Annotated in this window: 43 protein-coding genes, 1 rRNA gene, 1 other RNA gene and 2 riboswitches; of the genes, 26 read left to right on the top strand and 19 right to left on the bottom strand. The window is 31.9% G+C overall.

Going from position 1 to position 50,594, the window contains the following annotated elements; translation table 11 throughout:
* Window positions 1-126: 126 nt before the first annotated feature.
* The 7 genes from rrf to B3J26_RS11955 all read left to right on the top strand — a co-directional run bounded on the left by rrf (window position 127) and on the right by B3J26_RS11955 (window position 8,340).
* Window positions 127-234 (top strand): 5S ribosomal RNA (gene rrf, locus B3J26_RS11985).
* Between the two features lie 428 nt (window positions 235-662).
* Entirely contained in the window at window positions 663-1,106 is a 444-nt protein-coding gene (locus tag B3J26_RS11980; RefSeq protein ID WP_291074686.1) for a cytochrome c oxidase assembly factor Coa1 family protein, read from the top strand.
* Between the two features lie 75 nt (window positions 1,107-1,181).
* Window positions 1,182-1,366: riboswitch (cobalamin riboswitch) on the top strand.
* Window positions 1,367-1,465: 99 nt separating this feature from the next.
* Entirely contained in the window at window positions 1,466-3,463 is a 1,998-nt protein-coding gene (locus B3J26_RS11975) for a TonB-dependent receptor (RefSeq protein ID WP_291074685.1), read from the top strand.
* A complete protein-coding gene (locus B3J26_RS11970; RefSeq protein WP_280038185.1) occupies window positions 3,460-4,596 on the top strand; it encodes a YncE family protein in 1,137 nt (378 codons plus the stop codon). The genes B3J26_RS11975 and B3J26_RS11970 overlap by 4 nt, the downstream gene beginning before the upstream one ends.
* Before the next feature lie 9 nt (window positions 4,597-4,605).
* Window positions 4,606-5,745 (top strand): PKD-like domain-containing protein, encoded by a 1,140-nt coding sequence (locus B3J26_RS11965; protein ID WP_291074684.1) that lies wholly within the window; start codon window positions 4,606-4,608, stop codon window positions 5,743-5,745.
* A gap of 76 nt (window positions 5,746-5,821) precedes the next feature.
* Window positions 5,822-6,688, top strand: coding sequence for a DUF4465 domain-containing protein (locus B3J26_RS11960; protein ID WP_291074683.1), 867 nt, complete (start codon window positions 5,822-5,824; stop codon window positions 6,686-6,688).
* A 77-nt stretch (window positions 6,689-6,765) separates the two neighbouring features.
* Window positions 6,766-8,340, top strand: a complete 1,575-nt coding sequence (locus B3J26_RS11955; RefSeq protein WP_291074682.1) for a DUF5074 domain-containing protein — start codon at window positions 6,766-6,768, stop codon at window positions 8,338-8,340.
* Window positions 8,341-8,397: 57 nt separating this feature from the next.
* Here B3J26_RS11955 and B3J26_RS11950 read toward each other — a convergent pair whose 3' ends face one another.
* Window positions 8,398-8,859: an Lrp/AsnC family transcriptional regulator gene (locus tag B3J26_RS11950; protein ID WP_038336827.1), complete on the bottom strand. Its 462-nt coding sequence runs from the start codon at window positions 8,857-8,859 to the stop codon at window positions 8,398-8,400.
* A 109-nt stretch (window positions 8,860-8,968) separates the two neighbouring features.
* Window positions 8,969-9,104: riboswitch (cobalamin riboswitch) on the top strand.
* An 86-nt stretch (window positions 9,105-9,190) separates the two neighbouring features.
* On the opposite strand from B3J26_RS11950, the gene metE reads away from it, so the two are divergent.
* Complete coding sequence (gene metE / locus B3J26_RS11945) at window positions 9,191-11,512, top strand: 5-methyltetrahydropteroyltriglutamate--homocysteine S-methyltransferase (protein ID WP_291074681.1); 2,322 nt, start codon at window positions 9,191-9,193, stop codon at window positions 11,510-11,512.
* Between the two features lie 85 nt (window positions 11,513-11,597).
* On the opposite strand, the gene B3J26_RS11940 is transcribed toward metE, so the two are convergent.
* The 3 genes from B3J26_RS11940 to leuS form a co-directional block, all read right to left on the bottom strand.
* Entirely contained in the window at window positions 11,598-12,539 is a 942-nt protein-coding gene (locus B3J26_RS11940) for a hypothetical protein (protein ID WP_291074680.1), read from the bottom strand.
* Between the two features lie 6 nt (window positions 12,540-12,545).
* Complete coding sequence (locus B3J26_RS11935) at window positions 12,546-13,082, bottom strand: GNAT family N-acetyltransferase (protein WP_125348865.1); 537 nt, start codon at window positions 13,080-13,082, stop codon at window positions 12,546-12,548.
* Window positions 13,083-13,188: 106 nt separating this feature from the next.
* On the bottom strand, window positions 13,189-16,047 hold the full coding sequence (leuS, locus tag B3J26_RS11930) for a leucine--tRNA ligase (RefSeq protein ID WP_291074679.1): 2,859 nt from the start codon (window positions 16,045-16,047) through the stop codon (window positions 13,189-13,191).
* Window positions 16,048-16,157: 110 nt separating this feature from the next.
* On the opposite strand from leuS, the gene B3J26_RS11925 reads away from it, so the two are divergent.
* Window positions 16,158-16,559 (top strand): hypothetical protein, encoded by a 402-nt coding sequence (locus B3J26_RS11925; protein WP_038336819.1) that lies wholly within the window; start codon window positions 16,158-16,160, stop codon window positions 16,557-16,559.
* 2 nt (window positions 16,560-16,561) lie between these two features.
* Here the strand turns inward: B3J26_RS11925 and B3J26_RS11920 are convergent, their stop codons facing one another.
* Both B3J26_RS11920 and B3J26_RS11915 read right to left on the bottom strand, forming a co-directional pair.
* Window positions 16,562-17,590 (bottom strand): sensor histidine kinase, encoded by a 1,029-nt coding sequence (locus B3J26_RS11920; RefSeq protein WP_038336818.1) that lies wholly within the window; start codon window positions 17,588-17,590, stop codon window positions 16,562-16,564.
* Between the two features lie 9 nt (window positions 17,591-17,599).
* On the bottom strand, window positions 17,600-18,280 hold the full coding sequence (locus tag B3J26_RS11915) for a response regulator transcription factor (protein WP_125348867.1): 681 nt from the start codon (window positions 18,278-18,280) through the stop codon (window positions 17,600-17,602).
* A 208-nt stretch (window positions 18,281-18,488) separates the two neighbouring features.
* Here B3J26_RS11915 and B3J26_RS11910 point away from each other — a divergent pair, with 208 nt between their 5' ends.
* From B3J26_RS11910 to B3J26_RS11895, 4 genes are all read left to right on the top strand, one after another.
* Window positions 18,489-21,248 carry a TonB-dependent receptor domain-containing protein gene (locus tag B3J26_RS11910; protein ID WP_291074678.1) on the top strand — a complete coding sequence of 920 codons (2,760 nt, stop codon included), beginning with the start codon at window positions 18,489-18,491 and terminating at the stop codon, window positions 21,246-21,248.
* 36 nt (window positions 21,249-21,284) lie between these two features.
* Window positions 21,285-22,451, top strand: a complete 1,167-nt coding sequence (locus B3J26_RS11905; RefSeq protein WP_291074677.1) for a hypothetical protein — start codon at window positions 21,285-21,287, stop codon at window positions 22,449-22,451.
* A 196-nt stretch (window positions 22,452-22,647) separates the two neighbouring features.
* Window positions 22,648-22,974 (top strand): iron-sulfur cluster assembly protein, encoded by a 327-nt coding sequence (locus B3J26_RS11900; RefSeq protein ID WP_038336809.1) that lies wholly within the window; start codon window positions 22,648-22,650, stop codon window positions 22,972-22,974.
* 58 nt (window positions 22,975-23,032) lie between these two features.
* A complete protein-coding gene (locus B3J26_RS11895) occupies window positions 23,033-24,004 on the top strand; it encodes an SPFH domain-containing protein (RefSeq protein WP_038336808.1) in 972 nt (323 codons plus the stop codon).
* 85 nt (window positions 24,005-24,089) lie between these two features.
* Here B3J26_RS11895 and metG read toward each other — a convergent pair whose 3' ends face one another.
* On the bottom strand, window positions 24,090-26,126 hold the full coding sequence (gene metG, locus B3J26_RS11890) for a methionine--tRNA ligase (RefSeq protein ID WP_291074676.1): 2,037 nt from the start codon (window positions 26,124-26,126) through the stop codon (window positions 24,090-24,092).
* 94 nt (window positions 26,127-26,220) lie between these two features.
* Between metG and B3J26_RS11885 the strand changes: the two genes are divergently transcribed.
* Window positions 26,221-26,745 carry a GNAT family N-acetyltransferase gene (locus B3J26_RS11885; protein WP_291074675.1) on the top strand — a complete coding sequence of 175 codons (525 nt, stop codon included), beginning with the start codon at window positions 26,221-26,223 and terminating at the stop codon, window positions 26,743-26,745.
* 14 nt (window positions 26,746-26,759) lie between these two features.
* Complete coding sequence (locus B3J26_RS11880; RefSeq protein ID WP_291074674.1) at window positions 26,760-26,981, top strand: hypothetical protein; 222 nt, start codon at window positions 26,760-26,762, stop codon at window positions 26,979-26,981.
* Window positions 26,982-27,036: 55 nt separating this feature from the next.
* Here B3J26_RS11880 and B3J26_RS11875 read toward each other — a convergent pair whose 3' ends face one another.
* The 4 genes from B3J26_RS11875 to B3J26_RS11860 form a co-directional block, all read right to left on the bottom strand.
* A complete protein-coding gene (locus tag B3J26_RS11875) occupies window positions 27,037-29,373 on the bottom strand; it encodes a transglycosylase domain-containing protein (RefSeq protein WP_291074673.1) in 2,337 nt (778 codons plus the stop codon).
* Between the two features lie 6 nt (window positions 29,374-29,379).
* Window positions 29,380-29,841 carry a gliding motility lipoprotein GldH gene (locus tag B3J26_RS11870; RefSeq protein ID WP_291074672.1) on the bottom strand — a complete coding sequence of 154 codons (462 nt, stop codon included), beginning with the start codon at window positions 29,839-29,841 and terminating at the stop codon, window positions 29,380-29,382.
* On the bottom strand, window positions 29,825-31,498 hold the full coding sequence (locus tag B3J26_RS11865) for a regulatory iron-sulfur-containing complex subunit RicT (protein ID WP_313252389.1): 1,674 nt from the start codon (window positions 31,496-31,498) through the stop codon (window positions 29,825-29,827). The genes B3J26_RS11870 and B3J26_RS11865 overlap by 17 nt, the downstream gene beginning before the upstream one ends.
* Window positions 31,499-31,584: 86 nt before the next feature.
* Window positions 31,585-32,454: an MBL fold metallo-hydrolase gene (locus B3J26_RS11860; RefSeq protein ID WP_291074671.1), complete on the bottom strand. Its 870-nt coding sequence runs from the start codon at window positions 32,452-32,454 to the stop codon at window positions 31,585-31,587.
* A 118-nt stretch (window positions 32,455-32,572) separates the two neighbouring features.
* Between B3J26_RS11860 and gltX the strand changes: the two genes are divergently transcribed.
* A complete protein-coding gene (gene gltX / locus B3J26_RS11855; protein ID WP_038336832.1) occupies window positions 32,573-34,081 on the top strand; it encodes a glutamate--tRNA ligase in 1,509 nt (502 codons plus the stop codon).
* Between the two features lie 53 nt (window positions 34,082-34,134).
* Here gltX and B3J26_RS11850 read toward each other — a convergent pair whose 3' ends face one another.
* From B3J26_RS11850 to B3J26_RS11840, 3 genes are all read right to left on the bottom strand, one after another.
* Complete coding sequence (locus B3J26_RS11850) at window positions 34,135-34,515, bottom strand: DUF779 domain-containing protein (protein ID WP_291074670.1); 381 nt, start codon at window positions 34,513-34,515, stop codon at window positions 34,135-34,137.
* Between the two features lie 16 nt (window positions 34,516-34,531).
* A complete protein-coding gene (gene adhP, locus B3J26_RS11845; RefSeq protein ID WP_038336794.1) occupies window positions 34,532-35,566 on the bottom strand; it encodes an alcohol dehydrogenase AdhP in 1,035 nt (344 codons plus the stop codon).
* Between the two features lie 63 nt (window positions 35,567-35,629).
* Window positions 35,630-37,135, bottom strand: coding sequence for an aldehyde dehydrogenase family protein (locus B3J26_RS11840; RefSeq protein ID WP_291074669.1), 1,506 nt, complete (start codon window positions 37,133-37,135; stop codon window positions 35,630-35,632).
* Between the two features lie 141 nt (window positions 37,136-37,276).
* Between B3J26_RS11840 and ssrA the strand changes: the two genes are divergently transcribed.
* The 7 genes from ssrA to B3J26_RS11805 all read left to right on the top strand — a co-directional run bounded on the left by ssrA (window position 37,277) and on the right by B3J26_RS11805 (window position 43,733).
* Window positions 37,277-37,674: a transfer-messenger RNA gene (gene ssrA / locus B3J26_RS11835) on the top strand.
* Window positions 37,675-37,853: 179 nt separating this feature from the next.
* Window positions 37,854-39,077, top strand: coding sequence for a site-specific integrase (locus tag B3J26_RS11830; RefSeq protein ID WP_291074668.1), 1,224 nt, complete (start codon window positions 37,854-37,856; stop codon window positions 39,075-39,077).
* Window positions 39,058-39,825: a Fic family protein gene (locus tag B3J26_RS11825; protein WP_291046721.1), complete on the top strand. Its 768-nt coding sequence runs from the start codon at window positions 39,058-39,060 to the stop codon at window positions 39,823-39,825. Before B3J26_RS11830 ends, B3J26_RS11825 begins: the two co-directional genes overlap by 20 nt.
* Window positions 39,826-39,977: 152 nt before the next feature.
* Entirely contained in the window at window positions 39,978-40,745 is a 768-nt protein-coding gene (locus B3J26_RS11820) for a hypothetical protein (RefSeq protein WP_291074667.1), read from the top strand.
* Between the two features lie 102 nt (window positions 40,746-40,847).
* Window positions 40,848-42,233, top strand: coding sequence for a DUF3987 domain-containing protein (locus tag B3J26_RS11815; protein WP_291074666.1), 1,386 nt, complete (start codon window positions 40,848-40,850; stop codon window positions 42,231-42,233).
* Window positions 42,234-42,566: 333 nt separating this feature from the next.
* On the top strand, window positions 42,567-43,337 hold the full coding sequence (locus B3J26_RS11810) for a hypothetical protein (protein WP_291074665.1): 771 nt from the start codon (window positions 42,567-42,569) through the stop codon (window positions 43,335-43,337).
* A 3-nt stretch (window positions 43,338-43,340) separates the two neighbouring features.
* Window positions 43,341-43,733, top strand: coding sequence for a hypothetical protein (locus B3J26_RS11805; RefSeq protein WP_291074664.1), 393 nt, complete (start codon window positions 43,341-43,343; stop codon window positions 43,731-43,733).
* 401 nt (window positions 43,734-44,134) lie between these two features.
* Here B3J26_RS11805 and B3J26_RS11800 read toward each other — a convergent pair whose 3' ends face one another.
* The 3 genes from B3J26_RS11800 to B3J26_RS11790 are packed head-to-tail and all read right to left on the bottom strand — an operon-like array spanning window position 44,135 to window position 47,402.
* Window positions 44,135-45,409 carry a DNA cytosine methyltransferase gene (locus tag B3J26_RS11800; RefSeq protein ID WP_038336259.1) on the bottom strand — a complete coding sequence of 425 codons (1,275 nt, stop codon included), beginning with the start codon at window positions 45,407-45,409 and terminating at the stop codon, window positions 44,135-44,137.
* Between the two features lie 2 nt (window positions 45,410-45,411).
* Window positions 45,412-46,245, bottom strand: a complete 834-nt coding sequence (locus B3J26_RS11795) for a hypothetical protein (RefSeq protein WP_038336261.1) — start codon at window positions 46,243-46,245, stop codon at window positions 45,412-45,414.
* Complete coding sequence (locus B3J26_RS11790) at window positions 46,245-47,402, bottom strand: hypothetical protein (protein ID WP_038336262.1); 1,158 nt, start codon at window positions 47,400-47,402, stop codon at window positions 46,245-46,247. Before B3J26_RS11790 ends, B3J26_RS11795 begins: the two co-directional genes overlap by 1 nt.
* Window positions 47,403-47,809: 407 nt before the next feature.
* On the opposite strand from B3J26_RS11790, the gene B3J26_RS11785 reads away from it, so the two are divergent.
* Window positions 47,810-48,244 carry a JAB domain-containing protein gene (locus B3J26_RS11785; protein ID WP_291074663.1) on the top strand — a complete coding sequence of 145 codons (435 nt, stop codon included), beginning with the start codon at window positions 47,810-47,812 and terminating at the stop codon, window positions 48,242-48,244.
* 178 nt (window positions 48,245-48,422) lie between these two features.
* Here B3J26_RS11785 and B3J26_RS11780 read toward each other — a convergent pair whose 3' ends face one another.
* Window positions 48,423-48,632, bottom strand: coding sequence for a hypothetical protein (locus tag B3J26_RS11780; RefSeq protein ID WP_291074662.1), 210 nt, complete (start codon window positions 48,630-48,632; stop codon window positions 48,423-48,425).
* Window positions 48,633-48,701: 69 nt separating this feature from the next.
* Window positions 48,702-49,262, bottom strand: a complete 561-nt coding sequence (locus tag B3J26_RS11775) for an HAEPLYID family protein (protein WP_291074661.1) — start codon at window positions 49,260-49,262, stop codon at window positions 48,702-48,704.
* A gap of 186 nt (window positions 49,263-49,448) precedes the next feature.
* Between B3J26_RS11775 and B3J26_RS11770 the strand changes: the two genes are divergently transcribed.
* Window positions 49,449-50,150 carry a hypothetical protein gene (locus B3J26_RS11770; protein WP_221854735.1) on the top strand — a complete coding sequence of 234 codons (702 nt, stop codon included), beginning with the start codon at window positions 49,449-49,451 and terminating at the stop codon, window positions 50,148-50,150.
* A 101-nt stretch (window positions 50,151-50,251) separates the two neighbouring features.
* Window positions 50,252-50,594, top strand: a 343-nt coding sequence (locus tag B3J26_RS11765; RefSeq protein ID WP_291074660.1) for a transposase, incomplete at its 3' end; no start/stop codon positions are given.

Raw genomic sequence — 50,594 nt, 5'->3', positions numbered from 1 at the left:
TTAATCTTATTTGGATTAATAAAGTAATACCAAAAGATTGTATAAACGAAATTCGAAACACGAAAAACGAATTTCGAAGTCAATAATGTCAAGAAATACTAGGAACTAATACCTATTTAAAAATATTAGGGTGACTATAGCTGCAGGGCTCACCTCTTCCCATTCCGAACAGAGAAGTTAAGCCTGCCTGCGCCGATGGTACTGTACTTACGGGAGAGTAGGTCGTCGCCAGTTTTTATCAAAAGCCTCAAGATTATTTTCTTGAGGTTTTTTTGTGGCTATACTTTTTTGTAAAATGTATTAAGTAAAATGTAAGTTTACTTCAACGCATCTCCAAACTATATTTTATAAAAAAAGAAGCTTGCTTTCATCCAACAAGAGGCTTCTAATTAGTCAACGAGAAGCTTTTTTTTGATAAAAAGGAAGCTTCCTTTTTACAACTAACTCAGAACTTACTACTCATAACTCGAAAACACCTCTATTATAATCTCTTTAAGGGATACTTTTGTTTACATCTTTATTCTGTAAGTCTTAAATCTTACGTCTTATAACTTAAGATTCTTCATTTCGCTACGTTCCAAGTAAAGTATTATTTTTGTTTATAATTTAAATTTAACAAGCGAACTCCCAAATTTATTATTTTTACTCAAAACCTAAACATTATGGAAGAAAATCAGTTTGATAATCAATTGTTACCAAAGGAAAGTTGGTTTAAACGCAATTGGAAATGGGTAGTGCCTATTGGCTGTTTGTCGTTTGTGATTTTATTTTTTGGATTGTTAATTGGAGGCGCCTTTTGGGGTTTTAGCAAGTTAACTTCAGATAATGATGTGACGAAACATGCGATCAATATTATTAATCAAAATCCTGAAGTTCAGAAGAAATTGGGTAAGGATGTTAAAACGAATGGAATGTTTAGTGGAAATATTTCTATTACAAATAATACTGGAGAAGCTAATATTTCTGTTCCGGTAAAAGGTACAAAAGGTTCTGGAACTGCAATTATTGTTGGAGAGAAAGAATTTGATAAATGGAATTATGAAAAGATTGCGGTTCAGGTTGATGAAACGGGTGAAGTGATCGAAATAAATAAAGTAAAAGAATAAGCTAACGAATGAGTTAGCTTTTTTTGTTTAGCTATTATTGATAAAGATTTAATTGTTTATTCAAAATAATAATTTTACTTTTGATTAACATTTGGTGCGAACTTAATCGTTCGGTAACAGGGAATCAGGTGAAAATCCTGAACAGACCCGCTGCTGTAAGCTCCATATTTTTTAGATACATATATCCACTGTTCGTAGAATGGGAAGGATTTTTAAAAAAGGAGTAAGTCAGAAGACCTACCAAAATGATAAATGTTGAATGCTTTCGGGGACTAAAGCGTGAAGTTCAAATTTTGGATAGGTTCTTCCTTTCAATACTTCTCCATACACTCTCGTTAGCAACAATTGATTATTGCTAAATGAGAAATCTAAAAACTATAATTATTTGTTGCAGCTTGATTTTGCTTTCATGTCGGATTGCCTCTGCGCAAATTATTAATGATAGTATTTTAGAGCTTCAGCAAGTTAATATCCTAAAAAATAATATAAAAGCCGTTGTTCCTGTTCAGGAATTGAAAGGAGAGCAACTAGAGGCTTTAAATAGCCATTCTGTGGCAGATGCTGTTCGTTTTTTTGCAGGTGTACAAATCAAAGATTACGGTGGAGTTGGAGGTTTAAAAACTATTGATATTCGTGGGATGGGATCTCAACATGTCGCAGTTTTTTATGATGGAATTCAATTGGGAAATGCGCAAAATGGAATTGTCGATTTAGGGAAATTTTCTTTAGACGATATGGAAGTGATTTCTTTATATAATGGTCAAAAAAGTAATATTTTTCAATCAGCGAAAGATTATGCTTCTGCTTCTGCTATTTATCTTCAAGCCAAAAAACCTGTTTTTACTGGTGAAAAAAAAACAAATGCTACACTCCGTTATAAGCTAGGTTCGATTCAATTAATCAATCCTTCTATTCGTATTGAACAAAAAATTACCGATAGATTATCAGCTGTTTTGAGTGCGGAACATGTTAAAACTAATGGTGTATATAAATTCCGTTATCAACGTAAAAATTTGGATGGAACAACTGCATACGATACAGTTTTGAAACGTAGAGATGGACAAGTTGATGCAAAACGTTTGGAATTGGGATTGATCGGAAAAGGAAATCAATCGAATTGGAATGTAAAAGGATATTTGTATGATTCGGATCGTGGAATTCCTGCCGCAATTGTTCGTGGTCGATTTGATGGACGTGGACAAACTTTGGTTGATCGAAATTACTTTGTTCAAGGAAAATATGAGAAACGATTCAGAAACTTTCAATCGAAAATAAACGCAAAATTTGCTTACGATTTCACTCATTATACAGATACAGTTTCAACCGTAAAAACAGAAAATAAATACACACAACGCGAGTTTTATGTTTCTTGGGCAAATCTTTATTCGATTACAGATAATTGGGATGTGAATGTTGCAACAGATTATCAGTTTAATAATATGGGAACTGATTTAAAGAATTTTTCTTTTCCTACTCGTCATACAAATCTTGTTGCTATCGCGTCAACTTATCGTCTTGGAGGTTTGAGTTTGCAAGGAAGTTTATTGGGAACTTTTGTAAAAGAATCAGTAGAAATGAACACAAGTGCTCCAGATAAAAATGTATGGACGCCAACAATTATCGCCAATTATCAACCATTCAAATCTCATGATTTTAATATCAGAGCATTTTACAAACGTATTTTTAGAATGCCAACGTTCAACGATTTGTATTATACAAATATTGGTTATTCTAATCTTCGACCAGAATATTCAACGCAATATAATGTTGGTTTTAACTATTCTAAAACAACTCCAAATTTCTTAAAAAATATTACGATTCAAGCCGATGCTTTTTATAATGAAGTAACTGATAAAATTGTTGCTGCGGCTTCAGGAAGTTTGTTTCGTTTTACGATGCTCAATTTGGATGAAGTTAGAATAAAAGGGTTGGATGTTAAAATTCGTTCAGCATTCCAACTAGGAGAAATAGAAGTTTCACCAATGCTTAATTACGGTTTTTTGCAAGCCTTAGATTATTCGAATTCGAAAAAAAGTTACTACAAAAATCAAATTCCATATACTCCAAAACATAGTGGCTCTTTTGTTTTAGCTGCTTCTTATAAAACGTGGAATTTTAATTACAGTTTTATTTATGTTGGAGAACGTTATAATGTTCATCAAGATAATATTAAAATAAACCATCTTAATCCTTGGTTTACAAATGATTTAGGAATACATAAAGAATTTAAGTTGAATCAAAATTTGTTCAAAGTTTCTTTTGAATTAAATAATATTTTGAATCAACAATATGATGTGGTTTTAAATTATCCAATGCCGGGAAGACAATTCAAACTAATACTAAGCGCAAACTTATGAGAAATTTCAAACAATTATTCGTCTGTTTTTTAACAGCAATCACTTTTTATGCTTGTCAACAAGACACTTATTTGATCGAGAAAGAGGAAGAAGGTGTAACCAATCCCGAAAAAACTGATGTCGTTGGTTTTTATTTGCTTAATGAAGGAAATATGGGAAGCAATATGGCTACGGTTGATTACATGGATTTTACAACAGGAACTTATAATAGAAACATATATGCAACCGTAAATCCTACTATGGTAAAGGAATTGGGTGATGTTGGGAATGATATCAAAATATATGGAAATAAGTTATATGCGGTTATCAACGTATCAAATTTTATCGAAGTAATGGATGCAAGAACAGCCAAACATTTGGGAACAATTCCTTTGGAAAATGGACGTTACATCACGTTTGCAAATGGTAAAGCGTATGCATCTTCGTATGCTGGTCCTGTTACGCTTGATCCGAAAGCGCCTTTGGGAAAAGTGGTCGAAATTGATACGATTAATTTATCGGTTACACGACAAGTGACGGTAGGTTATCAGCCAGAAGAATTAGAAGTTGTTGGGAATAATCTGTATGTAGCAAATTCAGGTGGTTATCGAGTTCCTGAGTATGATAAAACAGTTTCTGTGATTGATTTATCAACATTTAAAGAAACCAAAAAAATTGATGTTGAAGTAAATCTTCATCGCTTAAAAAAAGATGCAGATGGTGATTTATATGTGACTTCTCGTGGTGATTATTACAACGTTCCTTCAAATTTATATGTGTTAGATAGTAAAACGCATCAAATCAAAAAGAAATTTGATATTCCTGTTTCTAACTTTACGATTGTTGATAACAAACTCTATTATTATTCAAACGAATTTAGTTACACAACTTTCGAATACACAAAAACTTATGGCGTAATTGATACTAAAACAGAACAAATTATTAACAAAACATTGGTCAATGATCCTGTTATTAATGAAATTGAAACGCCTTACGGAATTGCTGTAAATCCTCAAACCAAGGATCTTTTTCTAACCGATGTCGGAAATTATGTTTCGATGGGTTACATCTATTGTTTTGATAAAAATGGTGCTTTTAAATGGAAAACTGCTGCCGGAAATATTCCAGCTCATTTTGCTTTTGTCTATAAATAAAATTTACATATGAAATATTCTAAAATCTTACTAACCGCACTAAGTTTTGCTTTGATACAAAGCTGTAGTGATGATGAAAACATTATCGAGACAAATCCTGATAATGCTACTTTACAAGCATCTTATGATGCAACACGCTTAAAAATTGTTCCAATCGAACCAACTATTGCAGGTTTCGAGAATGCAACATATACATGGAAACTTGGCAATGAAATTATAGGAAATGAGAAAACTTTAGGTTTCGTTTCTGATAAAGTTGGTGCTTATGATTTGACATTAGAAATAAAATCAGGAACTACATCTAAAACAGTTAAAACGAAGGTTAATGTTACACAAGAATCAGCAACTTATAGTAAATACATTTCTCAAGTCTTTGATTTTTTACCTTCAGTTGGGCAATTTACCAATAAACTTCCTCTCTTTGAAGCAGGTAATACACAAGCAGAAATGACGACTAAAGCAGGCAAAGAATTGATAGGAAAAGAAACGGGTATGATTTCTTTAGGAGGATACGGAGGATATGTGGTATTTGGTTTTGACCATACAATTATGAACCAACCAAACAAACGCGATTTTAAAGTTTTAGGAAATGGTTTTGCTGGATCTTCTGAACCTGGAATTGTGATGGTAGCATATGATAAAAATAAAAATGGAAAACCAGATGACGATGAATGGTACGAAATCGCAGGAAGTGAGTACACGAATCCAAATACAATAAAAAATTATAGTATTTCTTATCAAAAACCAACTGAAGAAGATAAAATACCTAATCCTGAATATGTAAAATGGACAGATAATCAAGGAAATTCAGGTTATAAAACTAAAAATAGTTATCATAAGCAATCATATTATCCATTGTGGTTTGGTTCGGATCAGTTAAAATTTACAGGTACACTTTTACCTAATAATTATACCGAAAACAATGGAATTTGGAAAGGAAAACAATACTCATATGGTTATGTAGACAATGCACCAAATAACAGCGAAGATTCAAATATTGATATTGATTGGGCTGTTGATAAAAATGGTAATCCTGTTAAATTATTAGGAATCGATTTTATCAAAGTTTACACAGCAACTAATCAAGAAGCAGGTTGGTTAGGCGAAATTTCAACAGAAGTAATGGGTGCTTACGATTTACATCTATAATTAACACTAAATATTTTTTATAAACCGTCGAGTTGTTACGATGATGAGACGGTTTTTTTACAATTATTTCATCAATATGAAGACTATAAATTTACAATTTCCAAAAAAACTTTTTTTTAATCTATTAATCATCGCGTCATCTATCACATTTTTGTCATCATGTAATGATGATGATTATAAAAATGAGGTAGTTGAGTTAAAAAAATACCAAACATTAGATGTTTCTAAGTTCGATCTTTCGAAAGGAATTTCAACTTCTGGAGGTAAAATTTGGGAAGGAACATATAAAGAAGATACAGATTTAATTTTAGGAATTTTCAAACTAAAGCATACTGCTTGGCCCGAATATTTAACATGGATGGGATTTACTGTTTCTAATAGTAATGATAATTCTGATCAAATAAAGAATGAAGGAGGTTGGTTAGATAATCAATGGGGAACAATGGCAAAAGGTGGTGCTGACGGACAAGGAACGCCTTTTTTGGTTTCTTTTGCAGATCATAAACCATCAGAAAAAGTTTTGAAATATGGAGAAGAAGTTAAGATTGACAGATTTTCTAGTGTAGTAGAAATTTTGGATATGGCGAATAAATATAAAGCCAAAAGTGTAAAATTAGCGATTAGTCCTTGGTCTTACTATGGAATTATGAACGGGGATGCTTATGCAAGAAAATTTGAAAAAGGAGATTATTTCGCTATTCATATTTATGGAGTTTCGGCTAATAAGCAATTAACAACAGAAAAACCTGTGACACATTACTTTGTTGATTTCAGAAATGGAGTAAATAACATTTCAACAACTTGGCAAGATGTTGATCTTTCGTCTTTAGGAGAAGTCAAGTATTTAATGTTTTTCTTAGAAACAACCGATGTAGGAAATTGGGGAGCAAATACAGCATTATACTTTACAATGGATAAATTAAAAGTAGAAAAAATTCAATAAATCTCATTTCTAAATATTTTTATCCGAGGCTGTCATTTTTGGATGATGGTTTCGGATTTCTAAAAAACAAACAATACATGAGAAAATTTTTACTTTCGATTTTTACAATTGCTGCATTTCAAACAAGTTTTGCACAAACAAAAGAATATACAAATGGTGTTTTTATTCTGAATGAAGATTGGTTTGGTCATACAAATGGATCAATTAATTTTATGAATCTAGATTATTCTATCGATTATAATATTTACAAAACTGTGAATACCAATGAAGAATTAGGAGTTACGCCTCCTTTTGCAACAATTTATGGTGATAATTTTTACATTGTTTCGAAACAAGGAAATCGTTTAGTTGTTGCAGATTCGAAAACTTTACAGAAAAAAGCCAGTTTTGAAACAATTGGTGGAGACGGAAGAAGTTTTGTAGGTGTTGATGCTAAAACAGGATATTTAGGAACTTCAAGTGGACTTTATTTGTTTGATATTGAAAACTTGAAATTAGGATCTTTAATTGAAGGTGCTGATAAATTTGGTGCTTTAGCAAATATTATTCGAACTTCTACTTATGTTTTTGCCGTAACTCAAAAGGGTGGAATATTAGTAATTGATCCAAACACTCACAAAATTAAGCAAACGATTGCTGGAAGTTTTATTTCTGTAGTTCAATCTAAAGATGGAAATGTTTGGGGAGCATTGGCAAATAAATTGGTTAAAATAAATCCTGTGACTTTAGAAACAACAGAAATCTTGATTCCAACGAAAACAATTCCGAATACTTGGGGAGCGTGGAATGCAGGAAGTTTTTGTGCATCAACAAAAGAAAATGTGATTTACTTTTTCCCAGGTTCTGGTTGGTCTGTTAGTCCTACAATTGTAAAATATGATGTGGATAAAAATGAATTCAATGAGAATTTTGCTACAATTCCTGGTCAAGATGAGCAATATAAACAAGTTGTTTATGGAGCTGGTTTACGCGTAGATCCTGTGTCAGATGAATTAATTGTAACAACAACAGAAAATGGATATGGAACACATTACCAAAAAAACTGGATCCATAAATTTGATAATAAAGGAAATTTAACGAAAACAATTCCTTTAAATGATTATTATTGGTTTCAATCTTTACCTGTTTTTCCAGATAATGCAGCACCAATTATTAATGATTTAGAAACAACTTATCATATCAATACAGCAACAACAATTGATTTGAAAGATAAAGTTTCTGATTTAGATAATTTATCAGCAGCAATTGTAAAAGATTTAGAAATTATTGAAAATGATGATGTAGCTGAAATTTCGATTAATGATAAGGAAGAATTAGTGATTAATCCACTAAAAAATGGAACAGCTAAAATTAAACTTTCTTTCAATTCGAATGGAAAAGTTGTTTCACAAAACATCACAATTTCATCAGCCGTTTTAGGTACAAATGATTTAGCTAAATCTGTTGTAAATGTTTATCCAAATCCTGTTAATAATGTATTGTTTATTGAAACAAATGAAGCTTCAAAAGCCGAAATTTTCGCTATTACAGGAACTAAAATGACAGAGAAAACACTTCAAAAAGGGAAAAATCAATTAGATGTTTCCTCTTTACCAAAAGGTGTTTACATCATAAAAGTTAACAATTCTACTTTCAAGGTAATCAAAAAGTAGTGTGTTATTTATTTGTGGAAAAAAGGTTGAGCATTGCTCAACCTTTTGTTTTTTTTTTTAAATATTGATTCCGTACGTATTTTTTATTTCAGCCATCACAAAAGAGCTGTGCGTACTCCCGATGCTTTCTAAAGCGCCCAATTTATTGAAAACAAAATCTTGATATTGCTTCATATCCAAAACTTGTACTTTTAAGATAAAATCATATTCGCCCGAAATATTATAACATTCCACCACTTCATCAATCAACAAAATATCTTCCACAAGTTTATTCCCAATCGTGCGATCATGTTGTTTTAGCTTAATGCTGCAAAAAACCATAAAGCCTTTGTTCAGCTTTTCTGCATCCAAAACCGCTCTATAATTTTTGATATAACCTTGTTGTTCCAACCTTTTTATACGTTCAAAAACGGGTGAAGGAGATAAATTAACTAAAGCAGCAATTGCTTTTACTGTCAATTTCGAATCTTTTTGTAGAATTCTTAATAATTCTAAATCGGTTTGATCTAATGTTTCCATCCAAATAATATTCTTTTCAACACGATATTTTATCGTTGTTTAAGTGTTTTGTTTTGTAAAAATATTAATAATAAGTTGTATAATCTTATTTTTTCAAGTTTTACAATCGTTTATTTTGTCTTGTTACATTTGTAAAGAAATAAACAACAAATTATTGGGGAATCGTGTGAGAATCACGAGCTGTCGCGCAACTGTAAGTAATGCAAATTACAAGTCAGATTACCAATAGAAACAAAAGATGATACTTTCGCGATTTGAAGTCAGTCTGTCACAATAGGTTTACTATTTATCAACTCGCGTTTGTGTTTTTGAACATTAAAAAACAATCAAAATGCAAACACAAATTTTAGGTTATCCAAGAATTGGCGCTAACCGTGAACTAAAAAAAGCCTGCGAAAACTATTGGGCAGGTAAAATTGAACTACAAGCTTTATTGCAAACAAGCCGTACAATTACCAAACAAAATTGGGCATTGCAACAAGCTGCCGGAATTGATTTAATTCCGTGTAATGACTTTTCTTTTTATGATCAAGTTTTAGATTTTACGTTATCAGTTGGTGCAATTCCAGCGCGTTTCAATACGGTTGCGTTAAATAAAAAGAACACAGAATTAGACTTGTATTTTGCGATGGCAAGAGGTTATCAAAAAGATAATTTAGATATTACAGCGATGGAAATGACAAAATGGTTTGATACCAACTATCATTATATCGTTCCGGAATTTGTAAAAAATCAAGAATTTAAATATTTCTCAAACTCAATTGTAAACGAATTTATCGCTGCAAAAAAAGAAGGTTTTAATCCAAAAACTGTTTTAATTGGACCGATTACGTATTTATTATTAGGAAAAGAAAAAGAAGAGGGATTTGATCGAATTGATTTAATTCAGAATTTATTGCCAGTTTACTTTGAAATTATTCATGATTTAATCAATCATGGAGCAAATACAATTCAGTTCGACGAACCTTTTTTAGCTTTAGATTTAGACGAAAAATCGAAAACAGCTTATCAAGAAGTTTACAAAAAAATAAGAAAAGAATTTCCTCAACTTACAATTCAGGTCGCAACTTATTTTGATGGATTGAAAGATAATACAGCTTTAGCAATCAATTTACCAATTGATATTTTGCATCTTGATTTGGTTCGTGACGAAAATCAAATCGATGAAATATTGAATCTAATTCCTTCTCAATTAAAACTTTCTTTAGGTTTAGTTGATGGTCGAAATATTTGGAAAAATGATTTTCAAAAATCGCTTTCAACCATAGAAAAAGTTGTGAACAAAATTGGAGAAAAACGTGTTATTATTTCAACATCTTGTTCATTATTACATTCGCCTTGTGATTTAGATTTAGAAACAAACGAAAAAAATCTTCCGACAACAATCAAAGATTGGTTTGCATTTGCGAAGCAAAAATTAGAAGAAGTTGCTTTCTTAAAAAATTATTTTTCAAACCCGAATGACGAAAAATTGATTCAACAATATGAAGCGAATCAATTCTCTATTAATAATAGAAAAAATTCTCAATTAATTCATCAAACTCAAGTTAAAGAACGAGTAAATGCAATAAAAGATGAAGATTATAATCGTACAAATAGTTTTGGACAACGAAAAATTGTGCAACAAAATGTATTGAATCTTCCGCCTTTCCCAACGACAACAATCGGATCTTTTCCACAAACACAAGAGGTGAGAAGTTGGCGTGCGAAGTATAAAAAAGGGGAATTATCTGCCGAAGAATATGATACTTTATTGAAACAAGAAACCAAGCGTACAATAGAATGGCAAGAAGAAATTGGCATTGATGTTTTGGTACATGGTGAATATGAGCGAAACGATATGGTGGAATATTTTGGTGAAAAATTAGCCGGATTTGTTTTCTCTAAAAATGGTTGGGTTCAGAGTTATGGAACGCGTTGTGTAAAACCGCCGATTATTTTTGGTGATGTTTATCGCCCTGTTCCAATGACGGTTTATTGGTCGAAATATGCACAATCTATCACAGAACAAAAAGTAAAAGGAATGTTGACAGGACCGGTTACGATTTTGCAATGGTCTTTTGTTCGCGATGATCAACCAAGATCTACGACGTGTAAACAAATTGCATTGGCGATTCGCGATGAAGTTTCGGATTTAGAAAAAGCTGGAATTAAAATTATTCAGATTGATGAACCTGCAATTCGAGAAGGTTTACCATTGAGAAAAGATGAATGGCAAAATTATTTGAAATGGGCGGTTGATTCGTTCAAATTAGCTTCAAGTAATGTTGATAATTCTACGCAAATTCATACGCATATGTGTTATTCAGAATTCAACGATATTATTCAAAATATTGCTGATTTAGATGCGGATGTCATTACAATTGAATGTTCGAGAAGTCAGATGGAATTATTAAATGCTTTTTCAGATTTCAATTATCCAAATGATATTGGACCTGGAGTTTATGATATTCACTCGCCTCGCGTTCCGTCGAAAGAGGAAATGGTTGATTTGATAGAGAAAGCGGCAAAAGTTATTCCGGCAGATCAATTATGGGTAAATCCTGATTGCGGACTAAAAACGCGTCATTGGGAAGAAACCGAAAAAGCTTTAATTGAAATGGTTGCGGCGACAAAAGAATTAAGAAAAATATATACGCCAAAAGCGATTTAAGCTTAACATCCTACTTTTATGATTTAAGTAGTGTAGTGTTATTTATTTGTGAAGAAAGGTTGAGTAACGCTCAACCTTTTGTGTTTTAATAATAATTTATCGTTCGTTTTACAACATATTTCAATTCTCCATTAGTTGAAATAGAGGCTTTTATCCAATTGTTTTTCGAATCATATTCATACGAAACTTGATAAGAAGTTAAAACAGTTTGTCCATTTCGGAACGATTGTTTTTTAAAGTTGACAATTTCATTTTTCGAATCAAAATCAGCTTGATAGGCTAACGTTTTATTGGCATCAAATGATTGTAATTTAGAAATATTTCCATTCTCAAAAAACATTATTTTGCTCGAATTTCCAGCAATTTCTTCCTGAAAAATAGGCGTTTCTTTATCATAAATATAATACGATTTTCGTCCTTTTTTTCCATCAAAAGAAGTCATTTCATCCAAAACCAATAAACCATTTTTGTTATACGTCAAATTATTTTCACTAATTGTAGAACCTTCCACTTTTGTCGTGATTTTATTCAATTTATTCGAATAATTAAAAATCGTTTCATAATTAGATTTTGACGATTTCCCTTCGATTTTTTCTGTCAAGTTTATCAACCGATTTTTATTGTCATAAACGAAGTTTTTGTCCGAAGCAATTCGTTTTGGATCTTCACCATTGTTAATAACTGTATTCGTTTGTTTATCAATAAAATTAGAGTTATTGTAGTCGTAATTAACATAGTTATAAACAGCTAATTTTCCTTGATAATCCAAATAATTTGTTCGCTTTGTTAACAATCCTTTTTGATTAAATTCTAACGAAATTTGATTGTAAAATTCATTTTCTAAAAAAGGTAAAGTCGTCGAATTTCCTTTTGCATCTGTTGCTGTAGAAGTTATTTTTTCAACCTTTCCTTTCAAATTAAAATCGGCTAAAGTTGTTTTAACTTCATAATCATTCGTCGAAATTTTTTGTGCAAAACTACATGTCGAAACAAGAATTGTACATAAAAGTATAATAGGATGTTTCATGATTAATTATTTCTTCAATTCATACCAAAAGCAATCCAAATCCCACATGTCAAGATGAAAAGTTTCAGTGACTTCAAATCCCATTTTTTCTAACACATTTCGAGAAGCTTTATTATCAACATGCGTTATTGCGTTTAGTTTAATATGTGACATATTTTTTCTGTAAAAGTCCATGCAAGCTTCGGCAGCTTCAGTTGCATAACCTTTTCCCCAAGTTTCTTTTCTGTAACGATATCCGATATCAATAAAATCGAATTTATTATTCATCGATTCGCTTTCTATAATATATTTAAAACCAGTCCAACCAATCATTTTACCTGTTTCTTTTTCAACAACAGCAAGACGACCATGTCCAAGTTCTTCATATTGTTTTTGGATATCTTCAATAATTTCTTTTGTTTCTTCAATGGTTTGAATAGGTTCTGCTTTTAGAAATTCATGAACTTCTGGTTGTGAATCCATTTCAAAAAAATCTTGTAAATCATCAATCGTAATAGGTCTGATGATTAACCGTTCTGTTTCGAGTGTTGGTAAATATTTCATTTGAGTTATAGTTTTGATTAAAGATAGTATAAAATATAAAATCCTCGCAATTGCGAGGATTTTATCTATATTCTCAATACTAAAATCTAGTATCTAAAATCTTTTTTTATCCAACGATATTAATGATTTTTCCAGGAACAATAATAATGTTTTTCGGAGTACGATCACCCAATTGTTTGATTGTACGTTCGTCGTTCATTACAATTTCTTGAATTTCTTCTTTCGATAACGATAAAGGTAATTCTAACAAAAATTTCATTTTACCATTGAATGAAACTGGATATTCTTTAGCATCTGCAATCAACCATTTTTCTTCGAAAACAGGGAAATCTGCATGTGCAATTGACGTTTCATGTCCTAATTTTGACCACAATTCTTCTGCAATATGCGGTGCATAAGGAGAAATAATAATAGCCAAAGGCTCTAAAATTGCACGTTTAGTTGTTTTTAATTTTCCTAATTCGTTTGCAGCAATCATAAAAGTAGAAACCGATGTATTAAAAGAGAAATTGTTTACATCTTCGTCCACTTTTTTGATGGTTTGATGCAACACTTTCATTTCTTCTTTTGTTGGTTCATCTTCCGAAACAAAAAATGTTTCTTCTGTTCCTGAATGATATAATCTCCAGAATTTTTTCAAGAATGAATAAACTCCAGATAAACCTTGTGTATTCCATGGTTTAGACTGTTCAACAGGACCTAAAAACATTTCGTATAAACGTAAAGAATCTGCTCCATATTGATTACAAATATCATCAGGATTTAAGACATTGTAGTAAGATTTTGACATCTTTTCAACCTCGCGTCCTGTGATGTATTTACCATCCTCTAAGATAAATTCTGCATTAGCAAAATCTTCTCTCCAAGTTTTGAATTTTTCTGTATCTAATTCGTCGCCTCCATCTTTTAACAACTTAACATCAATACGGATTGGAGTTGTTTCATGCTGATCTTTCAAAGATTTGGAAACAAAAGTATTTGTTCCATTAATTCTATATGCATAAGCGGTCATTCCCAAAATCATTCCTTGGTTAATCAGTTTTTTTGCATATTCATCTGTAGGAACGAATCCTTTATCAAACAAGAATTTTTGCCAAAAACGAGAATACAACAAGTGACCAGTCGCGTGCTCAGATCCACCCATGTACAAATCTACATTTTGCCAATAATCAACCGCTTCTTTTGATACAAACTCGTTGTCATTTTTTGCATCCATGTAACGTAACCAATACCAAGAAGAACCTGCCCAACCTGGCATAGTGTTCAATTCGATAGGGAAAATTGTTTCATTGTTGATTAAACTATTGTCTACAACTTCGTTTGTTGTTGTATCAAAAGCCCATTTTGTCGCACGTCCTAATGGTGGCTCACCATCTTTTGTTGGCAAATATTCGTCAACTTCTGGTAAAATAATTGGCAATGCTGCTGTTGGAATTGTATAAGGCATTTCGTCTTTGAAGTAAACCGGAACCGGCTCTCCCCAATAACGTTGACGAGAGAAAACTGCTTCGCGTAAACGGAAGTTTGTTTTTCCTTGTCCAAAACCTTTTTCTTCTAAAGCTTCAATTGCTTTTGCAACCGCTTGTTTATAATCTAATCCGTTTAAGAAATCAGAATCTTGTAATTCGAATCCACCTTTTTCTGTAAAAGCAGCTTCAGAAATATCTTTTCCTTTGAAAATATTAATAATTGGTAAATTGAAATGATTTGCAAAAGCAAAATCACGTTCGTCACCAGCTGGAACAGCCATTACAGCACCCGTTCCATAAGAAGCTAATACATAATCACCAATCCAAATCGGAAGTTGTTTTCCTGTGAAAGGATGAATGGCATAAGCGCCCGTAAATTCTCCCGTAATATTTTTAGCATCTGCTAAACGATCACGCTCCGAACGTTTTGAAGTATAATCGACATAAGAATCAACTTTTCCTTTGTGCTCTGTAGTTGTAATTTGAGATACCAAAGGATGCTCTGGCGCTAAAGTCACATAAGAAACACCGAAAACAGTATCAGGACGAGTTGTAAATACTTCAATTTTAGCATCGTCGAAATTAGAAATTAGAAATTCGATACTTGCTCCAGTCGATTTACCAATCCAGTTTTTTTGTGATTCTTTGATTGGATCTGGCCAATCTAATTTATCCAAACTAGTTAACAAACGATCTGCATAAGCCGTGATACGCATCATCCATTGTGTCATTTTTTTTCGCACAACAGGGAATCCTCCACGTTCAGATAATCCGTTAATTACTTCGTCATTCGCTAAAACAGTTCCTAAATCTGGACACCAGTTTACTTCTGCTTCTGCTAAGAAAGTTAAACGATATTTTAATAAAATTGCTTGTTGTTCTTTTTCAGAATAGGCATTCCATTGCTCTGCTGTAAAGATTTCGATATCATCATCCGCCACAGCGTTTACATTCGCATTACCTTCAGTTTTGAATGTTTCAACTAATTTTGAAATAGATTCAGCTTTATCAGTTGAATTATCATAATAAGAATCAAATAATTGATTGAAAATCCATTGTGTCCATTTATAATATTCAGGTTCTGAAGTTCTGATTTCACGATCCCAATCGTATCCCAAACCAATTTTTTTCATTTGGTTTTCGTAACCAGCAATCACATTTCCTTGTTTATCAACACCACCTTCGATATTCGTTGTTGTTGTAATCGCAGGATGTTGACCAGTTTGAATCGCATATTGTTCCGCAGGCAAACCAAAAGAATCGTAACCCATTGGGTGTAAAACGTTGAAACCCTTTAATTTTTTGTATCGAGAATATATATCAGACGCAATGTATCCAAGTGGATGACCTACGTGTAATCCTGCTCCAGAAGGATAAGGAAACATATCTAATACGTAAAATTTAGGTTTTTCTGATTGATTTTCAGCTTTGAACGTCTTGTCTTCAATCCAAAATTTTTGCCATTTTGGTTCGATTTCATTCGGATTATATTGCATTATTGGAAGTTATATTAAAATTAAATTTATGCAAATTTACATTTTTTATGTATCTTTTAGGATAGAATGGCGATATTTGTACATTAACAATCAACAACTAAACCAAATCCATGAAAAAAGAATTGATATTATATTATATCGGTATCCTTATTTTTTTTACTGTCCTTATTTTTTCTGTTCGTCATATTGTAAATACAACACGTATTTTTGTGGGGTACGAAGATGGTTTTAATCCTATTAATATCAAATGGAATTTTGATAAAAAGGATTCAACACTTCGTGTCAAAGATCCTATTTATGTCAGAAGTGATTATTATTTGATTGATTATAAAGACAAAGCATTCTTAAAAAAAGATACAGTTCTTTATGCTGAACTTTTTGAGGATTCATTGGCTGTAAAAGGAAATGTATTGAATTTGAAACCTCCTTATTTTTTGTGGAAAGAGGCAAAAAACGACACGTTGAAAGTTTTTAAACACAACATTACCTTGAAGTTTACGAAGCGAGAATAGTATTAAGCTTTCTGTAAATAGAACGAAAAAGTAGAGCCTTTTCCTATTTTACTTGTCACATAAATTTTCTGTTTATGAGCTTCTAAAATATGTTTTACAATTGCCAAACCTAATCCAGATCCACCATTGTTACGATTTCGAGATTTATCAATTCGATAAAAACGTTCGAAAATTCGGTCAATGTCTTCTTGTTTTATCCCAACGCCTTGATCTTTTATTGAGATTTGAATTTTATCATCATATTCTTCAAAATCGATGTCAATTTCTGTATTTGGATTAGAATAATTGATGGCGTTTACGATCAAATTGATTAAAACCTGTTGAATTTTCTGAATATCACCTACAACTTTTATTGGTTGATGAATAGGATAATTTAGAGAAATTTTGATGTTATTTTTTTCAGCTTTAATTTCTAATAAATCAATAACGTCTTGTACAAGCGCCGTCAAGTTGAAAACTGAAAATTCGATATTGATTCGTCCACGTTCAAGCTCTGCAATCATGTCCAAATCTTTGACCAAATAAATCAATCGATCAACCGATTTATTGATTCGGTTTAAGTATTTATCGCGAATAGATTCATCTTCAACTCCACCTTCAATCAAGGTTAATAAATATCCCTGAACTGAAAAAAGGGGCGTTTTTAATTCATGCGAAATATTTCCAAGAAAATCTCTTCTGTAATTTTCTCTCTCATTCAAAACATCAATTTCTTTGGATTGATCTTCTGTAATTGTAGAAATTTTTTGAGAAAGTTCTTCAAAATCCATTGTGCTGGATTGAAATTGTGGAATATTTTTCGAGATTTCAGTAAAATCTTTTCTTCGTTGATTTTTTAAAGAAAACCAATAAAATATTGATAATCCAATCAATAAAAGAAGCATTAAACTAATGAAAAATAGTTTTTCTTGGAGAATAAAATCAATATTTCCAAACCATAAAAAAGAGAACAAAACAAATCCTAAAGCCAAGAATAATGTACTGAGAAAGGCAAATAGAAAGATGTTTTGAACTTTGAAAGTTGAAGCCATTACGAGCTTTTAGTCATTTATTTTGTATCCAATTCCTTTGATTGTAGAGAAACGATCGTTCCCAAATTTTTCGCGTAATTTGCGCATATGTACGTCAATTGTACGTCCGCCAACTACAACTTCATTTCCCCAAACTTTCTCCAAAATTTCTTCACGTTTGAAAACACGTTCTGGATTTGAAGCTAATAAAGCAATCAATTCAAATTCTTTTCGAGGTAACAAAAAGTCTTGTCCTTGGTAATTTACTTTATAGGTTTCGCGGTTAATCTCGAAATTATTCAATTTGATGAATTCGTCTTTTGCCGCTTCGTTAGGTTGTTTTAATTTCAATAAAGCATTTAGTTTACTAATTAAAACTTTTGGTTTGATAGGCTTTAAAATATAATCATTTGCACCAGCATCATAGCCAGCTAATTGAGAAAAATCTTCGGCACGAGCAGAAAGAAAAACGACCAAAGTATCTTGAAAAGAATCTAATTTTCTCAACTCTGCACACATTTCCATTCCGTCCATTTGTGGCATCATTACATCTAATAGAATCAAATCTGGGCGAAAAATTTTGGCGTGTTTCAAACCTTCTAATCCGTTTTGAGCTGTTTCTACTTCAAAACCTTCTTTTTTTAAGTTGTAACCAATGAATTCTAAGATATCTGGTTCGTCGTCAACTAATAAAATTTTAATGTTCTTCATAATTGTTTGTAATAACTAAATAAAATTAGTCGATGTAAAATTAAGCTTAAATTTTAGGAGAAATTAGGTAAAAATATTTCTTAACATTCATTTAAAGTTACGATAATTTCATAACAATTGCCTAACAAAATCTTTACAATTTCTAAAAATCTTTTTCATTGGATTGCAGCAACTTTGCCATCAAACAAACACGAATTATACAATTTCAATGAAACGCAATTTAACTTTACTTTTATTATTAGGTTCGGCAGCACTTTTTGCACAAACTAATATTAAGTTAGAAGGAACTTTATTTGATCAAAAAACAAACCAACCACTTTCTGAAAAAACTTTTGTGGTTGAAGGATTAAATATTCAAGCTAAAACAGACGATAAAGGTCACTACGAAATTTCTGTTCCAGATGATACATATCAATTAGATATTAAAGTAGAAGGTTATCAATCTGTTTCTCAAAATTTATCAGATTCGAATACATTAAATATGTATTTGAAACCAGAAGATTTAAAAGATACAAAGATTGATTTATCAACTGCTGTTGTAACTGGTAGAAAAGATAAATCTGGAGAAGCTTCTTTACTTAATATACAGAAAAAATCTGTAAAAATGGTAGAGAATATTGGTGCAGCAGAATTGGATCGTAAAGGAGTAAGTGATGCGGCTTCGGCAGTTGCGAAAATGGCTGGTGTTACAAAACAAGAAGGTACAGGAGATGTTTTTGTACGTGGATTAGGAGATCGTTATAATTATACTTCATTGAATGGTTTACCAATTCCGTCAGAAAATCCTAGTAACAAGAATGTTAAATTGGATTTATTTCCAACAGATGTTATTGATTATATTTCGTTGAGCAAAACATTCAATGTAAGAATGACGGCTGATTTTGGAGGAGCAAATATCGATATTGCTTCAAAATTATACGAAGGAAATGGTTTATTAGAAATTGGAACAGGATTAAATTTGAATTCTAACGCGATTACCAATAAAAATTTCAATTTGCAAGATGGACCAAATTGGTTTGGTTTTCAAAAAACGAAAATTCCAGCAAATGCAACAACAGGATATCACTTTACAAATAGTTTCAATCCGCAATCTAAATCTGCCGTAGCGGGAGGTTTTAATATAAAAGGAGGAAAAAGTTACAAGTTTGAAAACGGAGCAAAATTCGGATTCTTTGCAACTGCTTCTTTTGAGAATTCAGCTCAAAGTATCGAGAAAGGTTTAGCTGCTTCTGTAAATGCAGAAGGAGCATATTTTAATAACTTTAAAAACTATATTAAAGATAGCTATAATACGAATACTACAGGAATGGTGAATTTGTATTATGATTTTAATGCAAACAATCGATTAAGAGCAAATAGTATTTTTATTAACAATACTTCTCAAAGTTTACAAGAGTACAGAGGTTTTGTAATTGATTTAGTAAATGATGATAATCATGAAGGATTTATACGCCGTGGAACTTACGAAAAAAATCAAGTTTTTGTGAATCAATTATTAGGAGATCATAGATTAGATGATAAATCTGAGTTTCATTGGGGAATTTCTTACAATACGGTGAAACAAGATATGCCAGATCGTTTGCAAAATACGATGCGTTTGGATAAGCAATCTGGACAATATTTTTTAGCAACTCAAGATGCTTCGTTAAGTAATCGTTATTACCAAAATCTTAATGAAAATGAAATTTCGGCAAATTTAGAATATAATCGTGTTTTTGGTGGAGACTTGAAAGATTATAAAGCTAAAGTTTCTGTTGGTTACCAAGGGAGACACAAAGAAAGAGATTTTGAGGCAAATCAATTTAATATGAAGTTTACAAGAAGTGGAATTCAAGCTGATCCAAATAATTTAGACGCAATATTCAATCAATCAAATTTTGGAGAAGATAAATTGTTTACCATTACTACGTTCGATATGGATGGAAATGGAAACTATCGTGCTCAAACTTATAATGGACAAAAAGATATTCAAGTTGGTTTTGCTGAAGTAGAATACAATTTTACAGACCGATTAACAGCTGTTTTAGGGGTTCGTGCAGAATATCTTAAACAAAGTATCGATTGGTACACAGCTTTATCTAAAGGAAAACGCTCATTTGATCAGTTCGAATTATTACCAAGTTTGATGTTACGTTATAAATTAACAGATAATCAAAACTTACGTTTTGCTACATCTAAAACATATACACTTCCTCAATTCAAAGAAACTGCCATGTTTGTTTATGAAGATGTAACAGAAACTTTCCGTGGAAATCCAATGTTGTATCCATCGACAAATTACAATGCAGACATTAAATGGGAATGGTTCCCGAAAAATGGAGAAGTAATCTCTTTTGGTGGTTTCGGAAAATATATTCAAGATCCAATTAATACAACAACAATTGCTTCATCATCTAATGATATTTCTTATGCAAATACAGGTGATTGGGGATACGCAGTTGGAGCAGAATTAGAGGTTAGAAAAGCAATTTTAGATAATAAAACATCTAATCCAGAACAATTAACAATTGGATTTAACGGTGCTTATATGTATTCTAATCAAGAGTTAGATAATGAGAAAGTGTATAACGAAACTTTGTTTAATGGACAACGAATCAATACCAACTTTACAAATGCAGAAGATGCGTTTACAGGAGCTTCAAAATTTATTACAAATGCAGATTTATCTTATTCTAAGAAATGGGCAAGTGGAGGAAGTGTAATGGCAACTGTGGCTTATAACTATTTTTCAGATCGTATTTATGCACTTGGAACAGAAACAAGAGGTAATCAAGTAGATAAAGGATTTAGCACATTAGATTTCATTTTACGTTCGAAATTGAATAAAAATATCGGAATCAATTTCTCTGCTAAAAACCTATTAAACCCTACAATAGACCGTGTACAAGAGAATTTAAATGGAGATGTGAAAACATTAAGCTATAAAAAAGGAATGAACTTCGGTTTATCTGTTAACTATCAATTTTAAAAACAAAATAAAACAAACACAATAAAACATTTAATTATGAAAAAATCAATTTTAAAACTATTTTTAGTAGGTGCATTTTCTACATTAGCTTTAACAAGCTGTAGTAATAACGATGATAATGGAGGAGAAGTCACAAATCCTTCTGGATTTGTTGCAAATCCTGGTGATTTTAAAGGTCAGTTGAAAAGTGGAGATAAAATTACATTAGATGCATCTAAAACATATTATCTAACAGGAGCTTTACAAGTAAATGAAGGAGCAACACTTACAATTCCTGCTGGAACTAAAATTATTGCCAATGGGGGTACTTCATCATACATAGCTGTAGCACAAGGAGGACAAATATTCTCTAACGGAACCTCCTCTAAACCTGTTGTATTTACATCAGAAAAAGGAACTCCAGGATCTTGGGGAGGGATTGTTTTATGTGGTAAAGCACCAATCAACAAAGCAAAAACAGCAACAGCAGAAGTTTCTGAGTTAACATATGGTGGTGATGTAGCAACAGATAATTCTGGTACAATCACATATACTCGTATCGAGTATGCAGGTGCAATTTTTAATAACAAAAAAGAATTTAATGGACTTTCTTTATTTGGTGTTGGTAACGGAACTAAAATAGAATATGTTCAATTATATGCTGGTTCTGATGACGGAATTGAGTTCTTTGGAGGAACTGTTAATACAAAATATATCGTATCAAATGAAAACGAAGATGATCAATTTGACTGGACAGAAGGTTGGGTTGGTACAAACGAATATTGGTACGGAAAAGAAGGTCGTAACAAAGGAAATAGAGGTATAGAGGCTGATAATAATGATAGTAACAATAATTTAACACCATTCTCAAATCCAATTATTAAGAATGTAACTTTAATTGGTTTAGGTAAAGATTATGTAGGAGAAGGTGAAAATCAAGCGATTAAATTACGTCAAGGAACAAAAGGACAATTAGAAAATTTTGTTTTAGCAAACTGGGCAAAAGGTATCGATATTGAGCATGATGTTACTTTAGGTTGGACTTCAAAAGATTTATTAGTTAAAAATGTTCAATTTATTAATGTTAATACAGAATCAAGTGGAAAAACTTCTGCAGGTGCTGCTGTGGATGTAACCAAATTCTATTCAAAAGCTAACAATACTGGAGCTGGAAATGGTGTAGACACACCAACTTGGGCAAAAGGATGGACAGTAGGTCTATAATTAAATCCATATAAAGAAAAAACTTTTCTTATAAAAAAGTTCTTCGTGTTTGTAAATCGCTTTTTTGGGCTCTCCAAAGAAGCGATTTTCTTCTATTATAACTATTTTATTTTAAGTCATTAAAAATAGTTATTTAGAAAAATTCCACGTAAGCTAAACTATTCGTACATTTGCAGAACAATAACAGTTGATAACAATGGCATTAACAGAACAACAATTAGATTCGATTGGAGAAAAATTGGTTGAAAAATTCAAAACAGTTTACGATCCAGAGATTCCAGTTGATATATATGAATTGGGATTGGTTTACGATGCACAGGTGAATGCAGATGGTGAAGTAAAAGTTACCATGACCCTTACATCTCCAAACTGTCCCGTGGCTGAAAGTTTACCTCTAGAAGTAGAACAGCGCGTTGAAGAGATAGAATATGTAACGAAATGTTACGTAGAAATTACGTTCGATCCTCCTTGGGATAGAGATATGATGAGCGAAGAAGCAAAATTCGAATTAGGAATGTTATAACTTAACATTCCTAATTTTTTTTGTATCTTAATCCAACAAATTCAAAACACTAAAACTTATGGGATATTTAGGCGTGATCGTTTTTCTTGGAATTATTTTCCTTTTTTTATTCGTCTTTACAGTAAAACAACAAACTGCAGTTGTAATCGAGCGTTTCGGGAAATTTAATAGTATTCGTAATCCAGGATTACAATTCAAAATTCCGATTGTAGACAGAATTGCTGGAAAAATGTCTCTTAAAATTCAACAATTAGACGTTGTTGTCGAAACGAAGACAAAAGATGATGTATTTGTTCGATTGAAAGTCTCTGTTCAATATCAAGTCATCAAAACTCAAGTTTATGATGCATTTTACAAATTAGATAATCCTTATACGCAAATAACTTCTTTCGTTTTTGACGTTGTCCGAGCTGAGGTTCCAAAACTTCGTTTAGATGATGTTTTTGAGAAGAAAGATGATATTGCGGTTGCTGTAAAAAGTGAATTGCAAGAAGCAATGAATTCATATGGTTACGAAATTGTCAAAACTTTGGTAACCGATATTGATCCAGATGAGCAAGTAAAACATGCGATGAATCGTATTAATGCTGCCGAACGTGAAAAATTAGCGGCGCAATATGAAGGTGATGCTGCACGTATTTTGATTGTAGAAAAAGCAAGAGCAGAGGCAGAATCGAAACGTTTGCAAGGACAAGGTATTGCAGATCAACGTCGTGAAATTGCAAAAGGTTTATTGGAATCTGTAGATGTTTTGAATGGAGCAGGAATTACGTCACAAGAAGCTTCTGCGCTAATTGTGGTGACGCAACATTATGATACATTGCAAGCGATTGGAGAAAAATCTGGAAGCAAATTAGTTTTGTTGCCAAATTCACCAACTGCCGCTTCGGAAATGCTGAATACAATGGTTACTTCGTTTACCGCAGCACATGAACTGAATGAGCATCAAATAACAAAAGAAGATAATCCAACTCAACGAAAAAATAAGCCAAATCAAGGCGATTCGTTTACTTTTCCAGAATATCCTTAGAAATAAAATTATATTATTAAACATAAAAAGCCACTTCATCGAAGTGGCTTTCTAATATCTTAATACTTATATCTAAAATCTAAGTCTATCCAACTTGAACACCGTTTGGCGTTTCTTCTTCTGGATTTACAAACGTTAATTTTCCGTCTACTTTATCAGCGAATAATAACATACCGTTCGATTCGATTCCACGAATTTTACGAGGCGCTAAATTTGCTAAAACCATCGCTTGTTTCCCAACGATTTCTTCTAACGTAAAATGTTCTGCAATACCAGAAACAATTGTACGAACGTCCATTCCTGTATCTACTTTTAGTTCGAATAATTTGTCTGCTTTTTCAACTTTCTTCGCTTCTAAGATAGTTCCGATACGGATATCCATTTTTTGGAAATCATCAAAAGAAATCAATTCTTTTTGAGGTTCTGCGTTTGGATTTGTCATATTATTTTTGACTTTACTTTCGTTTAATTTATTGATTTGTGCTTCGATTGCTTCGTCCTCAATTTTTGCAAAGATTAATTCAGATTGACCTAATTGATGTCCAGCTTTTACAAATTCGTCTGTTGATTCTAAATCATCCCAACTCATTTTTTCTACATTCATCATAGTCAACATTTTCTCAGAAGCGAATGGAATAAATGGTTCTCCCAATTGTCCTAATGCCGCAGCAATTTGCGTCGCAGCATACATAATTCCTTTTACAGCTTCTGGATCATCACCTTTTTTCCAAGGTTCTTGCGCTTGTAAAAATTGATTTCCAAGACGAGCTAAATTCATATATTCTGTCAACGCAGCACGGAATTCATATTTCTCTAAATGATCACCAATGCGCTTTGCAAAATATTTGATTTCAGTTAATTCTTCAAATTCAATTGTTTTTGAAGGAACAATTCCTTCGTAATATTTGTGAGAAAGCACCATTACACGGTTGATAAAGTTTCCTAAAATTCCAACCAATTCAGAATTATTCTTCGTTTGGAAATCTTTCCACGTAAAGTTATTGTCTTTATTTTCAGGCATATTTGCCGTCAACACATAACGCAATGTATCTTGTTGATTCGGGAAATCTTCTAAATATTCATGTGCCCAAACTGCCCAATTACGAGAAGTTGAGATTTTATCATCTTCTAAATTCAAGAATTCATTTGCAGGAACATTGTCTGGCATAATGTAATCGCCATGCGCTTTCATCATTGTTGGGAAAATGATACAATGGAAAACGATATTGTCTTTTCCGATGAAATGAACTAATTTCGTTTCTTCGTTTTGCCAATAATCTTTCCAGTTTTTACCGTTTTTCTCTGCCCATTCTTGTGTGAAAGAAATGTAACCAATCGGTGCATCAAACCAAACATACATTACTTTTCCTTCAGCTCCATCAACAGGAACAGGAATTCCCCAGTTCAAATCGCGAGTCATAGCACGAGGTTTCAAACCATCGTCTAACCAAGATTTTACTTGACCATAAACACTCGATTTCCAATCATTTCTGTGACCTTCTAAAATCCATTTTGATAAGAAATCTTGGTATTGATCCAATGGCAAATACCAGTTTTTTGTTTCTTTTCTGATTGGCGTATTTCCAGATAAAGCAGAACGAGGATTAATCAATTCTTCTGGACTTAATGTTGAGCCACATTTTTCACATTGATCGCCGTAAGCATCAGGATTTCCACATTTCGGACATTCACCACGAATGTATCGATCCGCTAAAAATTCGTGCGCATCTTCGTCGTAAAATTGTTCTGTAACATCTTCTGTAAACTTGTTATTGTCATATAATGTTTTGAAGAAATCTTGAGCAACTTCTCTGTGTTTATCTGATGTTGTACGAGAATAAATATCGAACGTCACACCAAAATTAGCCAATGTATTTTTGATGTTTTCGTGGTAACGATCAACAATATCTTGAGGCGTAAGGCCTTCTTTTTTGGCACGAATTGTAATTGGAATACCATGTTCGTCAGAACCTCCAATAAATGCTACATCTTTTCCTTTTCTTCGTAAAAAACGCGCATAAATATCAGAAGGAACGTAAACACCTGCCATGTGACCAATGTGCAAAGGTCCGTTAGCATAAGGTAAAGCCGCTGTAATTGTATATCTTTTTGGTTGACTCATTTGCTTAAAATCTATAAGCTACAAAGATACGATTTGTTGTTTGTTTTGTTAAAACCTTTTTCTAATTTTATAAGGTTAATCAATTGATGGAGGAATGAATATTAGGAAAGAGGAGAAAAGCGATTATGAACAAGTTTTTAAATTGATTGAAAAGGCATTTGAAAATGAAGAGTATAGCGATCATCGTGAACAGTTTTTAGTAGAACGATTACGAAATTCTGATAGTTTTGTTCCTGATTTGTCTATTGTTTTTGAAATGAATGGACTTATTGTTGGTTATATTTTATTGACAAAGATTAAAATTAATCATTCAGATTTTTCTTACGATTCTTTAGCGCTTGCTCCTGTGGCAGTTTTACCAAATTATCAAGGAAATGGAATTGGTGGTCATTTAATAGAATTTGCGCATAAGAAAGCGAAAGAATTAGGTTTTGAGTCGATTATTTTATTAGGACATCCAACTTATTATCCTAAATTTGGTTACCGAAAAGTATCTGACTTTGATATTCAATTACCTTTTGAGGTTCCTGATGAAAATTGTATGGCAATTGAGTTGGTGGAAGATGCGCTGAAAAATATAAATGGAATGGTAGAATATCCGAAAGAATTCTATCAATAATTAAAATATTTCCTATGGAAGAAAAAGCTGTTGTAACACCAGATGAGGTGGTAACGGATACAATTACGAACTTATTTACGTATGCTAATTATTTTTTAGTTGCAGCGCTTGTTGTGTTGTTAACCTATATGACAATTCGAGATTTTAAGAAAAAACAACGTGAAAAGAAATTGGCACAAGAACGTGAAGCATACAACAATCAGTTTGATAACGAAGATGAAAAAGAGGAATTATAAGCATAAAAATAGCCACTCAATTTTGAGTGGCTATTTTGTGTTTATATCAATTTAATTATTGACCTTCTTCTTCAGGAATTTCATAGTTTTCGCCTACGCTTTCACTACCACTTCCTTCGATAATTGGACCTGGATCATACATTTCATCATATTGATGGAATCCGTATGTATTCGAACAATCCCAATGTTTTTCAATGTCTTTAGGTTTATCAAATTTATCTCCAGCTGTTACGCCAAATTTTCCTCCTTCTTTGTAAACGCCTTGCATATAGTAAGCCCAAATAGGTAAAGCTGTATTGGCTCCTTGTCCTGTGGCTGTACTTGCAAAGTGAGCAAATCGGTCTTCTGCACCAACCCAAACTCCAGTAACTAAATTTGGTGTTAATCCCATAAACCAACCGTCAGAGTTTTCGTTTGTTGTACCTGTTTTACCAGCAACTTCCGCTGTGATGTTATATCTATTTCTAAGACGCGAACCAGAACCTCTTTCTACAACACCTTTCATCAAATCAATCATAGTATACGCTACGTTTTCATTAACAACTTCTCGTGTTTGAGGCGTATAATCTTTGATAACTTTTCCTTGCTTATCTTCTATTCTTAAGATTAATTGCGGTTTAATGTAAATACCACCATTTGCAAAAGCACTCATCGCACCAACCATTTCATACAATGATAAATCGGCAGAACCTAATGCAATTGTAGGATCTTTTACGATAGGAGATTCAACTCCAAGGTCACGAGCCATTTGAATTACAGGTTCTGTACCTGTTTGCATAATCAAACGAGCAGCGACAATATTTGTTGAATAAGCTAATGCAGTTCTTAAATCTTGGGATCCACCATATTTACCATTAGCATTTCGAGGAGACCAATTCCCTGGAATTCTCTCATTAGAAACAGTATGACAAGGTGTTAATCCTAATTGATTAATTGCTGTTGCATAAACAAACGGTTTGAACGTAGAACCTACCTGACGACGCGCTTGTTTTACGTGGTCAAATTTGAAATAATTCCAATCGATTCCTCCAACCCAAGCTTTGATTGTTCCATCTTTTGGATCCATTGACATCAAACCAGCTTGTAAAATATGTTTGTGATATTCGATTGAATCCATCAATGTTTTCCCTTTTTTGTACTGAATTCCGTTCCATGTAAAGAACTGAACAGAGTCGCGAGGGGTATTGAAAACAGTTTCGATTTCAGCTTCAGATTTTCCTTCGGCTTTCATCTTTTTATACAAATCTGTACGAGCCATTGCTTGCTTAAAGATTTGTGTTCTTTTTGCAGCAGAAATATTATAGAATGGTGCTAAACTACGTCCGCGTTGCTCACCAAAGAATTGATCTTGTAAAACTTTTAATTGTTTTTTAACCGCTTCTTCAGCTAAATTTTGCATTCTTGAGTCTAACGTTACATAAATTTTTAGACCATCTTTTTCAAGGTTATAAGACTTTCCTGTTTCTTTCTCATAATCAACCATCCATTGCTGAATTTCCTTTCTCAAAGCAGATTTGAAATATGCTGAATGTGATTCATCATGTTTCATAATATCTTGCTTATCTGTAACTAAAGGAGCGACTTTAGCAGCCTCACCCTCTGCTCTAGAAATCTTGTTGTATTTCATCATTTGTTCTAATACAAGATTTCTTTTTTCTGTAGATAATGCAGGATTTTTTATAGGGTTGAATTTCACAGGATTTTGAAACATAGAAACTAATGTTGCAGCTTCGTCCAAGTTCAATTCTTTTGTTGTTTTATTGAAATAAACTTTAGAAGCAGATTCAATTCCTTTTGCACCATAGATAAAGTCAAACTTATTGAAGTACATCGCAATGATTTCTTCTTTTGTATACAATTTTTCTAATTGAACAGAAGTTACCCATTCTTTTAGTTTTTGTAAACCACGTTTCACCTTATTAGAAGAAGGGTCTTTTGTGTACAACTGTTTTGCTAACTGCTGTGTAATTGTAGATCCACCTCCTGAATCACCACCTGAAGATATAGCACGGAAAGCAGCTTTAATATCTACACCTGAATGATCAAAGAAACGAACATCCTCTTTTGCTAACAATGCGTCAACCAAATGTGGAGGTAAATCTTTGTAATCAACTGGTGTTCTGCGTTCTGCTTCGAAACGATCTAACAAAACACCATCAGAAGAAATAATTTCTGATGAAACATAAATATCAGGATTTTCTAAATCACGTACATTGGGAATTTCACCTAACCATCCGTTAGATGTCGCCCAAAAGATTCCGAAAATTCCTAATACGGCACAAAAAAACAGTACCCAAATGGTAACGATTATTTTTTTGGCTAATGAAAAGCTATTGAACTTCTTTTTTGCTTTAGAAGTTGTGCTTGTTTTAGGATTTTTATTGTTTTCCATTCTGTATTATTCAGCTTTATCAACAATCAAACTAATGTCTTCGATTCCTTTCAATTTTTTTGTTCGCATACCTTGCCAAACTTTTAGTTGATAGCGACCAGAGTCTTTTATTGGTAAATTTTCGCGATAAACCAACATCATTTCTTTTGTTGTCATTCCTTTACCAATCCAGCTTCCATCAGGATTTGCAATGTAATACTGTAAGGTATCAATCATTTCATTTCCTTTAGGATCGATGAATTTCGTGAACAAATATAAGTTACTATATTCATACGACGTATTATTTCTTAACACAAATCCAATGTTAACAGCCGAAGGTTTAGAATCTTTTACATCAAACGTAAAGGTTTGAGGCTGATTACTCTTCCATTCATCTTTCACATCTTTTGTGTCTTGATAATAATGTTTAGCCTCGCAACTAAACAATAAAAAGACTAAAATAAAAAGCAAACTACTGTTGCGTATCATTTGGTTTTGGCCCACGATTAAATCTTTTTTTACTTCGATTCTTCGATTTATTTGGATTCGGTTGAGAATTATTTGTATGATTCTCGTCCTTAGTTTTCGGTTTTTGCTCAGCATTTTGATTATTTTGCTGAGGTTGTTTTTTTGGTTGTTGAGTTGACTGATTAGCCTGATTTGTTTGATTATTTTGTTGGCTATTATTGCTCGGTTTATTCGGTTTTCGCTTTTGTTTATTGCGATTGCGATTATTTCCTTGCGGCTTTTGCTGATCAGTATTTGGTTGAACTTGTTGCTCTTTTGCCTGAGTTGGCTGTTGCTTCTCTTTTGGCTGATTTTGTAGTTGCTGATTCTGATTAGGATTCGAATTTTTGATCGGTCTATTTTGATTATTCTTTTTAGACTGATTTGGATTCTTTCCTTGTTTATTTTCAGGACGATTTGCTTTATCTTTGGCTTCATTAGGCTGTTTTTGTTTTGCCTTCTGAGGTTTTAGATTATTAGTATTCGCCGCAACTTTTTCGTTTCCAGAATTTTGATTATTCTTAATTCTTTTACGTTTTTTGTTCTGTTTTTCTTTACGTTCAAAACGTTCTAAAGAATCTTCACCAATTACATCTGTAAAATCTGGTTTCGATTCCTCTACATTTTTAGCTAAATCTTCTAAAGGTTCAGTTTTTAGACCTTTTGCAGTAATTGCTAAAAACTCTTGAATATCGTCTACCGAAAATTTGTACCAAACAATTCCTCCTTTATCATAAGCGAACCACATTTCTTTCTTGAAAACATCTATTTTAACACAATGTGCCCAACCTTTTTCAGTTTCGAAACGGCTTTCCATTGATGGAAAACTATTTAATGCATCTAAATATGAATCTAATTCAAAATTTAAACAACATTTTAATTTACCACATTGTCCAGCTAACTTTTGCGAGTTAATTGACAATTGTTGATAACGTGCCGCAGCAGTGCTCACAGAGCGGAAATCTGTTAACCAAGTAGAACAACATAATTCGCGTCCACAAGATCCAATTCCACCAACTTTTGCTGCTTCTTGACGATATCCGATTTGTTTCATTTCAATTCTTACGCCAAATTTCCCAGCGTATTCTTTGATTAGTTGTCTGAAATCGACACGTCCTTCTGCTGTATAATAAAATGTTACTTTCGCTCCATCTCCTTGGTACTCAACATCACAAATTTTCATTTCCAAATTAAGGTTTTTCGCCATAATTCGAGAATCAACCATTGTTTGTTTTTCTCTATCACGAAACTCTACCCAAGTTTCTATATCTTTCTGGTTCGCTTTGCGATAAACCTTCTTGACATCTTCCGCAGTCCACGAAAGATTCTTCTTTTTCATTTGGATTCTAACAAGCTCACCCGTAAGTGTAACAACCCCAATATCATGACCGGGCGTTCCTTCAACAGCGATTACATCGCCAATATTTAGAGATATGTTGTTTTCGTTTTTATAATAAAACTTTCGATCGTTTTTGAAACGAACTTCCACAAAATTGAACTTTTCTTGTCCATTTGGAAGTTGCATATTCGATAACCAATCAAAAACTGATAATTTTCCACAACCATCAGTGCCACAAGCACCATTATTGTTACATCCTTTCGGAAGGCCATTAGAAGTTCCACAAGATCCACATCCCATGCTTCTATAATTTTTTTAAATGACAACACAAAGGTATGAAAATATTTTTCTGAATTTGTGAAATCATTTCGGTTATGAAATTGATTTTAAATTGAATCAAAAACTTCTGAAAATGAATAGGTTTGATCTAATCTGACACCTTTTTCTGTTAATTTCAATGTAGCCAATTCGTTGACATGATCGTGTTCAAAAAACAAAATATATTCATTTTCGACTGCTTTTTGTAAAAACGTTCCTTTTTCTTCAACTGTTATTAAAGGTCGTGTATCAAACCCAATGACATAAATTAACGGGATGTGTCCTACAGTTGGGATTAAATCTGCGATATAAACTATTTTTTTGCCTTTGTATGTAATAATTGGCAACATTTGTTTTTCGGTATGTCCATCCACAAATAAAATATCAAAACCAAGTGGAGAATTTTCTAAAATTGATCCATTTTGAGGCAAATCAATCAAATTAAGTTGTCCACTTTCTTGTAGAGGTAAAATATTTTCTTTTAGGAAAGATGCTTTTTCGCGAGGATTTGGATTTACTGCCCAATCCCAATGATTCGCATTCGACCAAAATTTTGCGTTTTTGAATGAAGCTTCTAAATAATTTTTCTCTTTGTTGTATTGAATTGCTCCTCCACAATGATCAAAATGTAAATGCGTCAAGAAAACATCTGTAATATCATCGCGATGAAATCCATGTTTGGCTAAAGAATTATCCAAAGTTGCATCGCCCCATAAATAATAAAAACCAAAGAATTTTGCATCTTGTTTAGTTCCGATTCCAGTATCAATCAATATTAATCGTTCGCCATCTTCGATTAATAGACATCTCATCGCAAGATCAATTAAATTTCTATCATCAGCAGGATTTGTTTTATTCCAAATCGATTTTGGTACAATTCCGAACATGGCACCGCCATCTAATTTAAAATTTCCTGTTTCTATTGTATATAATTTCATTTTTGTGTGATTTTATTTTGTTGAATTTTCGTTTTACGAAGATAAAAAATAGAATATTATTTAAAATAAATATCTATTATAGAATTGAACGACTTAAATTTGCAAAAATTTTGATACAATGGCAAAAGAAGTTCGTGTAAGATTTGCGCCAAGTCCAACAGGTGCGTTACACATCGGAGGAGTCCGTACTGCGTTATACAATTATCTTTTCGCAAAACATAATAACGGAAAATTCTTATTAAGAATAGAGGATACAGACCAAACACGTTATGTGGAAGGTGCTGAACAATATATTATCGATTCGTTGAAATGGTTAGGCTTAACTCCTGATGAAGGTGTTGGTTTTGGTGGAGATTTAGGTTCTTACCGTCAATCAGAGCGTAAAGAAATCTACAAACAATATGTAGACGAATTATTAGCTTCTGGAAATGCATATTATGCGTTTGATACGGCAGAAGAATTAGACGCTGCACGTGCAAAAGCAGACGAAAATAAAGAAACATTTATTTATAATTGGTCGACAAGAGGAAAGTTGAAAAACTCATTGTCAATGACAGAAGCTGAAACAAAAGCTTTAATTGAGAATGGAACGCCTTATGTGATTCGTTTCAAAATTGATGATTCTCGTACAGTTTTATTGAATGATATGATTCGTGGAAAAATCACGATTGATGCATCAACTTTAGATGATAAAGTTTTGTTTAAATCTGATGGAATGCCAACGTATCACTTAGCTAATATTGTGGACGATCATTTGATGGGAATTTCTCACGTAATTCGTGGAGAAGAATGGTTACCATCAATGGCTTTACATGAATTATTGTATGATGCATTTGGTTGGGAAGCACCTTGTTTCGCACATTTACCATTAATCTTGAAACCAGAAGGAAAAGGAAAACTAAGTAAACGTGATGGAGACAAACACGGATTTCCAGTTTTCCCAATGGAATGGAAAACAGAAGAGGGAATTGCAAAAGGATACAAACAAGAAGGTTATTTCCCAGATGCAGTATTGAATATGTTAGCTTTATTGGGATGGAACTCTGGAACTGATCAAGAGATTTTTACAATGGAAGAATTGACTCAATCATTTTCATTAGAAAAAGTTTCGAAATCGGGCGCACGTTTTTCTCCAGAGAAAGCAACTTGGTTTAATCATCAATATTTACAACAAAAATCTGTTGAAGAATTATTGCCATCTTTCGAAGAAGTTTTAAAAGAAAACGGAATCGAAGCTAATCCAGCTTTAGACGCAAAAGTGGTTGAATTGTTAAAAGAAAGAGCAAACTTTGTAAAAGATATTTACGAACAAGGTCAATTCTTTTATATAGCTCCTTCTACTTACGATGAAAAAGCAGCTAAAAAAGCTTGGAAAGATGATTCGAAAGAGATTTTAAGAAAATTTGTTGATGTTTTAAATTCATCAGAATTTACGTCAGAAATTTTACACGATGCAATGGCAGAATTTGTTACAACGCAAGAAATTGGATTTGGAAAAATTGGAATGCCTTTACGTCTTAGTTTAGTTGGTGCATTACAAGGACCAGATGTTCCTGTAATTATGGCAACTTTAGGAAAAGAGGAAACGATTGCACGTATCAACAAAGCGATTGAAGTTTTAGGATAAAATTATTTCTATCATAAATAAAAAAGCCATTTGCAATGCAAATGGCTTTTCTGTTATAAATTGATTTTGACTTCGTCTAATTGATTAACTTCTTCTTGAGAGAATATTCGATAATTGACTTTAAATGTTTTTCCAAGCGGAACTTCTAACGAAAATCCTCCTGCTCCAATTGCTTCAATTACATCTAATTCGAAATGAGCATATTTCCAATATTCAAATAAATCTTTATCCACCCAAAATTCGACATTGTCAATCTCTCCAATACAAACATCTTTATAACGAAGATAATATTCGCCTTTTCTAAAACATTGCGGCTGTGTTCCTTCACAACAACCACCAGCTTGATAAAGCATTAAATCGCCATGTTTTGCTTTTAATTCAACTAGAAGTTTTTTTGCTTTATCAGATGCAGATATACGATTAATTGATTTCATACAGAAAAATTTTTTTTTAAGTTGTACTAGCTATATCTAATACTATTCGACCATCAATTTGACCTTTTTTCATTTTGTCAAAAACATCATTAATGTCTTCTAATTTAGCTGGTGTTACAGTAGCTTTTACCAAACCTTCGTTAGCAAAATCTAATGCTTCTTGTAAGTCTTTTCTTGTTCCAACAATAGAACCTCTTACGGTGATTCGTTTTAGAACAGTTTCAAAAATAGGTAGTTCGAATGATCCTGGAGGTAATCCGTTTAAAGCAATTGTTCCTTTACGTCTTAATACATCAATTCCTTGTTTAAAAGCAATTGGAGATACTGCAGTAATTAGAGCTCCATGCATTCCGCCAACTTCTTTATGCAAAAATTTTCCAGGATCTGTATTTTTAGCATTTACAGTTATATCAGCTCCAAGTTTTGTTGCTAGATCTAGTTTGTCATCAGCAACATCTATAGCAGCTACTTTCAATCCCATTGCTTTTGCGTATTGTACAGCAACATGTCCTAAGCCTCCAATTCCAGAAATAGCAACCCACTCTCCAGGTTTAGTATCCGTTTCTTTTAATCCTTTATACACTGTTACACCAGCACATAAAATTGGAGCTATTTCTAGAAAGTTTGTATTCGATTTTAAATGCCCTACATACCTAGAGTCTGCAATTACATATTCAGCAAATCCACCATCTACACTATATCCACCATTTTGTTGAGCTTCGCAAAGTGTTTCCCATCCAGTAATACAATGATCACAACATCCACAAGCGCTATATAACCAAGGAACACCAACAGCGTCACCTTCTTTCACTTGAGCTTCTGGTCCACATGCTACGACAATACCAACCCCTTCGTGTCCAGGAATTAAAGGCATTTTAGCTTTTACAGGCCAATCTCCATCAATTGCATGCAAATCTGTATGACAAACACCACATGCGATTACTTTTACGAGAACTTCATATCGCCCAGGAGTTTTTACTGGAACTTCTTGAATTTTTAAAGGTTGTCCATATCCTTGTGCAACCGCCGCTTTCATTGTTTTTGGAATCATAATATTATGGTTTTAAATTATTATTAAAATAGATATCAATGGTAGCATTTTTAAATGTTTTGACTAGAAGAATCCAAGTTTCTTTTTGCTGTAAGAAACTAACATATTTTTAGTTTGACGATAATGATCTAACATCATTTTGTGGTTCTCACGTCCGATTCCAGATTGTTTATAACCTCCAAAAGGCGCTCCAGCAGGATAACTATGATATTGATTAACCCAAACACGACCAGCCTGAATAGCACGTGGAATTTGATACAATTGATGTGCATCACGCGTCCAAACACCAGCTCCTAAACCATAAATTGTGTCATTAGCAAGCTCAATCGCTTCTGCTTCATCTTTAAAAGTTGTCACAGCTAACACAGGTCCAAAAATCTCTTCTTGGAAAATACGCATCTTGTTATTTCCTTTAAATAATGTTGGTTTGATGTAATAACCATTTTCGATATCTCCTTGTAAATGATTAGCATCTCCACCAGTTAAAACTTCTGCACCTTCTTCTTTTCCTAATTTAATATAACTTAAAATTTTGTCATACTGAATTTGAGAAGCTTGCGCACCAATCATTGTTTCAGGATCAAGAGGATTTCCTGATTTAATCATATTTACACGTTCTACAACTCGTGCAATAAACTTATCATAAATAGATTCTTGAATCAATAATCGTGACGGACACGTACAAATTTCACCTTGATTAAGTGCAAATAATACTGCACCTTCAATTGCTTTGTCTAAGAAATCATCATCATGATCCATTACAGATTCGAAGAATACATTTGGTGATTTTCCACCTAATTCTAAGGTAACCGGAATAATATTTTCTGTTGCATATTGCATCACGAAACGTCCTGTAGCTGTAGATCCTGTAAATGCAGCTTTCGATACTTTAGGATTTGTCACCAATGCGCGACCTAATTCTCCACCAAAACCATTTACAATGTTAACAACTCCTGGAGGTAATAAATCTCCAATTAATTCGAATAGATATAAAATCGAGATAGGAGTAGATTCAGCAGGTTTTAAAACCACACAGTTTCCAGCAGCTAACGCAGGAGCTAATTTCCAAACCGCCATCAAAATTGGGAAGTTCCAAGGAATAATTTGCGCAACAACACCAATTGGCTCGTGGATAATAATTGAAACTGTATCTTTATCTAATTCGTTGATAGAACCTTCCTCAGCACGAATTACCGAAGCAAAATATCTGAAATGATCGATTGCCAAAGGAATATCAGCATTCAACGTTTCACGAACTGGTTTTCCATTATCGTAAGTTTCTACAGCCGCAACATTTTGTAGATTTTCTTCGATTCGATCTGCAATTTTATTCAAAATAATGCTTCGTTGCGTTGGCGAAGTTTGACTCCAACTTTTGAAAGCTTCGTGAGCAGCATCTACCGCCTTTACTAAGTCTTCTTCTGAAGAATGCGCAGCTTTTGTAAAAACTTTTCCAGTAAGTGGCGTTACAACATCAAAGTATTTTCCATTTGTAGGTGGCGTAAATTGACCATTGATGTAATTGTCATAATGATCTTTGAATGTAGGTACATTAACTAAGTTTCCCATTTTATTAAAATTTTTTGTGAATTAAATTTTTTCTAATTTATTCAAATTTGTTCAATAATTATGTTTAGAAAAAGTTAATTCTATTTGGTATAAAATTTGTACATTTGGCATCCGTCAATTATTTATTGACAATTTATTTATGGGGCTGACTGGTTTTGACAGCAAGGCCAATGGGTAAGTAAGCATGCAGTGATAGGTTGTGTACTCACTTTAATCAGGCACTTCAACTTTTTAACTGGCAACGAAGAGTACGCTTTAGCTGCATAATTCTGAATTTTAGTAAGAATACGCCACGTCTATACTAGGTATAGAAGCTGAATGTCCCTCAAAAGCCTTGACTTACGGCGTTTGATACAGGGACACGGGAAAGTAAGAATAGAAACCTTAGTGCATCGGATAGGTTTCGAGATTTTAGATGATAAGCGGTTGACAGAGTGTTTATTCTCAGGATATCGTCGAAAATTAATAATAAACTAAGCATGTAGAAAGCTTATTTGTTGCTTGTTTGGACGCGGGTTCGAATCCCGCCAGCTCCACAAATACAACTTTTATAAACACTAAAAGTTATTAAACCCTCTAAAATAGAGGGTTTTTTTGTGTCCATACTTTTTGGAATTATATAAAAATCGGTGAAAAAACGCTATTTCATCCCCTAATTCATCCCCTCGTATATCAGCTTGAATCCCTCTCATAGAAAGGAATTTTAAAAAAATGATATATGATAAAGACAACATTTGTATTGAAAGAGCCAAAGAGTAGCTCAGAAACGATTATTTATTTGGTCATGCGTTGGGATGGTCTACAGATGAAAATCTCAACTAAACAGAAGGTTAATCCGAAGTTTTGGAATAAAGAAAGGTTGAAAGTTAAGGAAACCATTTCAGAAAAGAATCATCAAACTATAAACAAAGAATTGGTCGAAATTGAAAAAGTAGCTTATAAAATGTTTAATAGCTTTACTGAAACCTTCAAAAGAAAACCAAACTCGGAAGAATTAAAGAATTTGATTGAACAGGAATACTTTCAGAATAATCCAATGTTTAAGAAAGTTGATAAGAAAACAATTTTAGATTATTTTGATGACTACATTGAGACTATAAAATCTACAACAGCTCATACAACAGTTCAAAAGTATAAACAAGCCAAAGAAAACTTCAAAGATTTTCAGAAGGATAAGAAGCGTATTTATAATACTGAGATGATTGATTTGAAGTTTAGAAATGAATATGTAGAGTATTTAATCGAGACTAAGAAGTATGCTCCGACTACTGTTTATCGTAAAATGAAATTTTTGAGAACAGTTTTATATTTTATTGAGAATTTAGGTATCAAGGTTAATCCATTTTTGCATAATAGTAGATTTTTAACAAAGGATATTGAAGTAGATAACATTGCTTTGAGTGAAAATGAAATAGATGAAATGGAAAGATTAAACTTATCTAATAACAAAAGATTGGAACAGGTAAGAGATTTGTTTTTAGTTGCATGCTATACAGGTCAACGATTTTCAGACCTCAACAAAATAAATCAATCAAACATTATTGACGATGAGTACATAGCTATACGACAGCAGAAAACAAATGAGCAATTAACTCTTCCATTGTTGAAAGTTGTAAAAACAATTCTTGTAAAGTATAGTTATAAACTTCCGAAGATATCTAATGTCAAGTTCAATGAGTACATCAAAGAAGTTGCTAAACTATGCGAAACACTCAATAAGCAGTACAACGGTGACAATAAAAAAGTGAGATGGCAGATGATAAGTAGCCATACAGCAAGAAGAACCTTTGTAACGCTTAATTATGGAAAAGGGGTTGATTTAGATACGTTGAAACTTGGTACAGGACACAAGCAAACTAAAACCCTACAAACATATATAAAGATGAACGATAAGCAGAAAGCAGATTTGTTGAGGTCGAAACTTGAACCAAAAAGAAAATAAAATTATGAAAAATAGATTTGAACATTTAGATGAATTAAAACAACATCTTAACAAGCTTAGGAACTTACAAAGCGATAAGGTTACGAAGGCTCTTGATATTGAATATACGTATGAAAGTAATAGGATAGAGGGAAACTCTTTGACACTACAAGAAACAGCTCTTGTAATTGAAAAAGGTTTAACGATAGGTGGAAAGTCTTTGAATGAGCATTTAGAAGCAGTTAACCATCAAAATGCAATTGAATATATCAAAGACCTTGCAAAGCAAAATGAAACAATTACGGAAAGAGATTTATTACAAATTCATTATTTAATTCTACAAGGAATCAACAACGAACAGGCAGGAAAATATAGAAATTTACAAGTATTGATTTCGGGAGCAAAGCACGTTCCACCTCAACCATATTTAGTTCAAAAGGAAATAGAAAGTTTGTTTTTATGGTACAATGACAATAAAGACAAATTACACCCTGTTGTATTAAGTGCCGAAATGCACGAACGTTTAGTAACTATACACCCATTCATAGACGGAAACGGAAGAACCGCCCGCTTATTAACGAATTTAATCTTATTACAAAATGGTTTTCCAATTGCAATTTTAAAAGGCGATATTGACAGTCGATTAAAATACTATTCTGCTTTAGAAACCGCACAAGTAGAACATAATAAAGAGTCTTTTATTAATCTTATTATTCAAAATTTAGAAGAAATGTTACAACGAATGATTAGAATATTGGGAAACTTGTAAACTTGTAATTTTTGTAAGAAGCTACTATGGTAGATTACAGGCTCAGGAGATAAAGAAGAGGTTTTATATAGTAAAACAATCCTGAGCCTTTCTATAATAATATTTAAACTACTAATTTTACAATAATACAAAAGTTACAAAAAATACATAATATGGAAAAACCTACTGTTTATAATTTTCAAATTGTTACTGAAGAAGGTTATACAGATTTAGAAAGAGAGAATTTATCTAGGAAAGTTCGTTTTAATAAAAGCTATAGTAAAGGTTTCTTACATAATTTAGAATTCCCTTTTAAGGAATTTAGAATTTCTAAAAAAGCAGAATTTTTGCTTGATGATTTGTTTAAATCATATGATTTAGTTGAGCTAAAAGGTAAGTTTTTACAATTAGGGATTCAATACCAATATAATTTTATAAAAAAGTATAACACTATTAGTACTGAAGAAGAGAAAAAGATGCTTCAAGAATTTATTGACGTTCAATCAGAATTGAAACAGCTTAAAAATATTCTTAACGATGATATTAATTCTACAGAAGATGTTGTAAAAATTACTTTTACTCCAAAATCAACAGCTCAACAAGTTGTTAGAATTACTAATTTTTTCGCATTATTTTCAATAACTCAGAATTTAAAAGAATTATTAACCGATGAATTTATCGAATCTTATATGACAAAAGTAGAAATTGATAAAGTAACTCATATAATTCTAAAACATAGACTCTATTCAGAAGTTGAAAAATTGCTCTCTGAAGTAGATGAAAAAATAAAATTTATTGTGATTTTTTGTCACATCTTCCAAATTCCATGTGTTAAGGGTGTTTTTTCAAATTGTAATTTAAACGAAACTACTCTTTCTTCATTCTATAATAAAAGATATTATGATGCTGTAACAAAGGCTATGAGTGGAGAGTCAAAGTAAAAATAATTAAAAAATTAGTCTCCGTTCACTTCTTCAGCTTTCGCTCTAAACTTGCAATAAAGAAAGAACGAATCTTTCTAGGAATTAAAAAATCATTTTATAATGAAAGAAAAATTTTTGAACGTAGAGTTCGTAAGAAATCCATTCTTAAATGGAAATTTTAGCAAGTTAGAGATAGACTCTAACGTTGATTTGAAAACAACTTCTAAAGAAGAAGTAGAAATTTCACAGGAAGAGTTAGAGGGTTCACAAGAAAAGGAGGAAATAACAACAGAGGAGGTTACATTTGAAATACCTGATGATGGAAAATTTCCGCAGGAAGTATTTGATTTGGCTCCTGATGTGTTAAAACCTTTATTAGAAACCTTTACAGGGCGAGAGAAGGATATCGTTCTCCTCTCAAGTTTAACACATCTTAGTGCAATTTTCCCAAAAGTATTTGGCTATTATAGAGATGAGTTGTTCTTTCCAAATCTCTACTTATTTGTTATTGGGCAAGCAGCTACAGGTAAATCTAAGTTATCGATTGGAGAGAAAATTATTCAAAAAGTAAAAGAAGAAATTCTAACAAGAAATTCTAACTTCTTTATTCCAGCGAATAACAGTAGTTCAAAATTACAAGAAAGTTTATCAAATTCGTTCTCTGATGGGAGTTACATTCATGATAACGAAGCTGATACTTTATCTTTTGTATTAAAGAGGGAGTGGGGAAACTACTCAGAGATATTACGTAAAGCATTCCAACACGAACGCATAAGTATTTCTCGTAAATCTTATCCAGAAATTATATGTGATACTCCGAGGTTAACGGTGGCTATTTCAGGAACTGGAGAACAAGTAAAACCATTGATACAATCAAGAGAAAATGGGTTGTTCAGCAGGATTCTGTTCTACACCTATTCAGAAAGATCAAAATGGAACGATGGATCTTATGTAGGCAATCGTAGACAAGAAATTAATAATCTCAACGACTATATATTCAACGTATATGAGGTTGTTAATTCTTTAGAGCGTGAATTTTATTTAAACGAGGAACAACTCAAAGATTTTAACAATTTCTTTGAAGGTTATTTTAACTCAGTACAAGAAATTGATGAAAATCTAGTAGATATTGTCTTGCGACAAGCAATAATGATGTTTCGTTTGTTGATGATTTATACTGTTTTGGAGAAAACCGAAGAATTTTCTGATGAAATGGATAGATTTGAATGTTCTGACAGAGCTATTGATTTTATAAAAGTTATTCTGCCTTACTTACTAAGAAATTCTTTAGATACGGCTAGTTTATATGATAAATCAATTGATTTGAAGGCTTCTGAGTCTGAAATTTTACAATTGCTACCTCAAAATTTTAAAAGAGGAGAAGCGGTAAAAATTGTCGTTGAGAAACTTTCGGTTAGTGTTAAGACTGTAGATAATGCATTAAAAAGGTTATTAAATAAAAAGGCATTGACTAAAATCGGTACAACTTATTCCATAGTTAATTAGAAAATAAGGAGGTTTTTTACCTCCTTATTTTTTACAAACCAAAAAACAACAACATAGGTTAACAAAGCGATTTTTGTTTTATATTTGTCTCAATAACATATCGTAAAACTAACGTGAAGCGTTAACGAAAATCTTACCTATAGGAATCTGGTAAATTCAAAATGAGGAGTAAGGTTAAGTTGATTCTCATGTCCTTTATAAATAAAGGGCGTGGGTTTCGCTTATCTATGCCTCAAGGCTTACCAGAGCCCCTACAATTAAATAAGAGTCCGAGCCTACGCCTTCTTTTCTAATCAAAATCATCTATTTAGGCTCATTAGATATTACATTTATATGAGTGAAATTCTATTATTATTTTCAGCATTAATTTTTTTTATCTGTTCAGGGATATTTATTATAGCCATGTTCAATGATGAATTATATTTTACAAAATCAATATTTGCATATATTCCATTAGTTTGTGGAATTATCCTTCCTGTTGTTTCTTATTCAATAGTGCTCGAATGGCATTGGGCTATTATTTTTACGATACATATTTTAATACTATTTTTTTTAGGATATAGAGTTACAAAAGCTTTTCTTGATAATTTTTCAACAGGAAAAGGATTGGGATATGATTATATTTTATCTTTTGTTGTAGCTACAATTTTTATGACTGCTGGAGTATTGACAAAGTATGAATTAAGTTTAGGAGATAATATTATGAGTATATCTGCTGTGTTTGGTTTTGTTTATTTCACGATTAGTTTAAATAAAAACACTTCATCTGAAACAAATATATTAGAAGAATACGAAGATTTAATGGCTGATTTGTTATCTCATCCTAAAATGAAAATAATTAGTAATTCAGCAGGAAAAGCAGTAATTGGTTATTCTTTTCTAGGTGGAGGTTATGTAAAAATTGTTGTGAAGGAAAAGAAAGATGAGTTGATTATTACATACAAGTCCAATGATTTAGTCGATGGAACTCTTAGAAAAACGTGGAATTTTTATAATAAAAAAAATCAAAGAGATATTTTTAAAGAAGTGAGTATTGGTTTACTTGTATTGAATGGTGCAAGTTATCAAGAAGCAAAAGAACAAATCAATAATTATTACAATTAAATTATGAGAACAATACAAATAGCAAATACCTTAAGTAAGATCTGGAGTTTCTTAATTATATTATTATTAGTCTTAGCTGTCTTAGCTGGACAAACTAATAATAAAGGTGAGGACGATATGGGTGCATTTGGAATTATTTCAGGAATAGTTATACCGTCAATTCTGTTTTATTACTTGGTACAATTATTATTTAAACCATTAAAACGAAACAGAAAATTATACATGGATTTCCTTGATGGAAATAATGTTGAAAAATATTCTAAAAATAGGACTTGGGTAATGGTTTGTACGGTTATAATAACAGTATTATTCATTTTTCCTACTTTCGGATTGATACTATCATTAACTATATCACAATTTATGTCTCTGTCTAAACAGAAAAGTATTATAGTATAAATATAAACCTCAGCTAAAAATTAGCTGAGGTTTTTTGTATTTGTAAAAATTGTACACTTTGTAACTCTGTAATCTATGTAATAGTTAATCAATATATCTTCTATTTATATGTAAGCACAGGAGGATTAAAAAAGGTAATGTAAAATATAATTAATTAAAAATCAAAATACATATATAAAATAATAAGCTTACAAGATTTACAATGTTACAAAAAGTACAAAAACTGCAAATCCAACCGATATCTCTTTTACATCTCCTGAGCTTGAAAGCCATCTTGAAACTTAAATATAAACAGCGGACAAAATCTATATTAACATAACTTGTTGTTATAGTCGCCTACGGGCTATCGGGGACAAGCCCACTATAACCAAATTATGTTAAATATCTTTTGAGAGTTTTTATTATTTTTTTTCTAGTAGTTTTTCGGCAATAAGTTTAACTATATGTGCATTGACTGCATTTCCTAAAGCTTTAAAAGCTGAGTTTTCAGACTTTGGTAATTTTAGACCTTCTAATGATTGCAATTTCAATCCTTCTTCTTTTGTTATATATCTTTTTTGCCATCCTATAATTGGAGTTTGCGTAGATGTGCAAACTAGCGAGGGAAAATAATCAACTTTTTTGACTCTTACTCCAGATGCTCTGAATTGTATAATATAATTAAAAATATCTCTTTCATTTTCGCCAACATTCCATTCTAATTTTTGCCAACTTTGTGAAGGTAATTTTGATATTTTTTTAACAATATTTTTTATATGCTTTTTATTTTCTAGGTAAAAATTTCGTGATTCTCTAATATATCTTTTTTTCCAAGCAGGAAATTCATCATCAACTCTTGCATAACTTGGTAAGTTTTCAAATTGTAAATCTTTTGACATATTTGCTAATGATTTCCCAAAATTGCCTTTATACTTTCCAAGTTCAAATTCACTCATTATGTGAGGGTATTCATTTTCATATGGATAAGTTGCTCCAAACTCCATTGCCCAAATAGGGGCTCCGATTATTTTATTATCTTTTGGAATTGATTTAATAAATTCTTGCCAAAGATTTAAACAATCTAAACTCTCCTTAGACAAATGTTTTGTAATAATAGGGTTATTTTCAATAAATCTACTAATATGAATATCATCTGTTTTTAAATCGTCAATATCACTAAACTTGAAATAATCAAGATTATTTAGTGACCCAACAATAAAGATTCTTTTTCTATGTTGTGGTATCCCAAAGTCTTGTGGAGAGTATATATTTTGCTTTACATTATAACCAATTTTTTCTAATTCTAATCTTATATAATTCCATGTTTTTTCTTCGTCATGTTTTGCAATAAATGCAACATTTTCTAAAATAAAATATTTTGGTTTTCTGTAATTTAAAATTTTGATTATTTCATCAAATAAGTCACCTCGACCTTCATCATCACGACCAAGTTGTTTTCCAGCTTTTGAAAATGGTTGACAAGGAAATCCTGCACACAAAATATCATGTTTAGGAATTAAATTAATATTTTCTGAAGTTATTTTTCTAATATCACCATAAGGTTTTATTTTCCAATTATCGTAATAAATATCTCTAAGCTCGGTATTTAATTCAGATGCAAATACACATTTATGCCCAAGTTCATGAAGTGCTTTGTGAAATCCACCTAGACCTGCAAATAAATCAATAAACTTCATAATTAATTAGCTATAAATGATTTAATTCTGGGCTCACACCAATTTATTAGATCAGTAATTAGATGACTGTCATCAGAATACTCATATTGAATATTTTGGTAAATACGAGGTCTGTCAAACATTATTCCAGCATCAGTAACTACATCATCGTATCTTTTTTCATTAATAACTATAGGTGCTGTAAATCCTTTTAAAGGGTCAGAACCCCAATGTATATATTGCTTCCAAGCTTTATACGGTATTCCTAATAATTTCTTATCCCAATTAAAGCCAGCAGCACATTGTATAAGTGCAGTAATTTGACTTTTCCTTTTGTCATTAAATGGTTTCCAACAAATTATATCTACACCTCTGTCATTAAAATTTGAAGAAGGTTCTTTAATAAAGGTTTCGAAAATATCAGTTGCAATTTTTTTTACTGTTTGTTTACTAGGATGTCCATAAATTATTGAGTTACCTGAAAAATAATTTCTTACAGCTTTACTAGATAATCTTTCAAATAACTTACCTGTTTTCACAGCTTCAACAGAATTACCATCAATTGACAATATAATACAAGTTAGATATTCTGGAAAATCTTTCCAGTTTATTAGAGGTAATATTTCTCTAACATCTAATTGATAGGGTTTATTAGCTCCATATAAAATTAACCTTCTTTCAAGTTCTAGCCAAATATCATCAATAAAGGTTTGTTCAGGTTCAGAACCAGAAGAATCCTCGATATATGATAGTAATTCTGATTTCGATAAACTATCATCCATTGCAAAAACATAAAATTCTACCCAATCTGCTACATTACTAACAGAATTTGGATTTTCTATTAATTTTGTAGGCATTATAATTTTATATCATTTATTAATAAAATTTTATCTAACGTTTCCTTTATTTTTTTAATATCATCAAGCACAAATTCTTTATTTGAATCATTAAATAAACCAAGAGATGTAGCTAACAATCTATTAGCTTTACTTAAATTTTTCTTTAATAATTCATCTTCACCATCACTCATTTCATAGGCATCATCCAAGTTTCTAGTTTCCTTTAATATTTGGACTGCGTGACTTTTCCTTAGAACAGGAGATAATTTTGAAGTAATATCTCTTGACTCTTGAATCACAGGTAGTTTTTCAGTTTCTTTTTCACCAAATAGCCAAGAAAACAAATCTTTTAAATTCTCAAGTTTATCACTTGGTACTGGATTTTCTAGATCTACGTTTTGTAATTTTTTATCTAATCCAATAAAATCTTTCACACCACCTTGTCCAGTAGCTAAAAGCAAATAAGAAAATAGATTTTCAGCCTTTGATGTATCTAAATCAAATTCATCCCTTACTGTTTCTATTAACTGATACGATAAATAAATTTTTTTTGCCGAATTTGTTCTATCTCCTACCTGTTTTTGAATTTCATCAATTGTATTACCAGCCTTAACCATATTTGCGACATATCGAGCCTTTGCATATGGTTCCCATTTTTTGATTCCTGAAATATGTCTGACACCTAAATATGGTAATACCTGTTTTCTTTCTGGATAAATTATTACTGGAATGTTTTTTAAATCTTCTAATATTTTTTCTTCTGGAGAAGGAAAAGTTTTTATTTTTAATTCATTTCTAAGAGAATCATCAAGTAATAATTTTATTGTTGATAATCTTCTATTTCCTTCTAATACGATGAATTTAGTTTCAGGATTATTTATGAAATTATTATAGTCTTGATTGTTTTTCAAATCTTCGTAGGAAAGTCCTATAAATTTATCAAGTAAATTTTCTGGTACAGCAACTAAAGGTTCTTCGTCAAAGTATCCATTTTCACTCATTGAATATGCTAATTCCTCAGTGTCAAAGAATTTGTATAGTGCATATATGATGTCGTTTTGTGATTTACCTTGAACGTCTTGTGGTAATCTTGGATTCTCAGGGTCTAATAGTAGATTCTGAAAATTTATATTTAGTAAAGGTCTTTTTCTTCCTGTTCCTGCAAAATCAGCCATATTCCGTTATCCGTTATTTATAATATAGTTTTAACCAACAAATATACTGAAATCATCGATGAATTGATAATCTACAATGATATTTATTCATGTGACTTTTTGATAAAAAGTATGTAAAAGATTAATTATTTATTTTCACTACAATTACAAACTTTACAATTTCTACAAAAATTTTTTTATAAAATTTTCGAACACGTAAACTACCCTCGAATAACCCCCGCCTATTTTTGGAAGATTTGGAATCCCCCGCACTACTTTTTAATAGAATGGTTTTTTCTGGTGGATTTATTCATCCTCCTGTGATTCTAAATTAATGTTTAACAAACGTAGAGGTAAACAAACTTGCTTGTTTTTGATACTAAATCATCAACAAAATTTATCTCTACTCTAAAATCTTATAGCCAAAAATGAAGGTGTCAGAAATTAAAATCTCATATATGAATGAAGTAGATGAGAAAATCAAAGTAATGGGAAGTAGTGAAGTTTATCAAGTTCTTAAAGCGAATTGGGATTTGGATACAATTGAACTTCAAGAAGAGTTCAAAATATTATTACTAAATCAAGGGAATCAAGTTTTAGGAATTAAAAGCATGTTTAAGGGCGGAATAAACACTTGTAGCATTGATGTAAGGTTAATTATGGGAATGGTATTAAAAGCTAACGCATCTGCTCTTGTAATAACTCATAACCATCCAAGTGGAAACCTAAATGCGAGTGAATCAGATAAACGAATAACTTCTAAAATTAAAGAGTGTTGCGAGTTATTTGATATTCGATTGTTAGACCATATCATTATGGTTAAAAATTCTTACCTTAGTTTTGCAGACGAAGGAATTCTTTGATTTAAATAAAATATACGAGTAGGGTTGAAAATGATAATTAGTGGAAATCATCCCCGATTTCATCCCCTTTAGAAGGTTTTTAGAGCTAAGATATTGATATGTAGTGCATGTCCCGAATCCCGCCAGCTCCACAAATCTCCTTTAAAAAGTTTTAAAGGAGGTTTTTTTATTAAGAAAACTAAGGTTCCCAAATAATACGTGTCATCACATCAAGGTTGGTTCCGGTATGTTTGGTGATAGGAACTCCAGTAACCAAACCAATCATTAAATTGTGTTGAATAGCCAATCTAATTTGAGGTCTAAAAGTATAATGAAATCCATCGTGGTCAATATCCATATTATTTTTAAGTCCAATAAAGTTTTTCGAATTTGGTAAAACATACATCATACTTGCATTTATAGTTGCTCCAACATCTACTTTTTGCTCTTTATAATGATGTTCAAAAATAGGACCTGTCTAGATTAACGTGTTGAAATTTTTAAAATTCTTTGCTCCAATAAAAACAGGATTCATTTTCATACCCGTAAATACAGAGCCTTGATGTCCTATTTTTTTGAAATTATTGAATTCAAATTCATGAACATAAGTTACTGCCAAAGATATTTTTCGTTTTTCATTCACCAAAAAAGTATATTCAGTAGCTAATTTTAACCCTTCAATTTTATTGTTCGGAACATAAATAGAGCCATCGTTATTATCGCTTTTGTGATTAAAAGAAAAAGGTACTTCAACCTCCAATCCCAAACGATCTGCAACAGCCCATTCATACTCAATAAAACCATTATATTCATTATATCCTTTTTTCGAGGCAACTCCAAATCCTACATTTATCTCAGCTTCTCCTTTTCGTGCGCCCAAATCACGCATCAAATCTGTATACAAAGGTTCTGCATGTTTAATTTTAGGTTTTAATGTTTTTTGTTGAGGTTGAATGGTGATAATTGAATCATTTTTCGTCTGAGCTATCGTAGTAATTGTTAAGAAAGTGCTTGTAATTATTGTAAAGAAAAATTTCATTTGTTTATTATTTTGAGACAAAGGACAAAGAAGATTTAGGAAGAAATTAGGAATTGAAGTTTTACCCCTTTAAAAATCTAACCTATTAAATTTTGAATTTTTTTGATACTTATCATTTTAAGAATAATAAAAACTATCTTATCTTAGTCGATGAATTAACACCACATTTAAGACAATCAAACAATTATGAGTTCCTACGAATATTATAACTTTCCGATACAATTGATAAACGGTTTTTTAGATGATTCTAAAAAAGTTTTGATTGATATTTCACATTATTGTATTTATAGAGTTTTTATAGATAATTTCGAGAAATATTCGGGTTCTTTTACAGGTTATCAGAAGGCTTGTGATGATTTTGGAATCGAATTTAAAAATGTTGCAGCAGCTTATCAAAATGGTAAAGATTTGTATGAAGCAACAATAGATAAAAGTCCGATGGTTGGAATGACTTCTGAAATGTATTGGGATTATATGACCAATGAAAAATCTGAATTTGAAAAGGTTTTACTGCTTGGAGATCTTGCTTTTAAAAGCATTTTAGGTGCAAAATCATATATAAAATTGGATAATAAATATTGGTTTAGCCGAATGAATGGTTCTGTAAAATCAATTGCGAAAGAAGAAATTTCTCCAAAACTTCAACGTTATTTGAACGAATATCAAACCAAAAAAATTAAGAATCAATTAATTGCTGGTTGGGGATTAGCTTCATATTCAAGATATAATCGCGGATTTTATGTAAGTTATAAAATGACATTAGATGATTTGGCCTATCATGCAGAAAAGATTAGAAAATCTACTCAAGATAAAAAAATCAAAAATGATGTAAAATCAGCTCACGAAAAAGCATTAGAGAGATTGGAAAAAGAAGGAAAAATTAATTAAGATTTATTTTTTACGACACTATCTCACAAACTGTGTAAGTAAAATAACTTGGGTTGAACAACTTAAGTCATTTTTTATTAACTTTAAAAACACAGTTTGTTATGAAGGAAGAATTATTTTCAGAAGAATTTTTCAAGCAGTTTAAAACTAGCGAAGAATTATCAAGTTTTTTACAAAACCTTCAAAAACGCGCAATCGAAACGATGCTCAAAGGTGAATTGGACGCGCATTTGGATTATCCTAAACACGATAAATCGAAAGATACGAATAGTCGAAATGGCTATGGCACAAAGACGATCAAAACGAGTTTAGGCGAATCTGAAATTCAGGTTCCCAGAGATCGCGAAGCGAGTTTTAATCCAATGTTGATTCCCAAACGCAAAAGCATGGTTGATGGCTTAGAAAACATCATTGTGTCGCTTTATGCCAAAGGAATGAGCGTTT

Origin of the sequence: Empedobacter sp. UBA5987 (genome assembly GCF_002429865.1) — a bacterium.
Classification (GTDB): Bacteria; Bacteroidota; Bacteroidia; order Flavobacteriales; family Weeksellaceae; genus Empedobacter; species Empedobacter falsenii_B.
The sequence above is the reverse complement of the archived record's forward strand: the minus strand, read 5'-3'. Positions and strand labels throughout refer to the sequence as shown.

Coding starts and splice junctions, on each gene's coding strand:
- B3J26_RS11980 (WP_291074686.1), top strand. CDS start 663: ATGGAAGAAAATCAGTTTGATAATCAATTGTTACCAAAGGAAAGTTGG.
- B3J26_RS11975 (WP_291074685.1), top strand. CDS start 1,466: ATGAGAAATCTAAAAACTATAATTATTTGTTGCAGCTTGATTTTGCTT.
- B3J26_RS11970 (WP_280038185.1), top strand. CDS start 3,460: ATGAGAAATTTCAAACAATTATTCGTCTGTTTTTTAACAGCAATCACT.
- B3J26_RS11965 (WP_291074684.1), top strand. CDS start 4,606: ATGAAATATTCTAAAATCTTACTAACCGCACTAAGTTTTGCTTTGATA.
- B3J26_RS11960 (WP_291074683.1), top strand. CDS start 5,822: ATGAAGACTATAAATTTACAATTTCCAAAAAAACTTTTTTTTAATCTA.
- B3J26_RS11955 (WP_291074682.1), top strand. CDS start 6,766: ATGAGAAAATTTTTACTTTCGATTTTTACAATTGCTGCATTTCAAACA.
- B3J26_RS11950 (WP_038336827.1), bottom strand. CDS start 8,859: ATGGAAACATTAGATCAAACCGATTTAGAATTATTAAGAATTCTACAA.
- metE (WP_291074681.1), top strand. CDS start 9,191: ATGCAAACACAAATTTTAGGTTATCCAAGAATTGGCGCTAACCGTGAA.
- B3J26_RS11940 (WP_291074680.1), bottom strand. CDS start 12,539: ATGAAACATCCTATTATACTTTTATGTACAATTCTTGTTTCGACATGT.
- B3J26_RS11935 (WP_125348865.1), bottom strand. CDS start 13,082: ATGAAATATTTACCAACACTCGAAACAGAACGGTTAATCATCAGACCT.
- leuS (WP_291074679.1), bottom strand. CDS start 16,047: ATGCAATATAATCCGAATGAAATCGAACCAAAATGGCAAAAATTTTGG.
- B3J26_RS11925 (WP_038336819.1), top strand. CDS start 16,158: ATGAAAAAAGAATTGATATTATATTATATCGGTATCCTTATTTTTTTT.
- B3J26_RS11920 (WP_038336818.1), bottom strand. CDS start 17,590: ATGGCTTCAACTTTCAAAGTTCAAAACATCTTTCTATTTGCCTTTCTC.
- B3J26_RS11915 (WP_125348867.1), bottom strand. CDS start 18,280: ATGAAGAACATTAAAATTTTATTAGTTGACGACGAACCAGATATCTTA.
- B3J26_RS11910 (WP_291074678.1), top strand. CDS start 18,489: ATGAAACGCAATTTAACTTTACTTTTATTATTAGGTTCGGCAGCACTT.
- B3J26_RS11905 (WP_291074677.1), top strand. CDS start 21,285: ATGAAAAAATCAATTTTAAAACTATTTTTAGTAGGTGCATTTTCTACA.
- B3J26_RS11900 (WP_038336809.1), top strand. CDS start 22,648: ATGGCATTAACAGAACAACAATTAGATTCGATTGGAGAAAAATTGGTT.
- B3J26_RS11895 (WP_038336808.1), top strand. CDS start 23,033: ATGGGATATTTAGGCGTGATCGTTTTTCTTGGAATTATTTTCCTTTTT.
- metG (WP_291074676.1), bottom strand. CDS start 26,126: ATGAGTCAACCAAAAAGATATACAATTACAGCGGCTTTACCTTATGCT.
- B3J26_RS11885 (WP_291074675.1), top strand. CDS start 26,221: ATGAATATTAGGAAAGAGGAGAAAAGCGATTATGAACAAGTTTTTAAA.
- B3J26_RS11880 (WP_291074674.1), top strand. CDS start 26,760: ATGGAAGAAAAAGCTGTTGTAACACCAGATGAGGTGGTAACGGATACA.
- B3J26_RS11875 (WP_291074673.1), bottom strand. CDS start 29,373: ATGGAAAACAATAAAAATCCTAAAACAAGCACAACTTCTAAAGCAAAA.
- B3J26_RS11870 (WP_291074672.1), bottom strand. CDS start 29,841: ATGATACGCAACAGTAGTTTGCTTTTTATTTTAGTCTTTTTATTGTTT.
- B3J26_RS11865 (WP_313252389.1), bottom strand. CDS start 31,498: ATGGGATGTGGATCTTGTGGAACTTCTAATGGCCTTCCGAAAGGATGT.
- B3J26_RS11860 (WP_291074671.1), bottom strand. CDS start 32,454: ATGAAATTATATACAATAGAAACAGGAAATTTTAAATTAGATGGCGGT.
- gltX (WP_038336832.1), top strand. CDS start 32,573: ATGGCAAAAGAAGTTCGTGTAAGATTTGCGCCAAGTCCAACAGGTGCG.
- B3J26_RS11850 (WP_291074670.1), bottom strand. CDS start 34,515: ATGAAATCAATTAATCGTATATCTGCATCTGATAAAGCAAAAAAACTT.
- adhP (WP_038336794.1), bottom strand. CDS start 35,566: ATGATTCCAAAAACAATGAAAGCGGCGGTTGCACAAGGATATGGACAA.
- B3J26_RS11840 (WP_291074669.1), bottom strand. CDS start 37,135: ATGGGAAACTTAGTTAATGTACCTACATTCAAAGATCATTATGACAAT.
- B3J26_RS11830 (WP_291074668.1), top strand. CDS start 37,854: ATGATAAAGACAACATTTGTATTGAAAGAGCCAAAGAGTAGCTCAGAA.
- B3J26_RS11820 (WP_291074667.1), top strand. CDS start 39,978: ATGGAAAAACCTACTGTTTATAATTTTCAAATTGTTACTGAAGAAGGT.
- B3J26_RS11815 (WP_291074666.1), top strand. CDS start 40,848: ATGAAAGAAAAATTTTTGAACGTAGAGTTCGTAAGAAATCCATTCTTA.
- B3J26_RS11810 (WP_291074665.1), top strand. CDS start 42,567: ATGAGTGAAATTCTATTATTATTTTCAGCATTAATTTTTTTTATCTGT.
- B3J26_RS11805 (WP_291074664.1), top strand. CDS start 43,341: ATGAGAACAATACAAATAGCAAATACCTTAAGTAAGATCTGGAGTTTC.
- B3J26_RS11800 (WP_038336259.1), bottom strand. CDS start 45,409: ATGAAGTTTATTGATTTATTTGCAGGTCTAGGTGGATTTCACAAAGCA.
- B3J26_RS11795 (WP_038336261.1), bottom strand. CDS start 46,245: ATGCCTACAAAATTAATAGAAAATCCAAATTCTGTTAGTAATGTAGCA.
- B3J26_RS11790 (WP_038336262.1), bottom strand. CDS start 47,402: ATGGCTGATTTTGCAGGAACAGGAAGAAAAAGACCTTTACTAAATATA.
- B3J26_RS11785 (WP_291074663.1), top strand. CDS start 47,810: ATGAAGGTGTCAGAAATTAAAATCTCATATATGAATGAAGTAGATGAG.
- B3J26_RS11780 (WP_291074662.1), bottom strand. CDS start 48,632: ATGATGTATGTTTTACCAAATTCGAAAAACTTTATTGGACTTAAAAAT.
- B3J26_RS11775 (WP_291074661.1), bottom strand. CDS start 49,262: ATGAAATTTTTCTTTACAATAATTACAAGCACTTTCTTAACAATTACT.
- B3J26_RS11770 (WP_221854735.1), top strand. CDS start 49,449: ATGAGTTCCTACGAATATTATAACTTTCCGATACAATTGATAAACGGT.